General features: G+C 62.4%; 54 protein-coding genes and 1 pseudogene (1 of these 55 only partly in view). 36 read left to right on the top strand and 19 right to left on the bottom strand.

The genetic code is table 11. From position 1 onward, the window contains the following. Window positions 1–1,747, bottom strand: the 5' portion of a protein-coding gene (katG, locus tag BHD07_RS11355) for a catalase/peroxidase HPI (protein ID WP_338280092.1). It extends 437 nt beyond the left edge of the window; 1,747 of the gene's 2,184 nt are visible here — the first part of the coding sequence; it begins with the start codon at window positions 1,745–1,747; its stop codon lies beyond the left edge, outside the window. A gap of 119 nt (window positions 1,748–1,866) precedes the next feature. Continuing rightward, window positions 1,867–2,757, bottom strand: a complete 891-nt coding sequence (locus BHD07_RS11350) for a LysR family transcriptional regulator (protein WP_324764838.1) — start codon at window positions 2,755–2,757, stop codon at window positions 1,867–1,869. Window positions 2,758–2,855: 98 nt separating this feature from the next. Between BHD07_RS11350 and BHD07_RS11345 the strand changes: the two genes are divergently transcribed. Genes BHD07_RS11345 through BHD07_RS11335 form a run of 3 tightly spaced genes read left to right on the top strand, consistent with a single transcriptional unit; the run spans window position 2,856 to window position 5,919 of the window. Then, a complete protein-coding gene (locus BHD07_RS11345) occupies window positions 2,856–4,271 on the top strand; it encodes an aldehyde dehydrogenase family protein (protein ID WP_338280088.1) in 1,416 nt (471 codons plus the stop codon). Window positions 4,272–4,328: 57 nt separating this feature from the next. Then, window positions 4,329–4,895: a TetR/AcrR family transcriptional regulator gene (locus tag BHD07_RS11340; protein ID WP_338280085.1), complete on the top strand. Its 567-nt coding sequence runs from the start codon at window positions 4,329–4,331 to the stop codon at window positions 4,893–4,895. Between the two features lie 55 nt (window positions 4,896–4,950). Continuing rightward, window positions 4,951–5,919, top strand: a complete 969-nt coding sequence (locus BHD07_RS11335) for a quinone oxidoreductase family protein (RefSeq protein WP_338280083.1) — start codon at window positions 4,951–4,953, stop codon at window positions 5,917–5,919. Window positions 5,920–6,013: 94 nt separating this feature from the next. On the opposite strand, the gene BHD07_RS11330 is transcribed toward BHD07_RS11335, so the two are convergent. Then, window positions 6,014–7,603, bottom strand: a complete 1,590-nt coding sequence (locus BHD07_RS11330; protein WP_338280081.1) for an ABC-F family ATP-binding cassette domain-containing protein — start codon at window positions 7,601–7,603, stop codon at window positions 6,014–6,016. Between the two features lie 109 nt (window positions 7,604–7,712). Here BHD07_RS11330 and BHD07_RS11325 point away from each other — a divergent pair, with 109 nt between their 5' ends. Further along, window positions 7,713–8,366, top strand: a complete 654-nt coding sequence (locus BHD07_RS11325; protein WP_275598625.1) for a TetR/AcrR family transcriptional regulator — start codon at window positions 7,713–7,715, stop codon at window positions 8,364–8,366. Window positions 8,367–8,428: 62 nt separating this feature from the next. Here BHD07_RS11325 and BHD07_RS11320 read toward each other — a convergent pair whose 3' ends face one another. From BHD07_RS11320 to BHD07_RS11285, 8 genes and pseudogenes are all read right to left on the bottom strand, one after another. Further along, window positions 8,429–8,554, bottom strand: coding sequence for a hypothetical protein (locus BHD07_RS11320; RefSeq protein ID WP_272939047.1), 126 nt, complete (start codon window positions 8,552–8,554; stop codon window positions 8,429–8,431). Between the two features lie 27 nt (window positions 8,555–8,581). After that, window positions 8,582–8,998 carry an organic hydroperoxide resistance protein gene (locus BHD07_RS11315; RefSeq protein WP_102762002.1) on the bottom strand — a complete coding sequence of 139 codons (417 nt, stop codon included), beginning with the start codon at window positions 8,996–8,998 and terminating at the stop codon, window positions 8,582–8,584. A 314-nt stretch (window positions 8,999–9,312) separates the two neighbouring features. Then, entirely contained in the window at window positions 9,313–10,518 is a 1,206-nt protein-coding gene (repC, locus tag BHD07_RS11310) for a plasmid replication protein RepC (RefSeq protein WP_338280074.1), read from the bottom strand. 156 nt (window positions 10,519–10,674) lie between these two features. After that, window positions 10,675–11,679, bottom strand: a complete 1,005-nt coding sequence (repB, locus tag BHD07_RS11305) for a plasmid partitioning protein RepB (protein ID WP_275598627.1) — start codon at window positions 11,677–11,679, stop codon at window positions 10,675–10,677. Then, window positions 11,676–12,851 carry a plasmid partitioning protein RepA gene (gene repA, locus BHD07_RS11300; RefSeq protein ID WP_100674083.1) on the bottom strand — a complete coding sequence of 392 codons (1,176 nt, stop codon included), beginning with the start codon at window positions 12,849–12,851 and terminating at the stop codon, window positions 11,676–11,678. Before repA ends, repB begins: the two co-directional genes overlap by 4 nt. A gap of 1,816 nt (window positions 12,852–14,667) precedes the next feature. Next, window positions 14,668–14,836: pseudogene (locus tag BHD07_RS11295) on the bottom strand (selenide, water dikinase SelD); the annotation flags it as partial. A gap of 204 nt (window positions 14,837–15,040) precedes the next feature. Next, a complete protein-coding gene (locus BHD07_RS11290) occupies window positions 15,041–15,265 on the bottom strand; it encodes a hypothetical protein (RefSeq protein ID WP_324764829.1) in 225 nt (74 codons plus the stop codon). Between the two features lie 15 nt (window positions 15,266–15,280). After that, window positions 15,281–16,936, bottom strand: coding sequence for a M10 family metallopeptidase C-terminal domain-containing protein (locus tag BHD07_RS11285; RefSeq protein WP_338280067.1), 1,656 nt, complete (start codon window positions 16,934–16,936; stop codon window positions 15,281–15,283). A gap of 322 nt (window positions 16,937–17,258) precedes the next feature. Between BHD07_RS11285 and abc-f the strand changes: the two genes are divergently transcribed. After that, window positions 17,259–18,881 carry a ribosomal protection-like ABC-F family protein gene (gene abc-f, locus BHD07_RS11280; protein WP_338280064.1) on the top strand — a complete coding sequence of 541 codons (1,623 nt, stop codon included), beginning with the start codon at window positions 17,259–17,261 and terminating at the stop codon, window positions 18,879–18,881. A 264-nt stretch (window positions 18,882–19,145) separates the two neighbouring features. Here the strand turns inward: abc-f and BHD07_RS11275 are convergent, their stop codons facing one another. Next, on the bottom strand, window positions 19,146–20,051 hold the full coding sequence (locus BHD07_RS11275) for a LysR family transcriptional regulator (RefSeq protein WP_338280061.1): 906 nt from the start codon (window positions 20,049–20,051) through the stop codon (window positions 19,146–19,148). A gap of 101 nt (window positions 20,052–20,152) precedes the next feature. Here BHD07_RS11275 and BHD07_RS11270 point away from each other — a divergent pair, with 101 nt between their 5' ends. Further along, on the top strand, window positions 20,153–21,142 hold the full coding sequence (locus tag BHD07_RS11270; protein ID WP_338280059.1) for a zinc-dependent alcohol dehydrogenase family protein: 990 nt from the start codon (window positions 20,153–20,155) through the stop codon (window positions 21,140–21,142). Window positions 21,143–21,190: 48 nt separating this feature from the next. Here the strand turns inward: BHD07_RS11270 and BHD07_RS11265 are convergent, their stop codons facing one another. Both BHD07_RS11265 and BHD07_RS11260 read right to left on the bottom strand, forming a co-directional pair. Continuing rightward, window positions 21,191–21,457 carry a DUF2277 domain-containing protein gene (locus tag BHD07_RS11265; RefSeq protein ID WP_014528166.1) on the bottom strand — a complete coding sequence of 89 codons (267 nt, stop codon included), beginning with the start codon at window positions 21,455–21,457 and terminating at the stop codon, window positions 21,191–21,193. A 104-nt stretch (window positions 21,458–21,561) separates the two neighbouring features. After that, a complete protein-coding gene (locus BHD07_RS11260; protein ID WP_275598632.1) occupies window positions 21,562–22,578 on the bottom strand; it encodes a LacI family DNA-binding transcriptional regulator in 1,017 nt (338 codons plus the stop codon). A gap of 343 nt (window positions 22,579–22,921) precedes the next feature. Here BHD07_RS11260 and BHD07_RS11255 point away from each other — a divergent pair, with 343 nt between their 5' ends. From BHD07_RS11255 to BHD07_RS11210, 10 genes are all read left to right on the top strand, one after another. Continuing rightward, complete coding sequence (locus tag BHD07_RS11255) at window positions 22,922–24,013, top strand: Gfo/Idh/MocA family protein (protein ID WP_338280049.1); 1,092 nt, start codon at window positions 22,922–22,924, stop codon at window positions 24,011–24,013. A 21-nt stretch (window positions 24,014–24,034) separates the two neighbouring features. Next, entirely contained in the window at window positions 24,035–24,949 is a 915-nt protein-coding gene (locus BHD07_RS11250) for a sugar phosphate isomerase/epimerase family protein (RefSeq protein ID WP_338280047.1), read from the top strand. A gap of 88 nt (window positions 24,950–25,037) precedes the next feature. Beyond that, window positions 25,038–26,219: an aldose 1-epimerase family protein gene (locus tag BHD07_RS11245; protein WP_338280045.1), complete on the top strand. Its 1,182-nt coding sequence runs from the start codon at window positions 25,038–25,040 to the stop codon at window positions 26,217–26,219. Then, complete coding sequence (locus BHD07_RS11240; RefSeq protein WP_338280043.1) at window positions 26,216–27,010, top strand: SDR family NAD(P)-dependent oxidoreductase; 795 nt, start codon at window positions 26,216–26,218, stop codon at window positions 27,008–27,010. The genes BHD07_RS11245 and BHD07_RS11240 overlap by 4 nt, the downstream gene beginning before the upstream one ends. Window positions 27,011–27,038: 28 nt before the next feature. After that, entirely contained in the window at window positions 27,039–28,232 is a 1,194-nt protein-coding gene (locus BHD07_RS11235; RefSeq protein ID WP_338280040.1) for a CaiB/BaiF CoA transferase family protein, read from the top strand. Between the two features lie 2 nt (window positions 28,233–28,234). Further along, entirely contained in the window at window positions 28,235–29,383 is a 1,149-nt protein-coding gene (locus BHD07_RS11230) for a carbohydrate ABC transporter substrate-binding protein (protein WP_338280038.1), read from the top strand. Window positions 29,384–29,387: 4 nt separating this feature from the next. After that, a complete protein-coding gene (locus tag BHD07_RS11225) occupies window positions 29,388–30,158 on the top strand; it encodes an enoyl-CoA hydratase/isomerase family protein (protein WP_338280036.1) in 771 nt (256 codons plus the stop codon). Further along, window positions 30,158–31,120 (top strand): ABC transporter permease, encoded by a 963-nt coding sequence (locus BHD07_RS11220; RefSeq protein ID WP_338280035.1) that lies wholly within the window; start codon window positions 30,158–30,160, stop codon window positions 31,118–31,120. Before BHD07_RS11225 ends, BHD07_RS11220 begins: the two co-directional genes overlap by 1 nt. Window positions 31,121–31,142: 22 nt before the next feature. Next, window positions 31,143–32,117 carry a sugar ABC transporter substrate-binding protein gene (locus BHD07_RS11215; RefSeq protein WP_338280032.1) on the top strand — a complete coding sequence of 325 codons (975 nt, stop codon included), beginning with the start codon at window positions 31,143–31,145 and terminating at the stop codon, window positions 32,115–32,117. Further along, window positions 32,104–33,657, top strand: coding sequence for a sugar ABC transporter ATP-binding protein (locus tag BHD07_RS11210; protein ID WP_338280030.1), 1,554 nt, complete (start codon window positions 32,104–32,106; stop codon window positions 33,655–33,657). Before BHD07_RS11215 ends, BHD07_RS11210 begins: the two co-directional genes overlap by 14 nt. A 252-nt stretch (window positions 33,658–33,909) precedes the next feature. Here BHD07_RS11210 and BHD07_RS11205 read toward each other — a convergent pair whose 3' ends face one another. The 4 genes from BHD07_RS11205 to BHD07_RS11190 form a co-directional block, all read right to left on the bottom strand. Then, window positions 33,910–35,157 (bottom strand): enolase C-terminal domain-like protein, encoded by a 1,248-nt coding sequence (locus BHD07_RS11205; RefSeq protein ID WP_338280027.1) that lies wholly within the window; start codon window positions 35,155–35,157, stop codon window positions 33,910–33,912. 90 nt (window positions 35,158–35,247) lie between these two features. Next, complete coding sequence (locus tag BHD07_RS11200; RefSeq protein WP_338280025.1) at window positions 35,248–36,444, bottom strand: AGE family epimerase/isomerase; 1,197 nt, start codon at window positions 36,442–36,444, stop codon at window positions 35,248–35,250. Window positions 36,445–36,457: 13 nt separating this feature from the next. After that, entirely contained in the window at window positions 36,458–37,243 is a 786-nt protein-coding gene (locus tag BHD07_RS11195) for an SDR family NAD(P)-dependent oxidoreductase (RefSeq protein ID WP_102762018.1), read from the bottom strand. Beyond that, window positions 37,243–38,178: an SMP-30/gluconolactonase/LRE family protein gene (locus tag BHD07_RS11190; RefSeq protein WP_102762019.1), complete on the bottom strand. Its 936-nt coding sequence runs from the start codon at window positions 38,176–38,178 to the stop codon at window positions 37,243–37,245. The genes BHD07_RS11195 and BHD07_RS11190 overlap by 1 nt, the downstream gene beginning before the upstream one ends. A gap of 208 nt (window positions 38,179–38,386) precedes the next feature. Between BHD07_RS11190 and BHD07_RS11185 the strand changes: the two genes are divergently transcribed. The 20 genes from BHD07_RS11185 to BHD07_RS11090 all read left to right on the top strand — a co-directional run bounded on the left by BHD07_RS11185 (window position 38,387) and on the right by BHD07_RS11090 (window position 55,829). Next, window positions 38,387–39,076, top strand: a complete 690-nt coding sequence (locus tag BHD07_RS11185; RefSeq protein WP_338280020.1) for a GntR family transcriptional regulator — start codon at window positions 38,387–38,389, stop codon at window positions 39,074–39,076. Window positions 39,077–39,201: 125 nt separating this feature from the next. Further along, window positions 39,202–39,936 carry a FadR/GntR family transcriptional regulator gene (locus tag BHD07_RS11180; RefSeq protein WP_018096518.1) on the top strand — a complete coding sequence of 245 codons (735 nt, stop codon included), beginning with the start codon at window positions 39,202–39,204 and terminating at the stop codon, window positions 39,934–39,936. A gap of 2 nt (window positions 39,937–39,938) precedes the next feature. After that, window positions 39,939–41,135, top strand: a complete 1,197-nt coding sequence (locus tag BHD07_RS11175; RefSeq protein ID WP_102762021.1) for a mandelate racemase/muconate lactonizing enzyme family protein — start codon at window positions 39,939–39,941, stop codon at window positions 41,133–41,135. Between the two features lie 58 nt (window positions 41,136–41,193). Then, entirely contained in the window at window positions 41,194–41,886 is a 693-nt protein-coding gene (locus BHD07_RS11170; protein ID WP_338280015.1) for a GntR family transcriptional regulator, read from the top strand. A 45-nt stretch (window positions 41,887–41,931) separates the two neighbouring features. Next, window positions 41,932–42,906, top strand: coding sequence for a sugar ABC transporter substrate-binding protein (locus BHD07_RS11165; RefSeq protein ID WP_102762023.1), 975 nt, complete (start codon window positions 41,932–41,934; stop codon window positions 42,904–42,906). 186 nt (window positions 42,907–43,092) lie between these two features. Beyond that, window positions 43,093–44,076 carry an ABC transporter permease gene (locus BHD07_RS11160; RefSeq protein ID WP_102762024.1) on the top strand — a complete coding sequence of 328 codons (984 nt, stop codon included), beginning with the start codon at window positions 43,093–43,095 and terminating at the stop codon, window positions 44,074–44,076. Further along, the gene (locus BHD07_RS11155) at window positions 44,073–44,804 is read left to right on the top strand and encodes an ATP-binding cassette domain-containing protein (protein WP_102762025.1); all 732 of its coding nucleotides are present in this window, start codon (window positions 44,073–44,075) and stop codon (window positions 44,802–44,804) included. Before BHD07_RS11160 ends, BHD07_RS11155 begins: the two co-directional genes overlap by 4 nt. 7 nt (window positions 44,805–44,811) lie before the next feature. Further along, on the top strand, window positions 44,812–45,567 hold the full coding sequence (locus BHD07_RS11150) for an SDR family oxidoreductase (protein ID WP_338280009.1): 756 nt from the start codon (window positions 44,812–44,814) through the stop codon (window positions 45,565–45,567). After that, the gene (locus BHD07_RS11145; RefSeq protein ID WP_338280007.1) at window positions 45,567–46,454 is read left to right on the top strand and encodes an aldose 1-epimerase; all 888 of its coding nucleotides are present in this window, start codon (window positions 45,567–45,569) and stop codon (window positions 46,452–46,454) included. The genes BHD07_RS11150 and BHD07_RS11145 overlap by 1 nt, the downstream gene beginning before the upstream one ends. A 131-nt stretch (window positions 46,455–46,585) precedes the next feature. Further along, entirely contained in the window at window positions 46,586–47,608 is a 1,023-nt protein-coding gene (locus BHD07_RS11140) for a LacI family DNA-binding transcriptional regulator (RefSeq protein ID WP_338280005.1), read from the top strand. 125 nt (window positions 47,609–47,733) lie between these two features. Further along, window positions 47,734–48,402 (top strand): amino acid ABC transporter permease, encoded by a 669-nt coding sequence (locus BHD07_RS11135; protein WP_338280002.1) that lies wholly within the window; start codon window positions 47,734–47,736, stop codon window positions 48,400–48,402. A gap of 10 nt (window positions 48,403–48,412) precedes the next feature. Beyond that, window positions 48,413–49,069, top strand: coding sequence for an amino acid ABC transporter permease (locus BHD07_RS11130; RefSeq protein ID WP_338279999.1), 657 nt, complete (start codon window positions 48,413–48,415; stop codon window positions 49,067–49,069). Window positions 49,070–49,115: 46 nt separating this feature from the next. Further along, window positions 49,116–49,913, top strand: coding sequence for a transporter substrate-binding domain-containing protein (locus BHD07_RS11125; RefSeq protein ID WP_198516857.1), 798 nt, complete (start codon window positions 49,116–49,118; stop codon window positions 49,911–49,913). 15 nt (window positions 49,914–49,928) lie between these two features. Then, complete coding sequence (locus tag BHD07_RS11120) at window positions 49,929–50,708, top strand: amino acid ABC transporter ATP-binding protein (RefSeq protein WP_275598654.1); 780 nt, start codon at window positions 49,929–49,931, stop codon at window positions 50,706–50,708. A 32-nt stretch (window positions 50,709–50,740) separates the two neighbouring features. After that, window positions 50,741–51,679, top strand: coding sequence for a 2-hydroxyacid dehydrogenase (locus tag BHD07_RS11115; protein WP_338279994.1), 939 nt, complete (start codon window positions 50,741–50,743; stop codon window positions 51,677–51,679). A gap of 16 nt (window positions 51,680–51,695) precedes the next feature. Further along, window positions 51,696–52,028, top strand: a complete 333-nt coding sequence (locus tag BHD07_RS11110; RefSeq protein ID WP_275598655.1) for an antibiotic biosynthesis monooxygenase — start codon at window positions 51,696–51,698, stop codon at window positions 52,026–52,028. Window positions 52,029–52,315: 287 nt separating this feature from the next. Beyond that, entirely contained in the window at window positions 52,316–52,714 is a 399-nt protein-coding gene (locus BHD07_RS11105) for a RidA family protein (RefSeq protein ID WP_275598656.1), read from the top strand. Between the two features lie 123 nt (window positions 52,715–52,837). Beyond that, complete coding sequence (locus tag BHD07_RS11100) at window positions 52,838–53,545, top strand: BA14K family protein (RefSeq protein ID WP_275598657.1); 708 nt, start codon at window positions 52,838–52,840, stop codon at window positions 53,543–53,545. 244 nt (window positions 53,546–53,789) lie between these two features. Further along, on the top strand, window positions 53,790–54,641 hold the full coding sequence (locus tag BHD07_RS11095) for a D-amino-acid transaminase (protein WP_275598658.1): 852 nt from the start codon (window positions 53,790–53,792) through the stop codon (window positions 54,639–54,641). Between the two features lie 150 nt (window positions 54,642–54,791). Beyond that, entirely contained in the window at window positions 54,792–55,829 is a 1,038-nt protein-coding gene (locus tag BHD07_RS11090) for a DmpA family aminopeptidase (RefSeq protein WP_275598659.1), read from the top strand. A gap of 17 nt (window positions 55,830–55,846) precedes the next feature. Here the strand turns inward: BHD07_RS11090 and BHD07_RS11085 are convergent, their stop codons facing one another. Then, window positions 55,847–56,788 carry a LysR family transcriptional regulator gene (locus tag BHD07_RS11085; RefSeq protein WP_338279986.1) on the bottom strand — a complete coding sequence of 314 codons (942 nt, stop codon included), beginning with the start codon at window positions 56,786–56,788 and terminating at the stop codon, window positions 55,847–55,849. Window positions 56,789–56,877: the final 89 nt, after the last annotated feature.

The following is a 56,877-nucleotide window of genomic DNA, read 5'->3' as shown; positions in this document are numbered from 1 at the left end:
AGTTGCGGAAACCATCGGCACGAGGCTCCAGCGCGGCGAAGGATGCGGCGTCGGTCTGTGCCTCCGAGGCATCCATGCGACCCGGCGTGAACGGAACGGCGATATCGTGGCCACCGGCCTTCGCCGCCTTTTCGACGGCGGCGCCACCTGCAAGCACGATCAGATCCGCAAGCGAGATCCTCTTGCCGCCGGTCTGGGCGGCGTTGAAGTCCCTCTGTATGCCCTCAAGCACAGAGAGAACCCTGGCGAGCTGAGTCGGCTGGTTGACCTCCCAGTCTTTCTGGGGCGCCAGTAGGATTCGCGCACCATTGGCGCCGCCGCGCTTGTCGGAGCCGCGGAAGGTCGAGGCGGAAGCCCATGCGGTCGAGACAAGTTCCTGCACCGACAGGCCGGAAGCGAGGACCTTCGCCTTGAGGCCGGCTATATCCATCTCGTCGATCAGCCTGTGGTCGACGGCCGGGATCACGTCCTGCCAGATCAGGTCCTCGGCCGGGACTTCAGGGCCGAGATAGCGAACCTTCGGCCCCATGTCGCGGTGGGTCAGCTTGAACCAGGCGCGGGCGAAAGCGTCGGCGAACTGGTCCGGATTTTCGAGGAAGCGGCGCGAGATTTTCTCGTAAGCGGGATCGAAACGCAGCGACAGATCAGTGGTCAGCATGGTCGGAACATGCTTCCTGGAGGCGTCATAGGCATCGGGGATGGAAGCCTCGGCGTTCTTTGCCTTCCATTGATATGCGCCGGCGGGGCTCTTGGTCAGTTCCCACTCGTGGTTGAACAGGTTTTCGAAGAAGTGGTTGCTCCAGCGGGTGGGCGTCTGCGACCAGGTCACTTCCGGCCCGCCCGTGATCGCGTCCTTGCCGACGCCCGTGCCGAAGGTGCTCTTCCAGCCGAGACCCTGATCCTCGATCGCGCCGCCTTCCGGGTCTGCACCGATGAACGAGGGATCGCCCGCGCCATGCGTCTTGCCGAAGGTGTGGCCGCCGGCGATCAGCGCCACCGTCTCTTCGTCGTTCATAGCCATGCGGGCAAAGGTTTCTCGGATATCGTGCGCGGCAGCAACCGGATCGGGATTGCCGTTCGGGCCTTCCGGGTTGACGTAGATGAGGCCCATCTGCACGGCGGCAAGCGGCTCGCTCAGTTGCCGTTCGCCGCTGTAGCGCTCGTCGCCCAGCCAGGTGCCTTCCGGTCCCCAGAACAGTTCCTCGGGTTCCCATACGTCGACCCGGCCGCCGGCAAAGCCGAAGGTCTTGAAGCCCATGGATTCGAGCGCGACATTGCCGGTCAGGATCAACAGATCCGCCCAGGAAATCCTGTTGCCGTACTTCTGCTTGATCGGCCACAGCAAACGTCGGGCCTTGTCGAGATTGGCGTTGTCCGGCCAGCTGTTGAGCGGCGCGAAACGCTGCTGGCCCTGACCGGCGCCGCCACGGCCGTCGGTGATGCGGTAGGTGCCGGCGCTGTGCCAGGCCATGCGGATGAAGAGCCCGCCATAATGGCCGAAGTCGGCCGGCCACCAGTCCTGCGAATCCGTCATCAGTGCATGCAGGTCCCGCTTCAGCGCATCGAGGTCGAGCTTCTTGAACTCCTCGGCGTAGTTGAACGTGTTGCCCAACGGATCGGAAAGACCGGAATGCCGGTGCAGAACCTGGACGTCCAACTGATCCGGCCACCAGTCGCGGTTCGATCTGCCTCTCGGTGCCGTGTGTGCGACGGGACACTTGCCCGCACTATCGCTCTTCTGATCCATGGTAATCTCCTCTTCCTCGATTGTGCGCGTCCAAAAGCAGCCTGTCCGCAAAGTCGATTGAGCGGCTCAATTGGGCCGGCGCATGCTCCCCATGATTTGGCGCAATTTTACCCCATTGGTCAAACGGCTTGTTCCCTGATCAGGTCAATGAAGGCGCGCAGTTTGGCGGGCATGTGACGGCGCTGTGAAAAATAGAGGCTGAGCCCGGGATAGGCGGGGCACCACTCTTCCAGCACCGGAACAAGGCGCCCGGTAGCGATATGCGCAGCGAGCGAATATTCGCCGATATAAGCGAGTCCAGCGCCCGAAAGGGCGGCCTCCAGGATAAGATCCGTCGCATCGAGCGTCAGATTGCCGGGAACGTCGACCACGTGCGCTTCACCCCGCCGCTCGAACTCCCAGCGATACAGTCTGCCGTTCGCCATGCGCATCTGGATGCAGCGATGCCGCACCAAATCGAGCGGGACGACTGGCTTGGAACGCCCCTTGAAATATTCAGGCGATCCGACAACCAGGAAACGGAGGGTCCGGGTGATCGGAATGGCCACCATATCGGGCGAAATTGCCTCGGCAAGTCGTACCCCGGCGTCGAAACCCTTACCAATTACATCGACAAGCGCATTCTCCGTCACGACCTCAAGCTCGACCTCGGGATAGCGGCGGCCGTATTCGAGCAGCAGCGGCTCCAGCAGCATGCGTGCCGCTCCCGGCGCCATATTGAGCCGAAGCCTGCCCGAGGGTCTACTCGAATGCTCGCCGATATGCTCGATTGCATTCTCGATCGTTTGCAGGGCCGGTGCGATCTCAGAGAGGAATTGTTCTCCTGCAGCAGAGAGCGCGACGCTGCGCGTCGTGCGGTTGAACAGCCTGACTGCCAGGCGCTCTTCCAGCGCTGCTATCGCATGGCTCAATGCCGACGACGACATGCCGAGTTCGCGCGCGGCAGCGCGAAAGCCGCCATGGCGGGCAACCGCGGCAACCGCCTCCAATTCGCTCAAGCTTGCCCTCATTGTGCGATATAGCTCACCAGCGTGTCCGATTTTGTCCGACTAGCCGCAACAGATAATGCATTCCATCTTCCTGGTGAAGCCACAACAGGAGAGAGGCAATGCGTATCATCGACAGAGTCTACATCGACGGCAGCTTCGTCGAACCGCACGGCGAGCAATGGGCCTCGCTCTTTAATCCGGCGACCGAGGAACAGATCGGAAAGGTGCGCCTGGCGGATGAGGAAGACGCGAACCGCGCCGTTGCGGCGGCCAGGCGCGCATTTCCCGCATTCTCCAATACGTCGAAGGAAGAGCGGATCACCATGCTGAAGCGCTTGCATGCGGCAGTCTCCGAGCGCGCGGGCGATCTTGTGGAGGCCATGCGGGTGGAATACGGAGCGCCGTCGAGTTTCATCGACTTTGCGGCGCGGCGAGCAGGAAATGTGTTCCTCGATATGGCGAAAACATTGGAGAGCTACGATTTCCGGCGGCGCATCGGCCGCGCCGACGTGGAGATGCGGCCTTCGGGGGTGGCGGTGGCGATCACACCATGGAATAGCAATTATAGCTTCATCTGCGGAAAGCTGTCGGCAGCGATTGCGTCGGGCAGCACGATGGTCATCAAACCTTCCGAGATGAGCGCCATCCAAACGCAGGTCATCACGGAATGCCTGCATGAAGCGGCTCTCTCGAAGGGGGTGTTCAACATCGTCACCGGCTACGGCGCTGTCGTCGGTGTGGCGCTCACCGCAAACCGGGATGTTTCAAAGATCACGTTCACGGGCTCTACCGTCACCGGCCGCGCCATCGCCCAGACGGCCGCGGCGACGATGAAGCGGGTCACCATGGAGCTTGGCGGCAAGAGCCCCAGCATCATCCTGGACGATGCCGATCTCGAAGTAGCGATTCCTCAGGTTCTGGCTGCCGGCTTCCTCAACAGCGGACAGGCCTGCATTGCCGGTACCCGGATCCTTGTTCCCGAATCTCGTCGCGAGGAGATCGAGGCACGCCTGAAAGAGGCGGCAAAGGTGTTCACGGTCGGTGATCCCGGTGATCGCGAGGTGCGGATCGGGCCGTTGGTGAGCCGGAAGCAATGGGACCGCGTGCAAGGCTACCTGCGTCTCGGCCAGGAAGAAGGTGCAACTCTCCTGATCGGGGGCGAAGGGCGTCCCGAAGGCCTCGAGCGAGGTTGGTTCGTTCGTCCAACCATCTTCTCCGGCGTCCGCAACGACATGCGCATTGCCCGCGAGGAGATCTTTGGCCCGGTGCTCTGCGTCCTTTCCTATCGCGACGAGCAAGAGGCGATCGCGATCGCCAACGATACCGACTACGGCCTGCAGGCCAATGTCTTCTCTTCCGACCTCGAACGAGCAAAGCGCGTTGCTGATCGCATCGAGGCAGGTCGCGTGATCATCAATGGCGCACCGCACGAGCCGTTTGCACCCTTTGGCGGCTTCAAGCAATCCGGCTTCGGCCGCGAATTCGGCGTCTTCGGCCTGGAAGCCTTCCTCGAGCCCCGTGCGGTCATCTCCTGAGGAACAACCGGCAAGCATATTCTTGACAGATCGTTCCAGTATTCCTATATGGGCTTTATGGCACGGATCAAGGAATTCGACAGGGACGAGGCATTGGACGCGGCGATTGCCGTGTTTCGCGAGCATGGCTTTGAAGGCACCTCGACGGAGATGCTGATACGGGCGATGAGAATCGGCCGCCAGAGCCTCTACGACACCTTCGGTGACAAGTGGAAGCTCTACTGCCTCGCGGTGGAACGCTATTCGGCGAGTGAGACGAGTGCTCATATCGCCTTGTTGCGCGGCAAACCGCGTGCACTGGACGGTATCCGGTTGGTGATGGAACGCGTTGTGGACAATGCAAACGAAGCTTGTCTCGGCGTGAACTCGATCTGCGAGTTCGGTCAGAGGCGGCCCGACCTGGCGGCACTGCATCACGCCGCCGATCTTCGGCTCAAGAACGCCGCGGTTGAACGCATCAGAGAAGCCCAGGCTGCAGGTGACTTAGCCGGTTCATTGCCCGCTGAGGCGGTGGCCGATTTCCTCGTTGCCAATATCGCCGGTATCAGGATAGCCGCACGTGGGGGAGCCGGTCGGGAACATCTGCAGTCCCTCAGCCGGTTGGCGCTTCGCGCAGTCGCCTAGCAGGCAGAAAACTTTGCTCTTTTTTGGAATGATCAGTCAATAAAAGGATCTATGCATGAAAGCCGTTGTGATGAAAGAGGTCGGTGGTACCGACGTGATGGAATTCGTCGATTGGCCTGAGCCTGTCGCAAGGCCGGGACATGTCGTGGTGGAGGTCGCCGCGGCCGGCGTGAACTTCATGGACATCGGCGTGCGCCAAGGTATGGCCTGGACCGACATCCCTAACCCGAAAGTTCTGGGTGTCGAGGGCGCTGGCCGCGTGCTCGCCGTCGGCGATGGAGCGGGCGAGTTTGAAGTCGGCGATCGCGTCGCCTGGGTCTATGCTCCCGGAAGTTATGCTCAGCGCCAGTCGGTACCGACAGCCTCCCTCGTGAAAATTCCCGATACCGTGGACGATCGAACGGCTGCTTCCGCGATGATGCAGGGGCTCACGGCCAGTCACTTCGCGACGGATTTTTATCCCGTGCAGCCGGGCGACATCGCCCTTGTTCATGCGGCGGCCGGCGGGGTCGGCCTCCTGCTGACACAGATTATCAGGCTAAGGGGTGGCCGAGTAATCGGACGCGTCTCCTCCGAAGACAAGGTCGCGATCGCCAAAAAGGCCGGAGCCGAGCACGTCATCGTCGATACAGAGGGACAGTTTGCCGACGAAGTCCTGCGCCTGACTAGTGGTGAGGGCGTGAACGTCGTTTACGATGGCTCCGGTCCCAAAACCTTCAAGGGCTCGATCGAAGCGCTCCGCCGGTCCGGCACCTTCTGCTGGTATGGACCGGTGCTCGGCGGGCCCGGACCGCTCGATATCATGAGCCTGCCGAAGAGCATCAAGATCGGCTACGCGACATTCATGGATCACATCCACACTCGCAAACTCCTTCTCGATCGCACCAAACAGCTTTTCGACTGGATCGGGGACGGAACGATCAAGGTGACGATCGGCGAAACCTATCGCCTTGCCGACGCCGCCCGCGCCCATGCCGCGATGGCAAGCCGTGCAACCACCGGCAAACTGCTTTTGATCCCGTAAGGAGCAAATCACGAAGGACATCCCGGCGCGGCAACCCGACACGGGCACGACCGCAATACCTCTGAAGAGCGTCGGTAACCCCAAGGCATCGGCGTCAGCCGCTGCAGATCGAAAGCTCCAGACGCGTGTCTATCCCGACGTTGGCAAGGAATGTCTCGTCATGGCTGACGACGACGAGTGCGCCGTCATAGGCGAGCAGCCCAGCTTCAACCGCCTCGATGGAGTCGATATCCAGATGGTTGGTCGGCTCGTCGAGAATGAGCAGCGATGGGGGATCGGAACCGCCGAGTGCACAGGCAAGGCCGGCGCGCAGCACCTGCCCGCCGCTCAACGTCTCCACCCTTTGCAATGCCGCATCCGCACGGAAGCGAAAGCTGGCCAACGCCGCCCGGCAGGCGTTGTCGCCGGCACCGGGGTTGAGCCGCTTGAAGTTATCGAGGATCGTCTCGCCGCGCTCCAGGATGCTGACGCTTTGGTCCAACAGAGAGAAAGGAACGTTTACGGAAACGGTTCCTTCGAAGGGTGGCAATTCTCCGGTGACCACCTTCAGAAGGCTCGTCTTGCCCGACCCGTTGGGGCCGGTGATCGAAAGGCGCAGCGGGCCGACCAGCGAGAAGGATAGATCCCGAATGACCGGACGGGCGGGATCGTAGCCCGCCGTGACGCCTTCAAACGCGAGGACTTGCCGGCCGGCTGGAAGCTCGGTTCGCGGAAGACGGATGGAAAAGGGCTGCAGCACCTCGATCCGCGCTTTGGCGGCTGTGATGGCCTCGAGCGCGCCTGCGCGCTGTCGCTCGGCGAGTTCCACACCCCTGCCCCGGCTTTCTTCCGCATTGTTCTTGCGCCGGCCCAGGAGAATCCTCGGCATGTCGCCCTTTGCCGCTTTTCGGGTACCAGACGCGTCACGCCTGTCCTGCCGCTCTGCCAGGGCACGTGCCTTGCGATCGATTTCGTCGGCGGTCTTCTGTGCATGCGCAAGGCTTTGTTGCGCCGCCTCCAGCTCAACCGCCCTCGCCGCCTGATAGGCGCTCCACCCCCCGCCGTAGCGCTTTGTCCCGAGCGAGGTCAGTTCGATAATCGCGTCCATTTCTTCGAGCAGTTCGCGATCGTGGCTGACGACAATCGCCCCGCTGCGCCAGGCGGAAAGAAGGTCGATAACCGCCCGTCTGCCGTCACGATCCAGATTGTTGGTCGGCTCGTCGAGAAGGAGAAAGTCCGGCTCGGAGAAAATTGCCGCCGCGAGCACCGCCCGCGTGCGCTGTCCCCCGGAGAGCTCAGTCAGGAGCGTATCCGCCCGCGCCTCCAGTCCAAGCCGGACAAGGGCGGACATTATGCGCTCTTCCACCGTCCAGTCCGCATTCTCCAGTTCTTCAAGGGTCGCCTCGCCTGTTTCGGCGCGCCGTAACACCGCAAGCGCCTGCGTCGCACCGAACACATCGGCGATGGTTTCACCGGCGCCGGGCCGAAGCATCTGCCTCGCCAGCGCGACGCGTCCCTGGATGGCAACCGTGCCGGAGGAAGGTCTCAATGTACCGGCAAGGATGTTGAGCAGGATGGTTTTTCCGACGCCATTTCTTCCGACGAGCCCCGTCCGCTCCGGACCAAACGCCAGGTCGAGATCGGTCAAGACATGCTCCCCGTCGGGTTTCGACCAGGAAAGTGCGGAGAGAGTGATGGAGGGCATCGCGAACCTGTTGCATTGCTAATAACAGCACAGTACCGTGCTTTTATCAGCAACGGGCGGTGCGAACAATGGCGTTGTCCATCCCGCCCATCGACGGGGTCGGACATAGATGAATATCGTTCGCAGACGTGGCGGCGGACGTCCCACCCGGGAAGAGGCCGAGGCTCTGACCCGCCGTCTTCTGGATAGCGCCCGCTCGACCTTTGCCCGCAAGGGGGTTGCGAACACGTCCATGGAAGAGATTGCCGCCAAGCTCGGAATCTCGAAACACACGCTTTATCGGAGATATCCGAACAGGCAGGCGCTTCTGGAAGCCGTGGTCGAACGTGACCTCGTCCGCTTTCGCAAGACGCTTGCCGACGCAGCGGGACAGGGTGATGCACCTCTCGCAGTGTTGCGCGATATGGCTTTCAGCTATTTCCGCTTCGGCACGGACCGGGATTATTCCGCTTTCTATATGTCGGTTACCGCCGAGGCCGTGTTTTCCTTGCCATTGCGGGAAAGGTTGGCGGCGTGGTCGAGTGCTGCACTGGAGCCCGTCGTGCAGGCGATCAAATCGGCTCAGGCCGCGGGCCTCATCGTGCCGGGGTCTGCCATTGAGATTTGCCACGTCCTTGTCGATTTGCTTGAAGGCGCGAATAATCGTGTCCGTCTCTGCGGGTCCGAGTGTCCGGACGCCGAAAATCTTCGCCTGTTCGAAAGCCGCTGGGCCATTTTCCAGACTGCCATGAGACGCGAACCCGATCGACCGCAGAAAGCCTGAACGTGTGAAGGATCGGCTGGTCTCGCAGCCGATCCCTCCGCGAAATGGCGGCATCCGCTCCGTTAGAGCGGCATTACAGACGCCGCGAGGAGTCCGGCCAGCGCCGACGGCTCCGCCGAAAATATATCGTAGGCGCAAGGCGTTGCCACAACGGCGAATGTCAGTATGCCGACTATGAAGCGCTTCATCTAAACCTCCTTGAATCACGAGCTCGGTCAGGCGAGCGTCAGATCGACCTCGATGTTCCCCCGCGTTGCCTTTGAATAGGGGCAGGTCTGATGCGCTTCGGCGATGAGCGATCGCGCAAGGTCCGCGTCGATGCCGGGCAGGCTGACGGCAAGCCGGGCTCGAAGGAAAAAGCCGCCATCCGATTTGGCGAGATCGACTTCGGCATCGACTGCCGTTTCGGCCGGGAGCGACAACGTACGCTTCGCCGCGGCAAGACCCAGTGCACCGATAAAACAGGCCGACCAGCCGGCGGCGAAGAGCTGCTCAGGATTGGTTCCGGCCTTGCCGCTGCCGGGGGGCGAAAGCCTGACGTCCAGTTGGGCATCGTCGCTGCGGGCGAACCCTTCACGGCCGCCGGTCGTATGGGTCTTACCGGTGTAGAGAACCTTTTCCTGCGTTGTCATCAGACACTCCGTTCGGTTGCGTCGCACGATCGCGACATTTGACGACGTGTGTTCTGCCTGCGCGACGTATCGGGCATGTTTGCGAAACCGCCGGAATTGTACCCGGATGTAGGCATCTCACTGGAAGGTAGCCAAGGAGGCCGGCGTACTTTCCTAGTAAGCCACCGACGAAATTGGGGACGCCCGACGCTCACGGTTGAAGGCGGCAACAGTGGATGCCGCTGGTTATTTCGCACGAGTGGGATCGCTCGGCCCATGCGGGTCGGCAATATGCGCGTGCCGATCGTGTTCCCCGCGACGGCCGCCCGTCAGGATCACGACACCCTCGGCTGATCGGAGCCATTCGCCCTCAGCAACGCCATCAGCATCGGGCCGAGCGAGAATTTCCCTTGCCGCGCCTTGGCGGTCAGATCGCGCAGATAGCCGCCGGCGGAGTTGATATGCCCTGCCCTCTCCAGAATGCAGGCCACGGCAATGCCGGCGTTTTCCGGTCCCATGACCTCGCAGGCGTCCTGATAGGCCGAGGGGTAAACGCCAAGCATAGATCGTACCGTAACCGCAGCAATCATAAGGTCGCGCCAACTTTTCACCGTGCCGTCAGGACCGTAGTTCATGATTTCCGGGCAGGCCTTCAGTACCATTCCCAGCGGAAAGGCCCTTTTTGCCTCGTGAGCCCGTTCAATGGCTTGGCCGTCTGACCGCTCATTCGAAGAGCCACGTTCAAGTTCAATAATAGATTCGGGTTTTGATTCCTGTTTGTGCCGCTCAGTTTGATCGGGATTGCCGCTCATCTCTTGTGGTTTTATGCGCTTTTGCAACTGGTTAGCCACATGTTCGCGCAGCGTTTCGAACGCCTCTACCAGAGGGGTGAGGTCAGCGATGTCGGGCGCCCTCGGTATAGCCTGGACAAGGCTTCGAAAATTCTCCTGCATGGACGTCCAGTCGCCGGGCAGTTCTTCGAGCACCACGTCTATCAGCTTGGCGATGTCTCTGCGGCAGAGCGTCAACCGCTCGCGCAGCCGTTGCAGCTCGACCCGGTCGGCCTCAGCCTCCGCAGCGAGCCGCTCTATTTCGCCGGAGCGAGCCAGGAGCGGTGCGAGCGAAAAGCCGTACGCCGTGCCGATCGCTCCATCACGAGACTTGCGGGCATAGCGCTTGCCGTTCGGACTGTCCTTGCGAGCGACAAGACCTGCCTCGACCAATGCGGCCAGGTGCCTCCTTAGCGTCGCCTCCGCCATGCCGTGGGCTCTCAGCGACAGCTGAACGTTCGAGGGAAAGACGACCAGACCGGTCTCTCCGCTCAGCGTGTTCTCGGGATAGAAGCTCAACAGCGCGTTCAGAACGGCCAGCGCCCGGTCGCTGATGCCCAGACGGCGTTTGGCCGCACAAAGCGAGCGAAACAGCTTCCACTTGTCGACCGACTTCCCAGGTTCGATGTCGCGGGAGATGAACTGGCCTGCCAACATGGCAAGAGTCATCGTCCGCCGCCCAAAGGGCGTCGTCACACTTCCACTCTCCATTTTCCTTCACCTTCGATAAGGCAAAAGAAAGCAGCTCACCAAAAACGGTGCCAAGAACTCTTGACTGTGATTCGTGGAAATGCGATTCTCGATCTTGCTACAAATCTGAGGAAGGCTTCCACGGCTTGTTCGTTGGGGGCCTTTTTCTTTTGCGGGTTAGTCTCCTTGTTTCGAATGCTGCTTTTGCATGAACTGGTCGTGCAGGCTTTCGATCTGACCTGCAATGAAATCGACAAAGCCTGACGGCACAGACTTGTTGAACGTGAGCTTCGAAGCCGACTTGCCGCGTTGGATCTGGCCAAGCACGAGGCCATGAGAGATCAGATCGGCCGTGGCGGAAGAGGCTGCAGCCTTGGCATCCGCCTTGGCAAGCGCCTCAAAAACTGCAGCGAAACGAGCGTCACTGGATGAGGCCTGCATCTGGTCTCTCTCCAGAACCGACTGCGCTACCTTCGAGGGCTCTCTGTGGGCCGCCCAGCGCAGCTCAAATTCCACCCATCTGCGCCGTCCGATTTCAGGGGCCGGACCAATCTGCATCAGGATGTCGCGCGGCAATGCTGCCGCTATCCGGATCATTTCTGAGATATGCGACCTGCCGGTGCTCAGCGACTTGCAGATCACGTCGCGGCGATAACCCGCAGCCTCCTGCGACTGCGCAAATAGGCACCGCTCGATGAAGGACAGGTCCTTGCGGTTGCTGTTCTCCTCCCCTTGGAGAACGATCGCCTCTTCGTCGCTCAGCTCCCGGGCAATCGTCTTGAACTTAATGCCGAGGAGTTTGGCAGCGGCAAGCCGCCGGCGGCCGAATACGATCTGGAACGGCCTTGCGGCCCCTCGAACCGGGCGGACCAAGCCAGGAGTACTCTGCCCGTGCTCACGCATCGACTCGAGCAGATCCGCGATGCTGGCTTCGCTGTAGCCGGAATCGAAGCGATCCCGGATGGCGGATTCCATGATCTCGTCCGGATCGATCTCGACGATCTGGCCACCATCCTTGAGAAGTCGTTCGGCAAGCTCGCTGCGTTCCTGCATCTGGCGGACGCCGGCGGCGACTTTGAGAAGGTGGGGTGACGTGGACCGCTGCATTCCGCCCGTCTCCGCAGAATTCTCCAGCTGCCCGAGGACATTGGCAAAAAGGCCTTTGGAATCCTTGCGGCTCATTCTCTCCCCCATGCCTTCCAGAACAGGCCTTCGAGTTCAGCATTGGCCGCGTTGATCGACTCGATGGCGCGGTCGTAGGTTTTCGGAGCCGAGAAGCGGGACCTCTGAACCTCGTACAGGCTCTGCTTCCAAGTCAGTGCATCGGCCACGGCCGTCGACTTGATGACCGAGTTGAGGAGCAGGTCCTCGCCGAACACCTGTCTCATCAGCGCGGACATGTTGGCTTGAGGATGATCGTTCGGCTCGAATTTGGTGATCAGGAACTTGGCGAAATCCCATTGAGCCGCCGTGCCCACCTCATTCAGGATCTGCATGTAGGACCCGGCAAGCTCCAGAAACTTCGCCGTGGAGTCCACATCCAGCATATGCGCAGGAACCGGGATGATGACGCCGGTGGCAGCCGTCAGTGACGAAAGCGTCAGGAAGTTCAGCGACGGAGCCGAGTCCATGAGGATGAAGTCGTAATCCTCGGCGACCTGCTCAAGCGCTTGGGAAACGCGAAGCAGGAAGCCCGTTCCTGCGGATCGCCGCATCTCGAGCGCGACGGCCGTCTCGAATTCGGTCAGTTCGAGGCCGGCGCAGATGACGTCGAAACCGACGATGTGGGTCTTATGGATGATGGACTTCGTCGGGACGGGATCGTCGAAACGAATGGCTGAGAAAAGTGTGTCGCCCGCACGGTAGTCGAATTCCGGTAGGCTGCCATGAAGGGCGGTGAGCGATGCCTGCGGGTCGAGATCCACGGCCAGCACGCGATAGCCCCTGAGTGCCAGATAGTGGCCGAGATGGATTGTCGTGGAGGTCTTGCTGGAGCCGCCTTTGAAGTTGGTGACGGCAACGATCTGGCATTGCTCGTCGCCTGTCCGGCGGGGGTTCATCCACTTCTTCCGGCCGTTTTGCGAAAGAGCCAAGCGCAATTCAAGAACCTGATCGAGCGTGTAGAAACGCCGTCCGTTGGCGATTTCGGGTTCGGGGCCCTGTTCCTTGGCCGCAACCTGGCGGATATAGGCCTCCGTTACGCCCAGCAGGGCGGCAACTTCGGTGGAGGTGAACTTGCGCATCGTTCGGCGCGCATCCGGGGGAAATTGCGCCATGCTCAAGTTGTTCAGCGCCATTTCGAGCTTGCTGGAAAAGTTTTCCATGAAAGCGAGGCTGCTTAGGTGTCGCGTCATCGAAAGAATCCCTGGTGATCGTTTCCGTCACATAAGCAGTGAAGTGGTTAACCGTTTGCTAACCGCCACGTAACTACTCGAAAACACGCAAATTCGAAAAATCTCCGCAACTAAGACGTACTCCGATTCGGCTATGGCCATCAATGCGCGCTGTGGATGACGCTTGGTGCCGGTGGGAAGCGCCCGCGCTGCGGTTCTCGAGCCTCCACGCGGGCATGTTGAGCCGCGACAGTGGTTCACGGCGAGCGCTCGGTTCGGAGCCTCCAGCGTTGCTTCGAACGGTGACCTGGTGAACTCTAGCCAGAGTTCCCCGCGGGGAACGGGCTGGACGGCGAGAGCTGCGAGGCGGTACCGGCTGACCGCAAAGGCGGCACATATGTGCATGCATGGGAAAAGCCCGGCTTTTCGATGTTCGCCCGTACCCCTGCCCCAGCTTCGTAGGATGCATGCGGGCGACGACTGCACCGAACGGTTCCCCGCGGGGAACGCGACGGCGGCCTGGCGCGAACGGACTATTGGAGAGACACGCAATGCATCGCCCGCCACACGAGACAAGGATCGCGTCGAGACTAGGATTGTGGAGACGGTTGCGCGCTGCATGCTGCCGGTGGCGTATATATGGTGCGCCGCATAGGGCAGGAGCCTTGTGGCTGTCGTCAGGAACTGTTCCGGCAATATGCTTTCCGTCTGGACCCTTGCCTCAGACAATTGGCGGTCGAAACGCCAGGCGTTCCCCGCGGGGAACTTGACGGAGGGCTAACCGGTGCTCCCTTGACGCGGCCATCTGCGGCGGGTGTGAGATGCCGCCAGCCACGCTTTGCTCGACAACCACCGAGGAACTCGACTTCCACGGCATGTTCCCGCAGGCCTGGGTGAGGATTCATTCGCGGCCGCACAAACCTTGTGCGGCCTGCGGCGAGGCGGAGATCCAATGGATGTTCGGCTGGCCTTGCCGCGGGTCTGCCGTGCAGCGCTTCAGATGCGGCCGGATGCCGCTATTCATTCGGTTCCCCGCGGGGAACTTTCGGAGCCATTTCGGCTACGCCTGTGGGTGACGGCTGCACTTGGCGCCGGTCGGCCCGCAACCGGGCTTTTGCTTTTGACCTTCCGTGAAGGATCTCCGCTGATCGACCCCGTGAAGCTTCAAGCATTTGCGAAGGGACGTTGGTCGGCTCGTGCCCTGCCTGGGGGAAGGGAGGGCGTCACGGATGGCGGGGGTGCACGGCTGGATGCGCATCCCTAGCGCAGAACCGCATGGCGATCGGATTTAGCTGCATCGAAGCTTATCTCCCAGCAGATGGTCGAGTGAGCGAGAGACAAATATGCCATCAGCATTCCGGGTGTCCTCGGGCGGGTGGAGAGCGGGATCGGGGCAAGGCTGAGTTCGACAAAGCAGGCTTGTGCTGTAGAGACCTCTCGTAACGGATCTCCTCTGAAGGACTCCCGCTCTGCTTCATGGCAAAGGTCGCTAAACGGTATGAAAGGCCTTGCATTGGCAGCCGGGAAATTACAGTTTGCGTGAGCCGGCGGACTTAGGGTACGCTCTATAGTGCTGGCTGACGGGTCCTTCTGGGTTTTTTGACTGTCTGGGTAAGCCATTGAAATATAATGGCTAAAAGGCCTTACGGAAGCTATATAGCGCATGACTTCCGCCACTGCTGACGCTGTGAGGCCTCGCTTAACCGGACCAGATTAGGCCGCAGGGCTTTTCAAATGTTCCCCGCGGGGAACAATCGCCGCCGACCGGGAAAGCTGACACGCACGGGCCATCTCAAGTCCGTGTCCGAGGACTCCGAAACCGGTGAAAACGGTAATCGGTGGCAATCACGCAGGTGCTGTCGTCTACCTGCCATACGGCGGCATCATCTGGAGCTGGGCAAAGGCCGGGCAGCCGGTTGCGTGGCAAGAAGCTGCTGTAGAACGGAGGGCGCGAGTTTGCAGCCGCAACCGCCACCGTGAGCGAGGTGCCGGGGGAGAGTGTTCATCAATCCTCCCAGCAGCGTGGTTGGACTCACCTGATCGGCGCGAGAGTGGGCCGTCAGCCGCGACCATCGCTACCGCGTATAATCCGACGAGTCGAATAGCGGTGGCGCAGCACTTCCATGGCGCTTCGATGCCGCGAGGGGTGAGGCATCGATGATGCGCCTGATCGATCAGACCGCCGATCGGCCGCCTGATCGGTGATGTGTTTACTGCGGACCTGCCGGCTTCGGTAACGGCGAAGAGTGCCGAGGCCGAGGCTGCGGCACGGCGCGAAAGCGCTGAGGATGAACCACCCAGTCAGCCGGCAACGGCAGCGGGACGACGCAGTCGGTCAGCAGTGTCTGATCTCCGTTGGTGACCTCGAAGACGATCCCGGGTCGCTCCATGCTCTTGCAGTCTGGCCAGCGCTCAAAATCGATCCATTCGCTCATGGCTTTTCCAACCCCTCACAGCAGGAAATCGCTTCCGGAAAGAGCCGAAAGATTCATCACCTTGATATGGAAATCTGCAAGGCCGTCGCCATTGACGTCACCCGAGACTATCCCGCTCCTGAAGTTAAGTTCACCTGCTTTGCCGTGGAAAGCACTGCTGCCGATAAATAGAAATGCCTGGTCTCCGACCGCATTGCTGTTCGCGTCGATTGAACGCAAATCCATCCGATCAATGCCGGACGCGAAGTCATCGATCACGTCCCTGGCAGCCGGCGCCGATTGTGCGGTCGTCTGAAAGACGAAGGTGTCCGCACCGCCGCCGCCAATCAACCGATCGGCCCCGTTACCGCCGATCAGGGTGTCGTTGCCGTCACGACCATTCAGCACGTCGTTACCTGCAAGGCCGTTCAGGAGGTTTGCGCCATTGTCTCCGCGCAAGGAGTCGTTGAAGGCTGAACCGTAGAGCCGCTCGATCGATACATATGTATCCCCCGCCGCTTCCCCCGTGTTGGAACCGGGCGAGGAAAGATCTGCGACGATGCCGGCTGTGGCATTCGAGTAATTCGCCAGATCGGTGCCATTGCCGCCGTCGAGCCGGTCGGCGCCCGCACCGCCGAAAAGATTGTCGTTGCCATCGCCGCCGATCAGCCTGTCGTTGCCGCCGTTACCCCAAAGAGCATTTGCAGCGGCATTGCCGGTGATCGTGTCGCTGCCTGTGCCACCCTTCGCGTTCTCGATGAGGGAGCGAGCGTCGCCCTGAAACTGTAGAGCGTTGGCAATATTGCCGATCGCCACCTTTGAACCGTTATAATGCAGCTTCGCCAATTGCGCGGCCGAGGTGGTCGTCCATTCGCCCGGGCGCAGATCGACCTTCAGTGCAGTCGTATAATTGGAGAAATCGTAGGTGTCCGTTCCGCCGCCGTCCCATACGGTAAGCAGGATCTTGTTGCCGCCAGGGGCACCCTCACCGATACCATTGATGAACATCTCGCCCGACGTGGGGCTCCAGCGATAGGTGGTGTTTCCGCTTTCGGTGGTGAAATCCGCGCCGTACATATGCTGCAAGGCGGCGATATCGTACATCATCAGCGATTGCGCGTATCCCCAGGTCTCGTTGGTATAGCCGGTCGTGGTCGAGGCACCGACATAGGAACGGTAACTCATGACCGTGTATTCCATCGAGTCGCGATTCACGGGCATGACGTTGCCCTCATGGGCGTGTTCCAGTCCAAGCGCGTGGCCGATCTCGTGAAGGAATGTCACATAGGCATAGTTTCCCTTGACCGGTCGGCTGTAGTGGCCGGACGACTTGTTGAACCACGCGTCGCCGCCTTCCGCCGCGGTCGAGGGGAAATAGGCCCAGGCGGTGCTCGGAGCGTCGGACGAGGCGAGGCGGAGATCGGCATGCTTGGTCGCACTCTCCGTGACCTCGGTGAATGTCACGTTGGCGACGGAGGAAAACTGATCGAGGGCTGCTCGCGTGGCGGCCTGCTGTGCGGCGTTCAAGACGGCAAAGCCCTTCAGCGGCTCGCCATTGCCGTAACCGGAGCCGTAGAATGAAGCGCTGGTCGGGAAACTGAACGTGAAGTCCTTGATCCCCCATTTCCAGTCGCCGAGGAGACCGTTGACATAGGCGTTACCAGTCGTTGCATAAGTCGTGGTTGCAGGCATCGTTTTCCCAGGCCATCGGAGTTGAAGTCAGGTCAGTACCCGCGTGCGATGCGCCGAGATCTGATCCGCAGGTGCGCTTATAGCTCGTCTGGGTTAACACCTTAATTCGGCCTGATGGTCGGGGTGGGTCAGGCCAGGTGGTCTAGACCTGTAGGTTGCTCACGCCAGCGAGGCGAGGGGAGCGGCGTCTACCATGTGTTCGCTGGTTGGGAGCCGCCGTGCGGGGCATAGCCTCGCCGAGAAGAAGATGCGGCCGGCCGGCGTGACAGCTACACCAACCCGTGGCATAGGGGTGCCCGCAACCAGATAGGCCGTTCTCCGCATGATCCGCATCGAAAATATCAGCAAGTCCAACAGTCACCGCATACTCTACATCGAAGCTTCGGCAGCGTTGAACCGCGGCGAAAAGATCGGGCTCGTCGGGCCGAACGGAGCGGGAAAAACAACCCTCTTCCGGATGATCACCGGTCAGGAACTGCCCGACGAGGGGCAGGTCTCGGTGGAGAAGGGCATGACCATCGGCTATTTCGATCAGGATGTCGGCGAGATGGCCGGCAGGTCGGCCGTCGCCGAGGTGATGGAAGGGGCAGGACCGGTCAGCGCCGTGGCGGCGGAGCTGCGTGAGCTCGAGACGGCCATGTCGGATCCGGATCGCATGGATGAAATGGATGCGATCGTCGAGCGCTACGGCGAGGTGCAGGCGCGATACGAAGAGCTCGATGGCTATGCGCTCGAGGGACGTGCTCGCGAGGTTCTCGCCGGCCTCAGTTTCAGCCAGGAGATGATGGACGGCGACGTCGCCAAACTGTCGGGCGGCTGGAAGATGCGCGTGGCGCTCGCCCGCATCCTTCTGATGCGGCCGGACGTCATGCTGCTCGACGAACCGAGCAACCATCTCGATCTCGAAAGTCTGATCTGGCTGGAGGACTTCCTGAAAGGCTATGACGGCGCTCTCTTGATGACGTCGCACGACCGCGAGTTCATGAACCGAATCGTCACCAAGATCATCGAGATCGACGGCGGCGCGCTGACGACTTATGCCGGCGATTATGGCTTCTATGAAGAGCAGCGTGCGTTGAACGCGAGACAACAGCAAGCTCAGTTCGAGCGCCAGCAGGCGATGCTCGCCAAGGAGATCAAGTTCATCGAACGTTTCAAGGCCCGTGCCTCGCACGCCTCGCAGGTTCAGAGCCGGGTGAAGAAGCTTGAAAAGATCGACCGCGTCGAGCCGCCGCGTCGTCGCCAGACCGTCGCCTTCGAGTTCTTGCCGGCTCCGCGCTCCGGCGAAGACGTCGTCAACCTCAAGAGCGTCCACAAGACCTATGGCAGCCGGACGATATATGACGGCCTCGATTTCATGGTGCGCCGGCGTGAACGATGGTGCATCATGGGCATCAACGGCGCCGGCAAATCGACATTGCTCAAGCTGGTCACCGGTACGACCAACCCGGACAAGGGCAGCGTCTCACTCGGCGCCAGCGTGAAGGTCGGCTATTTCGCCCAGCATTCCATGGATCTGCTCGACGGCGAGAGTACCATTCTGCAATGGCTGGAGGACCGCTTCCCCAAGGCCGGACAGGCGCCGCTTAGAGCGCTGGCCGGCTGTTTCGGCTTTTCCGGCGATGACGTCGAGAAGCGATGCCGGGTGCTCTCCGGCGGTGAGAAGGCGCGGCTTGTAATGGCCGCAATGCTGTTCGACCCGCCGAACTTCCTCGTCCTCGACGAGCCGACCAACCATCTCGACCTCGATACGAAGGAAATGCTGATCAAGGCGCTCTCGGCCTATCAGGGCACGATGCTGTTCGTTTCGCACGATCGCCGTTTCCTGTCGGCACTGTCCAATCGCGTTTTGGAGCTTACGCCTGAGGGGATCAATCAATACGGCGGTGGTTACCGCGAATACGTGGAGCGGACCGGGCAAGAGGCGCCGGGCCTGCGCGGGTGACGGGCCGCGCCTCCGCGGCCTGCGTCTCCGGTTGACAGGTGACGGTATTCCGCGCGACGCAACAGCGGGCCGATCAAGCTCGATTGCGGGCTCTCGATCCGGAGGAAACGAGCCGGCCCGCATAGCAGTCATTCCGGCATGAGCCTTGTTCGGCGTGAGACTGCCTTCCGTGCGCTCCAAGAGCGGCGATATCGGGGTTTTCAACGCTCTCTCCCACCAGTTCCTGTCGGGAGGCGCCCTGCAACGAAGCGTGGTGAGCAACTCTCATTTCAGGTTCATGAAACTCGGCAGTTGCGCCGCCAAGGCATCGACGGCAACGCGAACTTTGAGCGGGAGGTGCGGCGTCTGCAGCCATACTGCATGGCAATCATATTGAAACGGCTGCTGCTCCGGCAGAAGGCGGACGAGCGTTCCCGACTCGATCCGCCTCCGCACCAGCCAGAAGGGAAGCCATGCAAGCCCCAGCCCTCGTGCGGCGGCGTCAGCGATCGCATCGAGATCGTCGAGACGGAACCGGTGGAGCGGGGTCACCTCCGATGAAGATTGCCCCGGCCCCGGGAAAAGCCAGGGCGGGACCGGCCCGGACCGGCGATATACGACTGCCGAGTGCTGCGCCAGATCCTCCGGCGTCTGCGGATAGCCATGCAACTCCAGATAAGAGGGCGAGGCGCACACGATCATCGGCTGGCGTGCCACACGACGAGCAATCAATCCCGCCCTGTCCTGCAAGACGCCCGTGCGGATAGAGAGATCATAACCGTCTTCGGCAAGGTCGATGATGCGGTCGTTGAACGAGAGGTCAAGTTCCAGCGCCGGGTATTTTCGGGCGAGTTCCAGCAACACCGGGGTGACGCAGTGCCGGCCGAAATGGACCGGCATCGTCACACGCAGTTTGCCCCGGGGTTCGGAAAGCTGATCGGCCGCAAGCGCATCCGCAGCTTGCGCTTCGGCGAGCACCACCCGGCAGCGTTCGTAATAGACATGACCGAACTCCGTCAGGCTCTGTCGGCGCGTGGTGCGGCTGATAAGCTGCACGCCAAGCCGATCCTCCAACGATCGAACATGCTTTCCGACCATCGGCCCGGATAGACCAAGAGCATCCGCTGCGGCGGCGAACGAGCCGAGATCGACCGCTTTGACGAATACAGCCATGCTGGTCAGGCGATCCATATTGAAAACTCTCCGTTTCTACTGTTCTGCCTTTCTCTCCATTTATCGGGTGAACCACTGCTGTCATAGCTCATTCAATACATTTGTTTTGGAGTCTTGCCATGGCGCGCGTCGTTCGCTTTCACGAGTTGGGTGGTCCGGAGGTGCTGAGGATCGAAGAGGTGCATGTGCCGGAGCCCGGGCCCCATGAGGTTCGCATTCGCGTCAAGGCGTTGGGCCTCAACCGGGCCGAGGCTTTGCTTCGCTCGGGCGCCTATATCGAAACGGCCGTATTTCCGTCCGGCCTCGGCCTTGAGGCAGCAGGCTTTGTGGAGACGATCGGCCCGGGCGTTCAAGGGTTCGCTCCCGGCGATCCGGTCAGCCTTTTGCCGCCGAAATCGATGATCCGGTGGCCCGCCTATGGGGAACTTGCGGTATTTCCTGCGGCACTCCTCGTCAGGCATCCGCCATCGCTGAGCTTTGAAGAGGCCGCCGCTGTGTGGATGCAGTATCTCACCGCTTACGGCGGCCTGGTCGATATCGGAGGGCTTCGCAGGGGAGATTTCGTCGCCATTACCGCGGCATCGAGCAGTGTCGGGCTTGCCGCAATCCAGATCGCCAACATGGTCGGCGCCATACCGGTAGCCGTCACCCGGACCTCTGCGAAGCGGCAACGCCTGCTGGAGGCCGGCGCGGCGCATGTCGTCGCCTCCATTGAGGAGGACTTGGAAGCGCAGCTGAAAAGCGTTTCCGGACAGCAGGGAATCCGCATCGTGTTCGATCCCGTCGGCGGCCCGATCTTCGAACCGTTGGCGGCCGCGATGGCATCGGGCGGCATACTTGTCGAGTATGGCGGGCTAAGCCCGGAAAAGACCCCGTTCCCGCTGTTTGACGTGCTGAGCAAATCACTGACGCTGCGTGGTTACCTGGTCCATGAACTGCTCGCCGATCCGGAACGCCTGGAGCTCGCCAAGGAATTCATCCTGGAAGGTCTGGAGGCGGGTGCCCTGAGACCCGTCATTGCCAGGACGTTCCCGTTCGATCAGGTCGTCGAGGCGCATCGTTTTCTGGAGTCCAACGAACAGTTCGGCAAAATCGTCGTGACCGTCTGACGAGAAACGCGACATCCGTGCGGGGCAAGCGAGCGGTCGATCATAGGCTCAAGCGAACCGCATCGCCGATCTCTCGCGCGCCTTTGCCGCGACTTCCTCACGATTGCGCGGAGGCTGCGACGTTTCCAGCGCGTCCAGAAGTTCGCGGGCGCATGCCGCGATCGAATCGACCGCGCGCTCGAAGGCGGCTTCATTGCGTTTCGACGGCTTGGTCGTTCCGCTCAGCTTGCGCACGAACTGCAGCGCCGCGTCACGGATTTCCTCATCCGTCGCCGGCGGGTCGAAATTGAACAGGGGTTTTATGTTTCGGCACATGATTTGCTCCCGGTCATCTCTCTCCCTGTCACCAAGGGAGGCTGCCCGGTTGAAGGTAGTCACGTGAGCGCGATTTGCAACCGGTCGCGTCGGCCGCGCCGCCGTCAGGTCTCGGGTATATTTTCCCGGAAGATCACTTGCAGACGCGGCGGATGATAGTCGATTGGCTTGCCCCGCACGGCGCAGTCCAGCATCGAAAGCGCCTCGCGGGCTTCCACCCGCGGATTCTGGTCTATCACTGCGTCCATGACGCCGTTTAGCAACAGCCTCTTACTGTGCTCGGTCAGCTCGTGACCGACGAATATGATGCTTTCGGCCTTTCCGGCCTCGGCCAAGGCCTGGCCGATACCGGAGTTACCGGCACCTATATTGTAGATGCCCGCCAGGTCCGGGTGACGCTTCAACAATGCAGCGGCTTCTTCGAAGGCGCGCTCGCGGTCATCCCGGATCTCGCGCAACTCGACGATTTCGAGGGCGGGGAACTCGTCAGCGATGATGTGACGAAAGCCCATCTCCCGTTCCTCGTGGCCTCGGTAGGAGAGAGAGCCGGCGAACAGCGCGATCTTACCCTTCGTCTCTCGGCCGAGAAAACGTCCGAGCAGGTATCCTGCGAGCCTTCCGGCCGCGCGATTGTCGATGCCGATATAGCCGGTGCGCGGTACGTGCAGGATGTCGGATACGAGCGTTACGATCGGCACTCCCGAAGAGGCGAGTGAACGCATTGCCTCTCTGACCGTCGGATGGTCCAAGGCGATTACGCCCACGCCCATGGTCTCGCCCCTCAATTCCTGAAGGGTGCCGGCGAGCGTGTCCGGATTGAACCCTTCGATGGAGTGGACGCGCACGTCGAGATCAGGTCTGGCCGTGCCTTGGCTTTGCAATTGCCGGAGAAGGTTGGCGATGAAGGTATTGGTGCCTGCCGGCAGCACGAAGTCGAGGCGCACGCGCCCTTCCGCGGAGGCGTTGTGCGCGGCGGGGCTGAGGTAGCCCAGACGCCGGGCGGCATCCATGACGATTTCGCGCGTCCTGTGCTTGACGCCGCTGCGATTGTTAAGGACGCGATCGACGGTCGCGCTCGAAACGCCAGCCTCCCGGGCGATATCAGTCAGTGTGGATCGCAAAGCCGCCTCTTCGCTTAAAATGATGTGTTTTGATGTAATCCTTCCTGGCCAAGAAACAAGAGGGAGCCGGGCCGTCGCGACAAGGGGGTAGGAGAAATGCCCGGTTTTCCACTGAAATATCGATCATGCCGCAGGCCGGCACAATGGAGGGTTGGGGAGGTACATCATAAAGACTAAAAAAATGATGTAAAAAGATTGATAATGATGTTGACTTTGATGCGTATCGGAATGAGTATCCCGCTCGACTTGGTGCCGGGGAAGAATGGAACCGGACAAGTCGCCGGCCGCAATTTTGCCGCTACGGGAGTGCGGCGCCGCCGGCGAGGTGAATGGGAGGAGTTTCGTGAGCGCTGCCAATGGCTTCGTGCCTGACCCGCCGGTGCGGGTGAAAGAATACAAGATCGGCTGCATCGGAGCCGGCATGATCATGGCCGAATGTCATCTGGCCGCTTATCGGCAGGCGGGCTTTCCCGTCGCTGCGATCGCCTCACGCACGCAGCAACGGGCAGAGGCCGTCGCCGCCCGTTGGGAAATTCCCGCCGTTCATGCGACGCCTTCCGCTTTGATCGCCGATGCGAACGTCGAGATCCTCGACATTGCCTTTCCGCCGGACCAGCAGCCGGCGCTGATCCGCGAAGCACTTGCGCAGCCGCATATCAAGGCAATCCTCGCGCAGAAGCCATTGGCGCTCACGCTGGACGAAGCGAAGGCCTTGCGGGACGAGGCGGCAAGCGCCGGCAAGATACTCTCGGTCAACCAGAATATGCGCTATGACCAGTCTATGCGGGTTCTGAAGCAGATCCTCGACAGAGGCGAGCTCGGCACGGTCGTCATAGCGACCATCGAGATGCGGGCGATTCCGCACTGGCAAGGTTTCCTTGAGGAATACGACCGGCTGACCCTCGCCAATATGAGCGTGCATCACCTCGACGTGCTGCGTTTCCTGTTCGGCGAACCGGACGCGATCACGACGGTCACCCGGCCGGATCCACGCACCGAATTTGCCCATACCGACGGGATCACGGTCTCGACGCTCACCTTCCCCAACGGCGTTCTCGCCGTCTCCATGGAAGACGTCTGGTCCGGCCCGCGCGAGGAGGGGTTCGACAGCGACATCTACATCAAGTGGCGGGTCGAGGGCACGGAAGGCGTCGCGCAGGGCACGATCGGCTGGCCGGACGGCTCGCCCTCGACGCTCTCATACGCGTCGAAAAAGACGACGGATGGGAAGTGGGTCAGCCCGGAATGGGAGACCATGTGGTTCCCCCATGCCTTCATCGGGGTGATGGAACAGCTGCAATATGCGCTGAAATCCGGCGAAGCCCCGGCACTCTCCGTGGCCGACAACGTCAAAACCGTCGCTTTGGTGGAGGCGGGCTACCGCTCCATCGCCGAGGCACGCACGGTCAAGCTTTCCGAGATCTCGGTCGACTGATTGCAAGGGAGGAATTCAATCATGATGCAAACCGGCATTTTTACGGGCTATTTCCCCTACAGCCTGGAAGAGACGGCGAGAAAAATAAGAGCGCTCGACTTCAACACCGTTCAGCTCGACATGCATTTCAAGGATGTCGACCTGTCGGCAGGCCAGATCACGCGGGAGAAGTGCGTCCGGATCCGCGAGACCTTCCGCGATCACCATCTGCCGATCTCCTGCATCTCCGGCTACACCAACATCATCCATCCGGACAGGGCAGAGCGCGAGCGTCGCGTCGGTTACCTCAAGGAGATCATCCGCCACGCCCAGTATCTCGGCACGCCCTATGTCATCTCGGAAACCGGCACCTACAACACGGAGTCGGACTGGGTGCATCACCCGAGGAACAAGACCGAAGAAGGCTTCGAGGAGTGCCGCAAGGTCATCGCCGATCTTGCCCAGCACGCCTATGATCATGGTGCCGTCTTCCTCCTCGAAACCTACGTGAACAACGTCGTCGGCTCGGTCGAGGAGACCGTGAAGATGTTCGCCCAGGTGGATCACCCCGGTCTCGGTCTGCTGATGGATCCGACGAACTACTTCGAAGCGCACAACATCGGCCGCATGGACGAGATCCTGAACCAGGTCTTCGACACCCTGCAGGACCGGATCAAGATCGCCCATGCCAAGGACGTCAAGCGCTCGGGCGACGACAAGACGGAGAAGCATGCAGATATCGGTGATGAGGATGCGCTCGAAAGCCATACCTTCCGCGGCGTGGGCGAGATCGAGCTTCCGGCACCGGGCCTCGGCTCGCTGAACTACGATCTCTATCTCCAGCGGCTTTCGAAGAAGCATCCGAACATACCCGTCATTATCGAGCATCTCGACGAAAGCGATGTGCCGCGCGCCAAGAGGTTCCTCGACGGGAAGCTTCGGGCGCTCGGCCTCTAATCACCGGACCGGCCGGGCACCGGCTCGGCCGCGTCTACCAAAGGCATGAAAGGACTGCCCGAGCCGGGCATACGACAGGAACATCCACATGGTCGAACTCTACGGGAAGGCGATGTCGCGCCGCGACATCGCCGCCAGGGCCGGGTCTTTTTCGCAATTTGCCGGCGTGCGCCTGATGACGCTCGAAGACGGCGTCGAGCGCGGCATCCGCATGCTGGAATTCCGCAGCGGAACGGGATTGCGCTTCACCGTGCTCGTCGACCGCGCCCTCGATATCGCCGACTGCGAATTTCGCGGCATGGCGATCGGATGGAACTCCCCGGCCGGCTTCAAGCATCCCGGCCTGCATGAATATGAAGGCGAGGGCGGTCTTTCCTGGCTGCGCTCCTTCTCGGGACTCATGGTGACCTGCGGTCTCGATCATATCCTGTTCATGGCGGACGAGCCGGGCGACACCTATGTCTACGGCCCGCGCAGGACCATCAGCCATTCGCTGCATGGCCGGATCGGAACGATTCCTGCAAGGCTCACGGGCTATGGCGAGGAATGGAGGGGCGACGACTGCATCCTCTGGTGCGAGGGCGTCGTCACCCAGGGTACGGTGTTCGGAGAGCATCTCGACCTCGTGCGCCGCATCGAAATCAAGGCGGGCACCAACGAGATCAGGCTCACCGACCGGGTGGTCAATCGCGGCTTCTACCGCACCCCCCACATGTATTGTTACCACATCAATGTCGGTCATCCGGTCCTGGCGGAAAGTTCCCGCTACCTCGCGCCCATCAAGGAGGTCGTCTGGGCCGCTCATGCCGGCGCCGACTACGAGAAGCAGGGTGTCGGCTACCATACGCTGCCGGCTCCGCAGCTCAATTTCCACGAGCAGGTCTGGCAACACGAAATGGCCGCGGACGGCGAAGGCCGGGTTCCGGTTGCCCTCGTCAACGATGCGCTCGGCATCGGCTTCGAAGTCGTCACCCGCAAGGACCAGTTTCCCTGCATGTACGAATGGCAGAACCTGCAAGCCGGGCAGTATGCGCTCGGCATAGAGCCGTCAACCAATCACGTCCTCGGCCATGGTGCTGCGCGCGAGCGCGGCGAACTGATCTGGCTCGAGCATGGTGACGAACGGAGATATGACACCACCTTCCGGATCCTTCCCGATGCGGATGCGATAGCAGCCAGCGAAAGGCGGATCCGCAGCCTCGCCGAACAACCGGTCGACGCGTTTCCCCGGCCGACCGGCAATCACTTGCCCATCGGAGGACGGCGATGATTGCCCGACCTTTGCCCGCAGGGGAGGTCGTCCCCGGAATGTCGATCGCCGGCAAGGTCATCCTCTATACGGGTGCCGCCGGCGGCCTGGGAGCGGAGACGACACTGAGTTTTCTCCGTGCCGGCGCACGCGTCGTGGCCATCGACAACGACGAGGCAAAGACGCGCGCGCTCGTGGATGCTTCGGAAAGGGAAGGGCTCGGCGGTCTCACGGTGCGGGCGATCGACCTCGCCGACCTGAGCGGCCTGCGCGCCGCGCTCGACCAGGCTGCTGCCAAGGCGGGCGGCTTCGATGTGGTGATCAACAATGCCGCGATCTATCCGTCGAGGCCGTTCGAAGAGTATTCGATCGAGGATTTCCAGCGCGTGCAGCGGATCAATGTCGATGCCGGCATCGTCTGCGTCCAGGCGGCCTTGCCGCACATGCGCGAGCGGGGCTGGGGCCGGATCGTCAATATCGCCAGCGTCACCCTGTCCGGCGGGTGGGCCAATCTTGCCCCTTATGTGCAGTCCAAGGGCGCCCTCGTGGGGCTGACGCGCGCCTGGGCGCGCGAATTCGGTGGCTACGGCATCACCGTCAATGCCATCTCGCCGGGCGCGTTCCCGACGGATGCCGAAAAGATCCATCCGGATCCGGAAGGCTATACGCGTTTCGTGCTCGACCACCAGGCGGTCAAACGCCGTGGTCGCCCAGCCGACATCGCTGCCGCTCTCACCTTCCTGATCTCCGACTCTGCGGGCTTCATCACCGGCCAGACCCTGAACGTCGACGGCGGCTGGGTGATGCATTGACCGCTTGAATACATAAGGAACTGAACGAATGGGAATTCTCAGCGGATTTCGCGTCCTCGATTGCTCGATCGCCATGGCGGGTCCGTTTGCGGCACAGCGTCTCGGCGACCTCGGCGCCGACGTGATCAAGGTCGAGCCCGTGACGGGCGAGTGGCAGCGCCACGTCGCCGCGGGGGGAGCCGGAGGCAACAGGGTCAACGTCTCCTTCCTGTCGCTCAATCGCAACAAGCGCTCGCTCGCCGTCGACCTGAAGTCGCCGGAGGGCAAGAAGGTTCTTCTCGACCTTGTGAAGACGGCCGACATCTTCCTGCAGAACTACCGTCCGGGCGTCGCGAAACGTCTCGGCGTCGATTACGACACGCTCTCCCGCATCAATCCGCGCCTCGTCTATGTGTCGATGTCGGGATATGGCGAAGATGGACCCTATATCGATCGGCCCGGACAGGATCTCGTTCTCCAGGGCATGTCCGGCGCAATGCTTTCGGCGGGACGCGAAGGCGAGGCGCCGACGGCGGCGGGGCAATATCTGGTCGACGCCATCACCGCCTACAACGCATTCGAAGGCGCCCTTGCAGCTCTCTTTCACCGGGAGCGGACCGGCGAGGGACAACTCGTGCAGGTCAATATGCTGGATGCGATCACCACGATCCAGATGCAGGAGCTCTCTGTCTTCACGATCGGCCAGAAACCGCAGAAGCGCTCGGCCGAGCCGCACGCCCATGTCTACATCCGCGCACCCTACGGCGCATTCGCCACCAGCGATGGTTTCATCATCGTCGCGTTTCCCAAGCTCAAGACCTTGGGAGAGGTGATCGGCGAGGAAAGCTTCCTGACCATGGACGACGAAGTCGACACCTGGACCAGGCGGGACGAGATCTTCGCCAAGACACGCGAGAAGCTGAAGACGAAAAGCTCCGAGGAGTGGCTGGCACGGCTTCGTGCGGCAGACATCTGGTGCGGCCCGGTCTATGGCTATGCGGATCTCGTCGAGGACGCGCAGATCAGGCACAACGGTACCTTCGTCGAATATGACCATCCGACCGAAGGCCGCGTTAAGACGCCCGGGTTTCCGATCAGGTTCTCCAAGACCCCCTCGACGGTCGACCGCGGGGCGCCGGTCGTCGGTCAGCATACACGCGAGATATTGCGGGACGCGGGCTATGACGAGGCTCGCATCGCCGCACTCGAAGCCGCCGGTGCCATTGCCGCCGAGGACGTCTGACGATGCAACGGCTGAAGGCTCTGACATGGGATCATCCACGCGGCTATAACGCGCTTGCGGCTGCCGCCGCGCGCCCTGAACTTGCAGAATGGGGGCTCGCCATAGATTGGGAGAAGCAGCCGCTCGAAGGCTTCGAATCCCATCCGATCGCCGATCTTTGCGCGCGCTACGATCTTGTGGTTCTCGATCATCCGCATGTCGGGGAAGCTCTGGCCGGAAATTGCCTGCGGTCTCTCGAGGACGTATTCGGCGATTCGACCGTCCAGGCGCTCGAGGCGGAGAGCATCGGTCCCTCCTTGCGGAGCTATCGCTTCGGCGGCGCTCATTGGGCGCTGCCGCTCGATGCGGCCACGCAGGTGATGGCGGCGCGGGCCGATCTTCTCGAGGCACCGGTGCCCGAGCTTTGGGACGAGGTCGTGGCGCTCTCCCGGACCACCGGCAAGGTGGCGCTGTCGCTCGCGGGTCCGCACGCGGCGCTCTCGTTCCTGTCGATAGCCGCGGCCTTCGGCGACCCTCCGGCAGAGACGGATCCGGAGGTCCTCGTCTCCCGGCACGTCGGGCGCCCGGTTTACGAACTGATGCGCGATCTCGCAAACCGCAGTCCGCGGTCTGTGCGCGACCGGAACCCGATCGGGATACTCGATCACATGGCGTCGAACGACGACGTCGTGCTCTGCCCGCTGGTCTACGGTTACGTGAACTACGCCGCGCCGCAGACGGGGCATCAGGTCGCCTTCCACGACGCGCCGCGCCGCATCCCCGGCGGGCGGCCGGGTTCGACGCTCGGCGGTACGGGAATCGGCATCTCGCGGCGCTGCGAAATCACGCCGGCTTTCAAGCGACACCTGCTGTGGCTGATGAGCCGCGAGGCCCAGGTCGATTTCATCCCCGTCCATGACGGCCAGCCGTCTCGGCGCGAGGCCTGGCATGATCCACGCGTCAACGCCCGCTGGGGCGGATTCTATGAAAACACGGCTGATACGCTCGAGCAGGCCTATGTGCGCCCGCGTCACGACGGCTACATCGCCTTCCAGGGCAAGGCCTCGGCGCTTCTGCGGCAGGCCTTCGAGGACAAGGCGCCGGCCGACGGCGTGCTCGAAAGCTTGCAGGCCCTCTATGCAAGCCATCGCAAAGCCGGTGGCGAAAGGTAGGTAAATGACCGACGACGTTCTTTATGCCGTGGACGGTGCAATCGCCACGATCACCCTCAACCGGCCCCAGAAGCTCAATGCCGTGACGCCGGAAATGGCCGATGCGATCGTCGAGGCCGTGAAGGAAAGCAACGACAGCGACCGCATTCGCTGCGTCATCCTTACCGGCGCCGGTGATCGCGCCTTCTGCGCCGGCTCCGATATCCGCGAGCTCGACACCTACCGGACGCCCTGGCAGTTCCGCAATCGGCCGGACTATTGCGATGCGTTCCGCGCCCTGCTCAAGCCGACGATTTGCGCGGTGAACGGCTATGCCTTCGGTGGCGGCCTGGAAACGGCCATGTCCTGCGACATCCGGATCGCTTCGGAAAACGCGCAGTTCGCGGCACCGGAGATCAAGCTCGGATGGATCGGCGGCGGCGGCATGGCGGCACATCTGATGCATTCCATCGGCGCCTCGAATGCCGCGCTCATGCTGATGACGGGCGACCCGATACCGGCGGGCAAGGCGCTGGCCTGGGGGCTGGTCAGCGAGGTCGTTCCCCAGACCGACCTGTTGGAACGTGCCCGCGCGATCGCCGAAATCATCGCCTCGCGGGCACCGATCGCGGCGGAAACGGCGAAGGCCAACCTCAAGGCGGCGGTTTCGATGCCGCTCGACAAGGCTATCGAATACGAACGCGATCTGCAGACGATCTGTTTTGCGACCGCGGACGCGGCCGAGGGCCGGGCGGCCTTCAAGGAGAAGCGCGCCCCCAATTTCGAAAGGCGGTGATGACCATGCAGTCAGCATTGACCTTCGCACGAGGACTGGGCCGGCATCGCGAAGCATCGGTGCTTGCCATGCTCGCCGTCGTGGCGCTCTATCTGACATTCGCCAGCGATTATTTCCTGGAGCCGCGCAACCTGCTGAACGTCGGCCGCCAGGCCTCGGTCGTGGCGATCGTCGCCTTGGGGCAGGCCCTGGTCATCATCGCCCGCGGCATCGATCTTTCCGTGGGTTCGGTCATCGGTCTGTCCGCTGTCGTCGCAGCCGTGCTGATGCGCGACACCGGCAGCGAGACCGTCGGCCTCGTCGGCGGCCTTCTGACCGGACTCGCCTGCGGTCTTGCCAACGGACTTCTCTACACGCGGCTGAAAATCAATCCTTTCATCGCCACGCTCGGCACGCTCTCGATCGCGCGCGGGATCGCGCTCCTCATGACCGGCGGCATCCCTGTATCGTTTGGCGGCTTTGCCGAGTTCGTCGGTGCGGGGCGCATCTTCGACATACCCGTGTCCTTCCTGCTGATGATCGTGCTCGCCGCGATCGTCCATGTATTCGCGAGCCGGACCGTCACAGGCCGGGAGATCTATGCGATCGGCGACAATCCCAAGGCCTCCCGTCTTGCCGGCGTGAACCTGCGCTCGACCCGGCTGTTCGTCTTCGCGCTGTGCGGCCTGCTGGCAGGGCTCGGCGGGCTCATCCTCGCGGGCAACCTGGCAAGCGCCGACCCGAATCTCGGCATGGGATACGAGCTGGACGTCATCGCCGCCGTGATCCTCGGCGGCACCGCATTGAGCGGCGGCCGCGGTTCGATCCTCGGCGTCGTGATCGGCGCCTTGCTCATGGCGCTGCTCAACAACGCTTTTGTGCTCCTCGGCATCTCTGCCTACTGGCAGGTCGTCACCAAGGGGCTCGTCATCATCTTCGCCGTCGGGCTGGACGGGCTGCAGCGCGGCGGCGACGACGACTGATCATTTATCGGAGGAGACAAGCATGTTGCTCAAGAGACTTAAAACCATGGCCTTTGCCGCTGCGGCCGTTGCGGCGGTCACATTGCCTTCGCTGGCGGGCGAAGCACCGCAGGGCGGCACCGTCGCCGCGGTGGAAAACACCAAGGGGCCGGTGAGGATCGCGTTCCTGTCGTTTCAGAACAATCCGTTCTGGACCCCGGTCACGGAAGGGGCGAGGGCGGCGAACGACTATCTGTCGAAATACGACGCCAAGGTCGATTTCGTCGATCTCGGGGACGACCTCTCCGCCGAGGCGGTCGTCGCCGGCATCGAGGGCGCACTCGCCAAGAAATATGACGGCATCGTCGTGGTGCCGATCTTCGACGGCACGGCGCGCATTATCAACGAAGCCACGGAAGAGGGCGTGCCGGTCTTCAACATCATTGCGGAAGGTGCGACGGAATCGCAGCGCCTTGCCTTCATCGGCCAGGATGCGACCTCGGCCGGCAAGCAGATCGGCGAATTCATCGCCAAGAAGATGAACGGAAAGGGCAAGCTCGGCGTCATCACCGGCTATTTCGGCGCCACCCAGCACACGCAGCGCATGAACGGCGCGCTGGAATATCTGAAGGCGAACTCCCCGGACATTCAGATCGTCGGTCCTTTCGAGAACAAGGACAAGGCGGAGTCGGCCTATTCGCTCGTCCAGGACATGATGACCGCCAATCCGGATCTCTCGATGGTCTACGTGACCGCCGGCGGGCCGTTCGGTGCGGCAAAGGCCGTCAAGGATCTCAACCTGACCGGCAAGGTCGGCGTCGTCGGCTTCGACCATACGCCCGACAATATCCAGTACCTGAAAACCGGTGAGATGGTCGGCCTGCTCGACCAGGCGCCCTACCAGCAGGCGCTCGATTCGAGCGTTATGCTCTACAACTATATCGTCGCCGGCCAGGAGCCGCCCGCAAAGGTCATCCCGGTGACCGGAAAGCTGCTGACGCCCGATGACGCCAAGTAACAGCCCACGCGCGGCGGCTGCGCCCGGCGCAGAAGCCGCGCGCGCCGTCTCCGTGCCGCTCCTTCGCGCGCGCCGGATTGCCAAGAGTTTCTCGGGCAATTCCGTACTTCACTCGGTCGACCTCGACCTGAAGGCGGGTGAGATCGTGGGCCTGCTCGGTGAAAACGGCGCCGGCAAATCGACGCTGATGCATATTCTGTCCGGCGGCCTTCAGGCCGACGGTGGCACGATCGAAATGGACGGCCTGTCGGTCCGTTTCGGCTCAGTGTCGGAAGGCATCGAAGCGGGCGTCAGCTTCGTTCATCAGGAACTGTCTGTCGTCGGCGCGCTGAGCGTCGCCGAGAACCTGCATCTCGGTCGGATGCCGCGGACCGGTATGGGCCTCGTCGATATCGACTTGATGCAGCACGCGTCCCGTGCCCTGCTTCAAAGGGTCGGCGCCGGTCACATCCAGCCGGACCGGGAAGCAGGGACCCTGCGGGCGGGTGAACAGCAGCTGGTCGAGATCGCCAAGGCGGCGGCAAGAAAGCCACGGTTGCTGATCCTCGACGAGCCGACGTCATCCCTGACGCCGCACGAGGTCACCGGGTTCTTCTCCTATGTCCGCGAGGCGCGAGAGGCAGGAGCGGCCATCATCTTCATCACGCATCGCCTCGAGGAGGCGATGGCCCTTTGCGACCGGGTCGTCGTGCTGCGGAACGGGGCGATCGTCAGCGAGCGACGCCCCGGCGAAACGAGCCGCGAACAGCTGATCAAGGACATGACGGGGAAGCCCGCCATCTACCAGTACAGGCAGCGTTCCCTTGCAAGCGGGACGCCTGCGCTGTCGGTCGCGGGATTGTCGGACGATCGTCTGCTGGACGACATCAGCCTCGACATTCGCAAAGGCGAAATCTTCGGCCTGTTCGGTCTCGTCGGTGCCGGCCGCACCGAGCTGCTGGAGCTTATACACGGGGTGCACCGGCCAAAGGCCGGCGACATCTCGCTGTTCGGAGAAAAGGTGGCCTTCGCCGACCCGAGCGAGGCGGTGAAGGCGGGGATTGCGCTCGTGCCGGAAGGCCGCAAGACGGCAGGCATCCTGCCGCAGCATTCGGTGCGCGACAATGCCGCGATCAGCAGCCTGCGCCGTTTTTCGAAGGGCCTGTTCTCCGATCGGGCAGGAGAGGCCGGGCGTATGGCGTTCTATCGCGAAACGCTCGGCATTCGCATGGTTCGCGACACGCAACCGATCTCGACGCTTTCGGGCGGCAATCAGCAGAAGGCGATCTTCGCCCGCGCCCTCATGGCCGAACCGCGATTGTTGCTCCTGGACGAGCCCACGCACGGAGTGGATGTCGGCGCGAAGTCCGAGCTCTACGACATCGTCGCCCGGGAAACGGAAAAGGGGCTGACCGTCCTCATCGCTTCGTCGGAGGTCCCGGAGATCCTGGCGCTGTGTGATCGCGTCGCCGTTCTCTCCAAGGGACGGCTCGCCGGCGTCGTCGACCGAGCCGACATGACGGAAGACCGAATTTTGACCATGGCATTCATGGAGCACTGAACAGTGGGTATCGGCTTTTGCGCTGCCCCAGGTCCGAGTTTTAAAGCCTGAGCCTTCGGCCAATATCCGGCTGCTCTCGCAGATATGCCACCTTTCAGAGTTGGAACAGTTTCCAGCTCCAAGCGGTCGGCCGTCAGGTGAGACACATCGCAATTCTCTTCCGTTTGCCCCGGTTACTAGAATGACGACGATCAGGTCTCGGCAGGATGGGTTCCATTTCGGTGAGGTTGCGAATAGGTCCCGGGTGCAGCCTCAGTAATCGACGGCGCGATCGTCGTTGGGATCCGCCCATCGGGTGTTCGGGACGACGGAAAACCAGCCGGGGCGGGAGGGATCCCGGTCGTAGGGATAGCCGCCGAGCGTCTTATGGAGGTCGGCGTACTGCCCGAGCTTGTCGCGATCGAGCTCGACTCCGAGACCGGGCGCCGTCGGTACCTTGATGGCACCGTTCTCGTAGCGCATCGGACCGCCGACGATGATATCGTCGGTCAGCTGGTGATAATGCGCATCCGCGTGGAAGACGAGGTTCGGGAGAACCGCGCCGAGATGCAGCATCGTGGCGAGCTGAATGCCGAGTTCGCCCGATGAATGAACCGCGATGCCAAGCTGGAAGGTCTCGCAGACACCCGCCGCCTTGACGCAGGGGCGAATGCCGCCCCAGAACGTGGTGTCGAGCAGGATCACGTCCACGGCGGGATTGAGGATGTTGGCGGCGAGCTGCTCGAAATTCACCACGACGGTATTGGTGGCGAGCGGCATGGTCGTGTTCTCACGGACGCGCCGCATGCCGTTCAATCCCCAGGTGGGGTCCTCGTAGTAATCGTTGTTGAGATCCTCGATGCCCTTGGCGAAGCGGATCGCCTCCTCGACGCTGAACGCCGCGTTCGGGTCGTAGCGGACGCTGTCGGGACCGAGGGCCTTCGCCCATGCGCGAAAGACCTCCAGCTCGTAATCCGGCGCGAAGACGCCGCTCTTCAGCTTGTGCGAGGTGAATCCGCATTTCTTTTTCAGCGCCAGCGTCTGCTCGATGAGCTGATCGGCCGTGCGCGTCTCGCCCTCGCCGGTGTCCTTGTTGGGAAGGCGGAAAAACATGTAGCTGGCAAAAGGAACCGCATCGCGCATCTTGCCGCCGAGGAGATCGCAGACCGGCACGCCGAGAAATTTGCCCATGATGTCGAGACATGCGAACTCGATGGCGGCATGCATCTGGGTGCGGTTGTTGTAGAGGCTGGCGGTCGGATTGCAGATCATGAAGCGGAGATTTTCCAGCTCGAAGGGATCGTGGCCGACGAGATAGGGCTTCAACGCCCGGAACGCTGCCTCGGCGCTCTCCCCGCCTCCGCCCATTTCGCCGAGACCGACGATGCCAACATCGGTTTCCACCTCGACGATCGTACGGACGAACCGCCCCCAATGTGCACCATTGGAATGACGCAGCGGCGCCTCCAGCGGAACGGTGACGGTGGTCGCGCGGATATCGGTGATCCTGGGTCGCTTCATGGGAGGCTCCAATGCAGGCTGTCGGGTGCGAAGGTTAGGGTGCGGGGCGCCGGCCGTGTCCGTCGGCGCTGGCCGAAAAAGGTCGCCCTGCTATTGCGCCTCCCCCAGCACGCGCAGGATTTCATAGCAGGCACCGAATGGATGGTAGTCGGTCTTGCCTGGAGGGCTCTTGATGTCGCTCTGCTTCACGCCGTCGGGCGAGAGAATGCGGAACCAGCAGCCATTTTCGTGATCGATCAGGTGCCGCCAGCTGTAGCGCCAGAGCCTGTCGTAATCCTGCCAGTAGCGCTCCCGTCCGGTGCGTGCGGCGAGCGCGGCCGCGGCGGCAATCGTTTCGCAATGGACCCAATGATATTTGTCGAGGTCGTAGAGCTTGCCGTCGGGGCCGTAGCTGTAATGCATGCCGCCGAATTCGAGATCGGCGCTCTTTGCCAAGGCCGTCTCGTAGAGAAGGATGGCTTTCGGCAGGATCCAGTCCTGCGGGCGATAGCGCTCGAGGATCAGGAGCAGCTTGGTCCATTCCGTCATGTGGCCCGGCTGGTAGCCGTAGGGCCGGAAGAGGTGCTTCGGATCGTCCTCGTTGTAATTCCAGTCGATCGACCAGTCCTCGCGATAGTGCTCCCAGACCACGTCCTGAGCGTTGGCGGCAAGCTCGACGCAGATGCGCCGGGCGAGGGTTTCGGCGCGGTCCAGGTAACGGATCTCGCCGGTCGCTTCGTAGGCGGCCAGCATCGCCTCGGTCATGTGCATGTTGGCGTTCTGTCCCCGATAGGGCGAAGTCGCCCCCCAGTCGCGGCTGATTTCGTCCTTGTAGAGTTCGCGGTCCGGCTCCCAGAAGCGGCTTTCAAGAAGTTCCCAGGTCTGCGAAACCCGGGCGTCCATACCGGGAATTCCGGCCTTCATGGCTGTCGCATAAGCGAGCAAGACGAAGGCGTGGCCGTAGCAATGCTTCGTCGCATCCACCGCATCGCGGCCGCGCATCAGCCAGAAATAGCCGCCATGCTTCGGATCGCGGTGAACCTCGTCGAGATATCTTACGCCATGGGCGGCCGCTTCCGCGAAGTCCGGGCGCTCGAAGAGCACCGCGGCGGTGGCATAGTTGAAGATGAAGCGCGTGGTGGAGACGAGATGCTGGGTCTTCCGGTCGGTGATGAAACCGTCGTCGCGGTATTCGTTGTAGTAGCCTCCGTCTTCCTCGTTGAGGCAGATCGGATGGTAGAATTCCATGATCTCGCGCATATGGGCGCGCAGGAAGTCTTTCGAGCGGAAATCGGGAAGCGGTTTCATGACGGGCCTCCGGTCAATCTGGAATGACGATGCCGAGCTTGGAAAGAACGCCGCCGTCGATCTTGATGTCGGCGCCCGTGATGAAGCGGGCCTTATCGCCGGCAAGAAAGGCAACCAGTTCGGCAATTTCGGAAGGCTTGCCGACGCGGCCCAGCGGATGTCCTCTTCCCCAAGCTTCCAGGGTCGCCTCGGCGGTGCCTTCGCCTTTCCACAGATCGGCGGCCCAGCGCAGCATCGGGGTATCGACAGAGGCGGGGCAGACGGCGTTGACAGTAATATTGTCCCCGGCATGGTCCAACGCCATGGCGCGCACAAGTGCGTTGATCGCGCCTTTGCTCGCCGTATAGGCGGCGACGCCCGCCTGCGAAGCATAGGCCTGCACGGAAGAGATGGCGACGATCGCGCCGCCGCCGCGCTTGCGCATTTCGGGAATGGCGAATTTGGAGGCGAGGAAGATGCCCTTCAGATTGATGTCGAGAACGTCGTCCCAGACTTCATCCGGTGTGTCGACCACGGTGCCGTAGCGCTGGATGCCGGCGCAGCAGGCAAGAATATCGACGCCCCCATGGCGCGATACCGCGGTCTGAACCGCCGCTTCCATGTCGTCCTTGGAGCGGACGTCGCCGACGAACCCGGCGGCATTGTCCCCGATGGAAGCAACGGCCTCGTCGACCGAAGCCTTGTCGTTTGCCACGATCGTCACCTTGCCGCCGCCGGCAGCAAAGCGATGGGCACAGGCGAGACCCATGCCGAGGCTGCCGCCGGTGACGACGATGCTCTTGCCGTTGAAATCGCTCATCACGCTGTCTCCGTAACAGAGGGGAACTTGTCGGACGCCGGCCCGAATTTTGGCTCTTCGACGCCGTGCCCCACGCCCTCGACCGCAAAGAGCCCGCCCTCCAGCGGATGCGTATCGAGATGATCGTTCGTCATGGTGAAACGCGCCGAGGTCACATAGAGGGTGGAAAGATCCGTGCCGCCGAATGTGCAGCTCGTCGGCCAGCTTGCCGGCAGCTCGATCAGTTGGACGAGACGGCCGGTTCCGTCGAAGCCCGCGACGGCTGCGCCTCCCGCCACCCGGCAGTTCCAGAGCCGGTCGTCCGCATCGAGGCAGGAACCGTCCGGCAGGCCGCGGGCGAAGCCGGCCACGACGGTGCGCCGGTTGTCGATCCTCCCGGCGGCAAGATCGCAATCGAACACGTAGATCTCGTTGGCGAGCGTGTCGGCGAAGAAGAAGCGGTTGTCCCGCGTCCAGCCCATGGTGTTGGTGATGCCGTATTCGTTGGGCGTGAGCTGCGACACGTGACCGGCGGGATCGATGCGGTAGACCGCGCCCGATTGCCGGTCCAGGGCCTTCGGTGAGCCGCTTGCGTCAAGATTGCTCTGCATCGTCGCGACCCAGAAGGAGCCGTCCGGTGCGACCCGACCCTCGTTGAGGCGATTTTCCGGCAGATCCGGCTCCGGCACGGCAAACGCCTCGAAAGGCCCGCCAGGCGTCCATAGGCAGACGTTGCGGCTGAGGCCGACGATGAACCCGCCATCCGCCCGCATGCCGATCGACGTCACGAAGTCCGGCGTCGGCCATGTGTCATGACGGCCGTTTTCGGGTTCGAGCCGATGGATGCGTTTGCCGACGATATCGACCCAGTAAAGCGCCTTCTCGTCCCCGGACCAGAGAATGCTCTCGCCGACGATGTCCTTCGCATCGAGGAGCAGGGAAACCGTGGCACTCATGGCCGCGCCATGAAACCGGTATGCAACGCCGCGGGACGTCGCCGCTTGCGGTTGGTCATTGGTGTCCTCCCGAACCCGTTTGTATTCTTGTATGCAAGATTTCAGGGAGGGTCAAGGAGCTTCAATGGCGAGTAGCAAACGAAACGTTGTCCGGGTAATCTGCTTGCGATGAACGATTGCATGCAAAAATACATAGGGCTCTCAATTTATGACGCGTGACATAAAAATCTCGGCCGCGGAGCATTGCTACCGCACGCTTTCGCGCAAGATCATCGGGCTCGAATTGAAGCCGAACGAACCGATCGGCGAGCATGCGCTGGCCGGGCTCCTGGGAGTCAGCCGCACGCCCGTGCGCGAGGCCCTTTCGCGGCTGAGTGCGGAAGGACTTGTCGACCTCCGGTCACGGGCAGGCGTCGTCGTGGCGCCGATCCGCATGGACGCGGTCAGGACCGCCCAGTTCGTTCGCGAACAGCTGGAGCTGGCGATCGTTGCCGAAGCGGCGCAGCAATCGAACCGCCGCGTCCTGCTCGGCATACGGCAGGCCATCGAGGAGCAGGAGCTTGCTATCCTCGAGGACAACCCCGACCTGTTTTTCGAGTGCGACGAACGCATGCACGCGCTTTACTGCAGCCTCGCGGGCCGCGACGGAGTCTGGGCCTTCATCTCGGATGCCAAGAAGCATATGGACCGGGTCCGCCGTCTGTCGATACAGGCGGGGCAACTCGACCAGCTGGTCGAGGATCACCGGCGCGTTCTCGAGGCTGTGAGCGAAGGGGACGCGACCAAGGCCCAGGAGATCATGCGGCTGCATCTGCGGCGCGCGATGGTCGATCTGGGGGAGCTTGCTCAGCGGTTTTCGGCGTATTTCGCGTCGGATACGGCGGGCGATGCCCGTTAGGCCGCTTCTGTCGAGCGGTTGCTTCCGTGCCTTCCAAACAGATTTTGCAATTCGGCGTTGACAACAGCCGAAGGCGAAGCTATTGACAGGTTGTCACAAACCTATCTGATAGGTAGGAGGTTAACTTGATAGAGCTCAAGGCGGAGGAAGAGTCCTCATCCGGACGGTCCGGCGCGGATGGACTGCTGGGCGGCGTCATGACTGCCGTGAAGGTTCATATTCGCGAGAACGGTCTTCAGGTCGGCGATTCGTTGCCGAGCGAGGGGGCCTTTGCCGAGAAGCTGGGCGTATCCCGCAGTGTGGTGCGCGAGGCTTATCGTTCGCTCGCCGCGCTGACGCTGATCGACATCGGTAATGGCCGGCGTCCGCGGGTGGCTGCGCCCAAGGCGGACGTGCTGGCCCTGGTGACCGACCATGCCGTGCATACCGATCAAGTGACGATCCAGCAGATTTTCGATGTCCGCCGAACTGTCGAGCGCCGCACCGTCGTGCTGGCAGCCATGCGCCGCACCGACAAGGAGGCCGCCGAAATCGTCGCGCTTGCCGAAGCGATGCAGCGGGATTTCGACCAGCCGGTCAGGGTCATGGAACATGATATCGCCTTTCACGAAGCGATCGGCACGGCGTCCCGCAACCCGATGTTCGCGCTGATCGTCGGCTCCTTCCATGTCGTGACGCGCCATACCTGGCCGATCGGCTGGGCGAGCCGCGCCAGCAATGAGACGCGGCAGGAAAGTATCGACGGCCACATGACCATCGCGCAGGCCATCGCCAACGGCGACCCGGCGAAAGGCGAGGAGGCGATGGTCGAGCATTTCGATCTGACGGTAAAGGCGCTTTTGGCGGCAGGAGTTTATTGAGCATGAAGATCACGGAATTAGAAACGGTCCGCGTCCGCGACTTTCCCAATATTCTGTGGGTCCGCATCCACACGGACGAGGGGCTTGTCGGACTTGGCGAGACCTTCTTCATGGCGCAGACCGTGGAAACCTACATTCACGAGGTGGTGGCCCCGAAACTCGTCGGGCGCGACCCGCTGGAGATCGACCGCATCTCGAAGGATCTGACAGGCTATCTCGGCTTCCGCTCGACCGGGGCGGAGATGCGCGGCAATTCGGCGGTGGATATCGGGCTCTGGGACCTTTTCGGCAAGGCGACGAACCTGCCGATCGCCCAGCTTCTCGGCGGCTTCTCGCGGCGCGAGATCCGCACCTACAACACCTGCGCCGGCAACACCTATATGCGCGACGCGAAGGGCCAGCAGACGGCAAACTACGGCATCGGCGGCCCGCGGCGCGACTATGACGACCTGAACGGATTTCTGGAACGGGCGGACGAACTCGCCGAGGATCTCCTGTCGGAGGGCATTACTGCCATGAAGATCTGGCCGTTCGATATCGCGGCGGAGAAAAGCGGCGGCCAGTATATTTCCGGGCCGGACCTGCGCAAGGCGCTGGAGCCCTTCGAGAAGATCCGCAAGCGCGTCGGCGACCGCATCGACATCATGGTCGAGTTCCACTCCATGTGGCAGTTGACGCCCGCCATCCAGATCGCCCGGGCACTCGAGCCCTATGCCACCTTCTGGCATGAAGACCCGATCAAGATGGACTCGCTCTCCAGTCTGAAGCGCTACGCGGCGGCAAGCCGCGCGCCGCTCTGCGCGTCGGAAACGCTCGCGACCCGATGGGCCTTCCGCGATCTCATGGAAACGGATGCGGCCGGGGTCGTCATGCTCGACCTCTCCTGGTGCGGCGGGATTTCCGAGGCAAAGAAGATCGCCACCATGGCGGAAGCCTGGCACCTTCCGGTCGCGCCGCATGATTGCACCGGCCCTGTGGTGCTCGCAGCCTCGACGCATCTGTCGCTGAATGCTCCGAATGCGCTCGTCCAGGAAAGCGTGCGTGCCTATTACAAGACCTGGTATGCCGATCTTACGACGCAGCTGCCCACTGTGACGAACGGCATGATTACCATTCCGCCGGGGGCAGGGCACGGGGTCGACCTCGCTCCCGATCTCGACCGGAAATTCGAAGTGTCGCGGCGCAGTTCGAAGGATTGAAGTTCGACCAACTTGTATGGTAGTAGGCCAACACTGCCGGAAGCTTGGAGGGGGCCGGATGCAGAGCATCAAACCGCAGCGCGTTCTGTCCGCGATCGAAGCTGTCGGTCCGCAGGTCTATCGCATCCTGCGCGAGCAGATCATCCAGGCGGAGCTGGTGCCCGGCGCGCGCATTTCCGAAGCCGAGATAGCAAGAAGCCTCTCGATCAGCCGCCAACCGGTTCGCGAAGCCTTCATCAAGCTGGCAGAGGAGGGGCTGGTCCAGGTGCTGCCCCAACGCGGCACCTATGTGACGCGGATTTCGACGGCATCGGTCATGGACGTGCGCTTCGTGCGCGAGGCCATCGAGGCCGACATCGTGCGCCAGGTCGCCGGCGAGCATGAGGTGGCGATCGTCGACGAACTGCGCGAACAGATCGCTCGCCAGAAGCAGGTGCCGCATGACGATCGCGCCGCGTTCCTGCGGCTGGACGAACTTTTCCACCACACGCTCGCGACGGCCGCCGGCCGCGCCTATGCCTGGAGCGTCATCGAAAGCGTCAAGGCGCAGATGGACCGCGTCCGGTTCCTGAGCGTCGACGACCCGCAGATCGGCCGGCTAATCGAACAACACGAGCAGATCGTCGATGCGATCGCGGCAGGCGATGTCGGCGGGGCAGAGCAGGCGCTGCGCATGCATCTGCGCGAAATTCTGAAATCTTTGCCCGAGATCGCGCGATCGCGGGCGGAGTTCTTCGACGGCACGGGGTGACCGGCCGCCGCAATATGATCGATGTTCAACGGGAGGTAACGCATCATGATCAGGAAATTGATAGCAGGAACGGCCCTGGGGCTGACGCTGATGGCTCCAGCCGCCAGCGCGGAAGGTCTCAGCATCGCCTTCGTCAGCCATTCGTCGGCCTCGAACACGTTCTGGCAGGCGGTCAAGAAGGGCTATGACGACGCCTGCGAAAAGGTCGGCGCCTCATGCCAGTTGATCCTCACGCAGACGGAAGGCGCGGTCGAGCAGGCCGTCGCCAATCTGCAGGCGGCGATCGCCTCCAGGCCGGACGCGATCTTCGTCGCAATCGTCGACAACAATGCCTATGACAACGTGATCAAGGAAGCCGTCGACGCCGGCATCCTGGTGCTCGCCGTGAATGTCGACGACAGCGAAGGCGCCAAGGGGAACGCCCGCAAGGCCTTCATCGGCCAGGGCTTCACCGCGGCCGGTTACTCGCTCGCCAAGGCCCAGTCGGAAAACTTCCCGAAGGAGGGCCCGCTCAACCTGCTGGTCGGCGTCAACGCGCCGGGCCAGACCTGGTCCGAGCAGCGCGCCGGCGGCGTCACGAAATTTCTGGAGGAATATAAGGCCGAGCATTCCGACCGCGAGGTGAACATCACCCGCATCGATTCGGCCACCGACCTCGCGCTTACCGCCGACCGCATCGGCGCCTATCTCAATGCCAATCCGGACACGACCGCCTATTTCGATACCGGCTACTGGCATGCCGGCGTCGCCAAGGTCCTGAAGGATCGCGGCATCGAGCCCGGCAAGGTCCTGCTCGGCGGCTTCGACCTCGTGCCCGAGGTGCTGCAGCAGATGGAGGCCGGCTATGTTCAGGTGCAGGTCGACCAGCAACCCTACATGCAGGGCTTCATCCCGGTCATGCAGGCCTATCTCTGGAAAACCGCCGGCCTGACACCCTCCGATGTCGATACGGGGCAGGGCATCGTCACGCCGAAGGACGTGCCGACGATCCTCGAACTGGCGAAGCAGGGTCTGCGCTGATCCGGCGCTCCCGATAAGCAACAGGCGTCTTGCCCGAGCTCGAAACCGGAGCCGGGGGGAATTCATGCGGCTTTCCGCCGGTATCCCATCCCAGCTCTCGGAATCGATCGCGTCGACGATCTCAGGCACCCGACCTGAGATCGTCGTGATCGGTCAGGCACGACGCCGAACCATGAGTGGCAGCCCATGAAGCGATTTCTGAAAATCTATCTCGACAAGCCCGAGCTTGCCGGCCTTGCACTGCTGATCGTCCTCGTTCTCGTCTTCCAGGCGAAGTCGAACGGCATTCTTCTTTCCTTCGAAAACATGCGCGGCGTATTGGGCCTTCTGCCGGAAATGGCGCTCGTCGCCATCGGCGTGACGCTCCTGATGATCTGCGGCGAATTCGACCTGTCGGTCGGGTCCGTCTTTGCGCTGATGCCCATGTCGATGGCGGTGATACTGAATTCCGGCGTGCCCTTCACCGTCGCGGTGCTGCTCGGTCTCATGATCTGCGGGGCGATCGGTTTCATCAATGGTTATGTCACGCTGCAATTCTCGATACCGAGCTTCATCACCACGCTAGGGATGCTCTTCATCGCGCGCTCGCTGACCATCGTCATATCAGGCGGTTTTCCCCCGCTTCTGCCGCCCGACCTGCCGACCTGGCTTTTCACGGACTATATCTGGCAGGGCTCGCCCTTCCGCATGTCCTTCCTCTGGTTCGTGGTCATTGCCGCACTCGTGGCGGCGTTGCTGTCGCTCACCAATTTCGGCAACTGGATCCGGGCGACCGGCGGCTTCAACGAGGCCGCCGCCTCCATGGGCATTCCGGTCAAGCGCGTGAAGATCGTCTGCTTTATGCTCTGCTCGGTACTGGCGGGCTTTGCGGGACTGCTTCAGGTGCTGCGTCTCGGCTCGCCGTTGCCGTCGATCGGCGAAGGGCTGGAATTGCAGGCGGTCGCCGCGGCCGTCATCGGCGGTACGGCGCTCGCAGGAGGGATCGGGACGGTCTTCGGCGCCATCATCGGCACCCTTCTGATCCGCACGATCGACAACGGCCTGGTCCTTTCCCGTGTCGATGCCAACTGGTTCAAGTTCGCGATCGGGGTTCTCACCATGTTTGCCGTCATCGCCAATGCCTGGATGGGCAAAATGTCCCGCAAGATCAAGGTGGAGGCGCACAAATGACCACGCCGATCATCGAGTGCCGCAACCTCCAGAAATGGTACAGCGGCGTGCATGCGCTGAAGAATGTCGACCTCACGATCCACCCCGGCGAGACCGTCGGCCTCGTCGGCGACAATGGCGCCGGCAAGTCGACGCTCATCAAGATTCTCTCGGGCGTTCACCATCAGGATTCCGGCGACGTGCTGATCGAAGGCCGCAAGGTGGCTCTTCGCAGCCCCAAGGATGCGATGCGCCACGGGCTGGAAACGATCTATCAGTACAATTCCATGGTCCCATCCATGTCGATCGCCCGCAATCTCTTCATCGGCCGCGAGCCGATGAAATGGTCGGTCTTAGGCATCGGCATCATGGACCAGAAGCGCATGCGCGCCGAAAGCATCCGTGCCATCGCCGATGTCGATCTGCATCTGCGCTCGCCGGATGCGCTCGTCGGCGAGCTTTCGGGCGGCCAGCGGCAGGGCGTAGCCATCGCGCGCGCCATGCACTTCAAGTCGAAGGTGCTGATCCTGGACGAGCCGACGAACCATCTTTCGGTCAAGGAGACCGACAAGGTGATCGGCTTCGTGCGCGGATTGAAGGCGCAGGGCCTGACCGGGATCTTCATCTCGCACAACATGCAGCACGTCTTCCAATCCTGCGACCGCATCGTCGCCATGGCACGCGGCGAGATCGTGTTCGACAAGCCGACCGCCGAGACGTCGATAGACGAGGTTCACGCGCTTCTGTGAGGTAACGATGACAGAGCTTTCCGGAAAGACCACCCTCATTACCGGTGCGCTCGGCACCCTCGGCCGCGCCCAGGCCGAGCGGCTGGCGCGCGCCGGCGCCGCCTTGATATTGCTCGACAGGCCCGGCGCCGAAGCCGGGGAGGGCTTCGCGACGCGTGTCGCCGCGGCTCACGGTGTGAGCGCGATCTATGTCGGCGAGGACCTTAACGACCTGGCTTCGGCGGAAAAGCGCGCAGCTACGCTTTCCCGCGAGCATGGCGGCATCGATATTCTCATCAACAATGCGGCGCTCATCATCAATAAGCCTTTCGAGGAATTTTCGCTGGAGGAATACGAGGACCAGGTCCGCGTCAACTCGTCGGCGGCTTTCGCGCTTGCCCGGGCCGTGGCGCCCGGGATGAAGCAAAAGCGCTACGGCAAGATCGTGAACTTTTGCTCCCTGACGCTGAACGGCCGCTGGGACGGCTATGTGCCCTATGTGGCGTCCAAGGGCGCGATGCTGGGGCTGACGAAGGCGCTTGCGCGCGAACTCGGTCCGCACGGCGTACGCGTCAACGCGGTGTCGCCGGGCGCGGTGGTTTCGGAGGCCGAAGAGCGGGTCTTTGCCGACCGCCTGCAACAATACAATGACTGGATCGTCGAAAACCAGTCGCTGAAGGCGCGCATCCAGCCCTCCGACGTCGCCGACCTGGTCCACTTCCTCGTCACGCCGGCCTCCGACATGATTTCCGGCCAGAACGTCGCGATCGACGGCGGCTGGTGATGCCGGCGATCGAGCTCTCCAACGGCGATGCACGCATCGTCCTGCGGCCTGATCTCGGCGCCGGGCTGACGGCATTCGACGTGCTGCACGATGGCTCCTGGGAACCGATCTTCCGCAGGGTCGATCCCTCTACCGCGCATCCCTTCGCGCTTTCGAACATTCTGCTTGTTCCTTTTTCCGGGCGGGTTTCCGGCGGCGGGTTCACGTTTGACGAAACCTTTCATGCCCTGCCCCGGAACGTGGAGACGGAGCCATACCCGATCCACGGGAACGGCTTTTCGGCCGCGTGGGACGTTGCCTCCGTGAGCGCGGATTCGATCACGCTCACCCTTTCGGCAGAAGGACCGGGGCCGTTCCGGTACGATGCGAGGATGTCCTACCGCCTGGAGAGCGCCGGCCTGGCGATGGAGCTGAGCCTCGTCAACCGCGCCCGGATCCGTCTGCCCTATGGCGCCGGTTTTCATCCCTGGTTCGTGCGCGAGCCGGATACGACGCTGCACGCGCCGGCCCGCGGCGTCTGGCTGGAGCAATCCGATCACCTGCCAAAGGCCTATGATGCCATAGCCGCACATCCGGAAATGGATTTCAGCAGGCCGCAGCCATTGCCGGAGCGATGGATCAACAACTGGTTCGACGGCTGGGACGGCAAGGCCCGCATTCACTGGCCGAGGCGTGGGCTCGTGGCGGACGTGGATGCGAGCGAGGCGCTGCGCCAATACGTCGTCTTTTCACCGGCTGCCGACGCCGGCTTCTTCTGCTTCGAACCGGTGACGCACCCCGTCGATGCGTTCAACCTTCCCGGCAAGGCCGAAGCCCGCGGCCTCAAGATTCTCGGGCCGGGTGAATCGCTGAGCGTCTCCACGCGTGTCGCGGTGATATCTGACTGAGCATGTCGTCAGCCGCGGGCTCCCGGGCGCCGCGCCGGGCGGAAAACCGTTGCGCAGTTTCGCTCGATTTGCCCTAGTGTTCGCCCGTCGACTATAGTCCTCTCCACGCTTTTTTTCCCGATCGGTATGCAATGTCTTTCCAAGAACGAAAGAAGCCTCGCGTCACGCTTCTGGATGTCGCGCGGCATGCCAATGTTTCCCGCGCGACCGCCTCTCTCGTTCTTCGCAAGAGCCCGCTGGTCGGCAGTGAGACGCGCGCGCGAGTCGAGCAGGCGATGCGGGATCTGGGCTATGTCTACAACATCGGCGCAGCCCGCCTGCGCGTCGAACGCAGCCAGATCATCGGCGCAATCGTCCCAAATCTCGCCAATCCATTCTTCGCGGAACTCCTTTCAGGTATCGAGGAGGCTATCGGGGCCACCGGCAAGGTGGTCATTCTCGCCAATAGCGGGGAGAGGGTGGAGCGGCAGTCCATGCTGCTCCAGCGCATGCGCGAACATGGGGTGGACGGGGTCGTTCTTTGCCCCGCCGCAGGCACCGAACCCGACCTGTCCGAGCAGTTTGCCGCGTGGGGTATGCCCGTCGTCCAGGTATTGCGCCACATTTCCGTCGATATGGACTATGTCGGCGTGGACTATGCCGGCGGCATGCGTCAGGCGGTGGATTATCTCGCAACGCTCGGTCATGAGAAGATTGCGTTCGCCGCCCACGGCCCGGTTCATTCTGCTTATCGGGAGCGCGTGGACGGCTTTCGTGACGCCATGCTGGCAAAGGGTTTCGATCCCGAGATCCTGATCCATTTGCCGGCACAGCTCGGAGAAATCGCCGGCTCGACCCACCTTCTGTTTGCAAAGGCTGCACAGCCGACTGCCGTGATCTGCTTCAATCATCTTGTCGCTCTTGGCCTTGCCGCAGGACTTCACGATTGCGGACTGACGATCGGACGCGATCTCTCGCTGATCGGCTTCGACGACGTGGCTGACGCAGAGGCCATCCGGCCGAGACTGACCTCGGTCTCGACCGGCCCGACTGCGATCGGCGAAAAGGCGGCGCTGCTCCTCGTCGAGCGCATCGCCAATCCGGATTTGCCGCCGCGGCGCATGGTGAACGATACGACGCTGAACATTCGGCAGTCCTGCGGCCGGCCCGTCTGATCGCGCCCGATCCCGGACGTCATTTGCGGTTGACGCACGTCAGGAAACATTTTAGATCGATCTAACTGACGCAAATCGCGGGAAGCGCGGTGTGCGGCGGCGGTAGTGTGGGAGGAGGTCCCGGCATGTACGAGTTCAACTTCGCGCCTGTGCTCGCGTCCTTCGACCAGTTGCTGATCGGCGCCTGGCTCACGGTTCGCCTGTCATGTGCAGCCATGTTGATCGGCCTCGTCGTGTCAGTCTTCTGCGCCTGGGGAAAGACAGCAGGACCGGCGATCCTGCGTACCGTGATCGATGGCTATATCGAGATTATCCGCAACACGCCTTTCCTCGTGCAGATCTTCTTCATTTTCTTCGGCATGCCTTCGCTTGGTCTGAGGCTTTCGCCGAACAGTGCGGCGCTGCTGGCGCTGGTGGTCAACTTCGGCGCCTACGGCACGGAGATCATCCGCGCCGGGATCGAATCCATTCACAGGGGACAGGTGGAGGCCGGGTGGGCGCTTGGCCTGTCGAGGGCCCAGATTTTCCGCTATATCGCCATGAAGCCGGCTTTGCGAACCGTCTATCCCGCGCTCACCAGCCAGTTCATCTATCTGATGCTGAATACCAGCGTCGTGTCGGTGATTTCGGCGGATGACCTGGCTGCGGCCGGCAACGACCTCCAGTCCGCGACCTTTGCGAGCTTCGAGGTCTATATCGCGGTCACTCTGATCTATCTTGCCCTGTCGGTCGGTTTCTCCGCGCTGTTTTACGCGGTCGAAAAAATGGCCTTCAAATATCCCCTCGGCCGTTAGGAGCACTGTCATGATCAGAGCCTTCGGCTGGAACGAGTTTCTCGTCATCGTCGCCGCGGCACAGTGGACGATCGCCCTTTCCGCGATCGCCTTTGCCGGCGGCAGCGTCGGCGGATTACTGGTGGCATTGATGCGCGTCGCCGATACGCGAGTGCTGCGTCTCTCCGCGACGGGCTTCATCCGGGTCTTTCAGGGAACCCCGCTGCTGATGCAGCTCTTTCTGGTCTTCTTCGGCATGAACATCTTCGGCTTTTCGATCAATCCTTGGATTGCCGCGACGATTGCGCTCGCGCTCCACGCCAGCGCCTTCCTGGGCGAGATCTGGCGGGGCTGCATCGAGGCCGTGCCGAAGGGACAGCGCGAGGCGGCGACAGCGCTCGGCCTGCGCTATTTTCGGTCGATGCGTCATGTGATCCTGCCTCAGGCGGCCCGTATCGCCGTCGCCCCCACCGTCGGTTTCCTCGTGCAACTCATAAAGGGCACCTCGCTCGCATCGATCATCGGCTTTACCGAGCTGACCCGACAAGGGCAGATCATCAACAATGCGACGTTCAGTCCGTTTCTGGTCTTCGGCACCGTTGCCGCCGTCTATTTTCTGCTTTGCTGGCCGCTGTCGCTGATCGCACGCCGGATGGAAACCCATTTTTCCCGGGCAACGGCACGTTGACGGGCCCCGCCGGCGGGAGGGCCGGCATATGAGAAGGGAAGGGCTAATGAATATCTCGAGACGCATGGCAATATCTGTCCTCGGAGCTGCGATTGTCGCGGGTTTGGTGGCGCCCGCCGCAGCGCAGACGGTGGAGGCGATCAAATCGGCCGGAACGGTGAAGATCGGCATGCTGGTCGATTTCCCGCCGTTCGGGATCATGGACGCGAACAACCAGCCGGATGGTTACGATGCCGACGTTGCGAAGCTGCTTGCCAAGGAGCTCGGAGTCGAAGTGACGATCGTGCCGGTGACGGGACCCAACCGCATCCCCTACCTGCAGAGCAACCAGGTGGATCTGCTGGTCGCCTCGCTGGGCATCACCGAGGAGCGCGCCAAGAACGTCGACTTCTCGCAACCTTACGCAGGCATTTCGATCGGCGTGTTCGGCGCCGCCGACCTGGACGTCACGAAGCCTGAAGATCTGGCCGGCAAGACGATCGGCGTCGCCCGTGCCAGCACGCAGGACACGGCGACCACAAAGATTGCCCCTGAGGACGCCAACATTCAACGCTTCGACGACGACGCCAGTGCGGTGCAAGCGCTCCTTTCCGGACAGGTCGAGCTGATCGGCGTATCCAATGTCGTCGCCGCCCAGATCGAAGCCGCCGCCCCCGGGCGGTTCAATCAGAAGCTTCAGCTGAGCCAGCAGGTTCAGGGTATCGCCGTTCGCAAGGGATCGAGCGAGATGTTGAACTTCGTCAACGGCTTCCTCGACAAGGTCAAGGCGGACGGACAGCTCAATGCCATCCACGAGAAGTGGCTCGGTTCTCCGCTGCCGGAATTCGTCACTGAAGCGAAATAGAATGGAGCCCTCGCGATGAACACGGAACGCGAAAACGCCTCGCCCCCGGATTCGCGCGAGGCTTCGGACCCGGCCGTCCGCATGGAGGGCGTCAACAAGTGGTATGACGCCTTTCACGCGCTCAAGAACATCGATTTGGCGGTCGGCCGCGGCGAACGGATCGTCATCTGTGGACCATCCGGTTCCGGCAAGTCGACGTTGATCAGGTGCATCAACCAGCTCGAGACCATTCATTCGGGCAGGATCGTCGTGGACGGTCACGACCTGACCGCCGGCGGGCGGAACGTCGATCTGGTCCGGCAGGAGACCGGCATGGTTTTCCAGCAGTTCAACCTTTTTCCGCACATGACGGTGCTGGAGAACTGCACGCTGGCTCCCATGAAGGTTCGGGGTCTCGTCAAGGCAGAGGCCGAAGAGACGGCGATGAAATATCTGAAACGGGTGCGTATCCCCGAGCAGGCCGCGAAATATCCGGCGCAGCTTTCGGGCGGACAGCAGCAGCGCGTCGCGATCGCGCGGGCCCTGTGCATGAACCCGAAGATCATGCTCTTCGACGAGCCGACCTCGGCTCTCGATCCGGAGATGGTCAAGGAAGTCCTGGACACGATGGTGGATCTAGCCAACGAAGGCATGACCATGCTTTGCGTCACGCACGAGATGGGCTTCGCGCGAAGCGTCGCCGATCGTGTCGTCTTCATGGACCGCGGCGAGATCCTGGAGGTTGCGCCGCCCGATGCCTTCTTCGGCGCCCCGCAACACGAGCGCACGCGCTTCTTCCTCGGCCAGATCTCCTGATGGCCACGTCCCGGTAATTGGAGTTTCGAAACGTGAAACCAGATCTATTGCTCGTGGAGCCGATGATGCCGTTCGTCATGGACGAACTGCAGCGGAATTATACGGTTCACAGGCTTTACCAGGCCGCCGATCGGCCAGCGCTCGAAGCGGCGCTCCCATCGATCCGCGCGGTTGCCACGGGCGGCGGCGCGGGCCTTTCCAACGAATGGATGGAGAAGCTTCCATCACTGGGGATCATCGCAATCAACGGGGTCGGGACGGACAAGGTGGATCTCGCCCGCGCGCGCAGTCACAACATCGATGTGACGACGACGCCGGGTGTCCTTGCGGACGACGTCGCTGACCTCGGTATCGCGCTCATGCTCGCCGTCCTGCGAAGGGTCGGCGATGGCGACAGGCTGGTGCGCGAAGGCCGCTGGGCCGCGGGCGAACAATTACCGCTCGGCCATAGCCCGAAGGGAAAGCGGATCGGCGTACTCGGTCTTGGTCAGATCGGGCGGGCATTCGCGTCGCGCGCGGAGGCCTTCGGCATGTCGGTGCGATACTGGAATCGGTCCGCGCTTTCCGGCGTCGACTGGATCGCCCATCAGAGTCCGGTCGATCTCGCCCGCGATAGCGACGTTCTGGCAGTCTGCGTGGCGGCGAGTGCGGCGACGCAGAACATCGTCGACGCATCCCTTCTTCAGGCGCTCGGTCCCGAGGGTATCGTGGTAAATGTCGCGCGTGGCAACGTCGTCGACGAGGAGGCCCTGATCGAGGCGTTGAGGTCCGGAACGATCGCGGGTGCCGGGCTCGATGTCTTCGTCAACGAACCCGCAATCCGAAGCGAATTCCACACCACGCCGAATACGGTGCTCATGCCGCATCAGGGCAGCGCGACGGTCGAGACGCGCATGGCCATGGGAAAGCTCGTGCTTGCAAATCTCGCCGCCCACTTTGCCGGCGAAAAAGCGCCGAACACCGTCAATTGAAGCGGGAGAAGATATCATGATCGTTCGCCAGGCCCTGTTCGAGGGGATCATCCATCCTGGCCGGGAGCAGGCATTCCGCGACTATGTCGAGGAGAAGCTGGTGCCTCTGTGGCAGGCCTTTCCGGGCGTCAGGGAAGTCCGGGTGCTCCATGCCGTCGACCGGGACGAAGGGGCACCGGTTTTCGCGATGATCCTCTCCACCATCTATGATGATCGCGCTGCTTTGGCGCGAGCATTGGAGTCGCCGGTGCGCTACGAGAGCCGCGAACTGACCAAGGGTCTGCTGGAGATGTTCGAAGGCCACATCCACCACCATGTGTTCGAGCTCGCCGCTCGATCAACGGATTGAGTTGTCCGCTGCTCCCCGAGTGCCGCCAATCCGTAGCACGTGCCCTTTCAAGGTACGAATAAGGCAAACGCTTGTGTCATTGCAGCGAGTGTCTGGGCAGGGATGCAAGCGGTCGATCGACTATTCCAAGTTCGTCCGAACAATTTAGATGGCACTGCGTTTGACATACGTCGCGTATATTTGAATTGACAGACGCTACGGACGCTGGTTCACATACGCCACGTATGTAGAGCCGGCAACGATGTCACAATCACCCAGTGCCGGAAACGTTGAAAAGGAATGAACAGATGACGCGACGCGACGCAATCTTTCCCGCCGATCGGCATGCCCTGTACGAAGCTCACGGATATTCAGCCGCGATCCGCTCCGGCGACCTCCTGTTCGTCTCCGGGCAGGTCGGCAGCCGTTCCGATGGTAGTCCGGAACCGGATTTCGGGCGCCAGGTCCAACTGGCTTTCGAAAATCTGCGGGCGACGCTGAATGCGGCCGGCTGCACCTTCGACGATATAGTCGATGTGACCACGTTCCACACCGACCCCGAGAACCAGTTCGAAACCATCATGGCCGTCAAGAATCAGATCTTCAGCGCTCCACCCTATCCCAACTGGACCGCGCTGGGCGTGAACTGGCTTGCCGGGTTCGATTTCGAGATCAAAGTCATCGCGCGCATTCCCGAGGCGGCATAGGATTTCGTCGACCGGAGCACCGGCACCGCCGCTCACTATCCGAAAGCTCAAGCATTCTGAGGCATCGTCGGAACTTGAGACCGAGCCCTTGCATTTCTTCGTGTAAGGACGAAGGAGGCTTAAGTGAAAACGGCGTTGGCGGTATTTGGCGGGTTCGTCCTGTCTCTCGCGTTGTTCCTGAGCGGAGCGGTCGTCGCAGTCTTGTTCCTTACCGGCAAGCCTGCGCGCCAGCCGCAGCTCGACGTGAACCAGGCGGAAATATGGACCAAGCAGCCGCGAGCAGTCGACAGGGCGGCCCAGCAATTCGAGCGACTGCCCGCCCGCTCCGCCCCGTCCGACCTTAACGCTTCGAGAGAGTCCGAGACGCCCGCAATGGGCAACGAGGCCGAAAAGGAACGCGCCCCGGAGCCTTTGGACAAGACGGCCACCGCTTCAATTCAACCGCCGCCGGCGCAGGAGCAGCCGACGGCGTCGACAGTACCCGCCGCTCATGCCGAATGGTGTGCGAAACGCTATCGCAGTTATCGTCCGTTCGACAACAGCTACAGATCTTTCAGTGGCGGACGGCGGACCTGCAACTCACCCTACATGGATGCGGCGTGGGGGCCGTCGGAGGATATTTCGCCTGTAACGCGCGGTATCGAGGCGGAAGAGGCCGACGACCCCTCGACGCAGTTGGAATACTCGGCCGACAATGGGGCCGACAATGGCGAGGCAATCAGACTGACGCAGGAACACGTTGCCTATTGCTTCAGCCGCTACCGCTCCTACCGCCCGGAAGACAACAGTTACCAGCCTTACAGCGGCGGCCCGCGCAAACAGTGCCGGTAAAGAGGCGCTTGGGCGATCTGCACCAGGAGACGACTGAAAATCATCTCAGGCAAATTTTGCATAGGATGCTGCGCGAATTGAATTGGTCAGCCGCGGCAAGTCGCTCCTATGTTCCGTGATGACCGCATGTCTCCTTTCATCGGACCGGTGAAACGAGACATGCGGCAAGTTGACGATTTTGCAGCGACCTTTGCGTCCAGAGAGGCGCGGCGCTGCAGGGCAGCAGGCACAGCAAGGGGAACACATGGGCAGGATCGTCTATGTCCACGGTCAATTCCTGCCGGAGGAGGAGGCCCGCATCGGGCTTTTCGATCGCGGCTTCCTGTTCGGTGACGCCGTCTACGAAGTGACGGCGGTTATCGGCGGACGGATGATCGACAACGACCTGCATCTTGGCCGTCTGGAACGTTCGCTGAGGGAACTCGCCATTCCGCTTGCCCTCTCGCGCAGGGAGATTGCCGGCGTCCAGGCGGAATTGATCGCCCGCAACGGCTTGCGGGATGGCACGGTCTATCTGCAGGTCTCGCGCGGCGAGGCGGATCGCGACTTTCTCTATTCCGACGCGCTGGTGCCGCGGTTCGTCGGCTTCACGCAGGCGAAGACGCTGACCGGCACGAAGGCTCAGCAGGACGGCATATCGGTCGATCTGGCCGACGACCCCCGCTGGAGCCGACGCGACATCAAGACCGCCATGCTGCTCGGTCAGGTCATGGCGAAGCAGGCGGCGCGCGCCCGCGGTTTCGACGATGTCTGGCTGGTGGAGAACGGGCTGGTGACGGAGGGCGCATCTTCCACGGCCCATGTCATCACCGGTGACGGGCGCATTCTCACCCGCGCCGCGTCGCGTGCGACGCTGCCGGGCTGCACGCAGCGTGCCCTCGCACTGCTCTGTGCCGCCGAGGGTCTCGCGATCGAGGAGCGCTCCTTCGCGCCCCACGAGGCGCAGGGCGCCGCCGAGGCGTTCCAGACCTCCGCCTCCAGCCTCGTCATGCCCGTCGTGCGCATCGGTGACCGGGTCGTCGGCAACGGCAAGCCCGGTCCGATGACCCGAAAACTCCAGGGCCTCTATCTGGAAGCGGCCGGCGTTCCGGTCTAGAGCACTACCGGGAAAAGTGTGTAACGGTTTTCCGTCCGGAAGTGCGTTGGATCAAATGGTTAGAGCATTTCAGTGTTTCTATGAAACGTTGAAATGCTCTAGATCCGTTGACTGGTTCACTGAAACGGTAACGTGACAGGGAGGGGCGATATGAAGACCGCACGGGAACTGGGGCTGATCCCGAAGGGCAGGCTGGAACCGGGGCCGGGCAATGCCATTACCGACGTTGCGGGCGTTTCGGTCGGCCACCGGTCGCTGCGCGGCGAGGGCCTCTTCACCGGGGTCACGGCGATCCTCCCGCATGCAGGCGACGTCTTCCGCGTGAAGCCGCGGGCGGCGGTGGAGGTCATCAACGGCTTCGGCAAATCGGCGGGGCTGATGCAGGTGGCCGAACTCGGCACGATCGAGACGCCGATCCTGCTCACCAACACCTTCGGCGTTGCCGCCTGCACCGAAGCGCTGGTCCGCCGCGCCATCGCCGCCAATCCGGAGATCGGGCGAAAGATCTCGACGGTCAATGCGCTGGTCTGCGAGTGCAATGACGGCAGCATCAGCGACATTCAGGCGCTGGCCGTAAGGCCCGCCGATGCCGAGGCGGCGCTGGACGCCGCGCGCACGGGGCCGGTGGAGCAGGGTGCGGTCGGCGCCGGCTCCGGGATGACCGCCTTCGGATTCAAGGCCGGCATCGGCACGGCCTCGCGGCGCATGCGGATCGGCAAGCGCGACTTCACGCTCGGCACGCTGGTCCTTGCCAATTTCGGCGCGGCGGGAGACCTCGTCCTGCCGGACGGGCGCCGGCCCGATCCGCGAGCGCCGGCCGATCCCGAGCGCGGCTCCGTCATCGTCGTCATGGCGACCGATCTTCCCTTGGCAGATCGCCAATTGCAGCGGGTCGCGCGGCGTGCCGGCGCGGGCATCGCCCGGCTCGGTGCCTTCTGGGGCCATGGCAGCGGCGATGTCGCCCTCTGTTTCACCACCGCCGACCCGGTGGACCATGAACCCGCCGCGCCGTTCGCCACGCAGGTGCGGCTCGCCGACGGCCACATCGACATCGCCTTCCGCGCCGCCGCCGAGACGACGCAGGAGGCGGTCCTGAACGCGCTCTGCATGGCCTCCGCCATGCCGGCGCGCAACGGCCGCATCTATCCCTGCCTTGCCGACTGGCTGAAGGAGAACCCGTCCCCATGATCTTCGTGAAGGTCTGATCAGGCGGGTGCGGGTTCCAGGAGCCGCTGCGCCGTCGCCCATAGTTCCTCGACCTTGCGGTTGCGGCTCGCTGCGTGGCGGTAAAGGCGGATCTCGAGGGCGAGGTTCCAACCCTCGTCGGCAGAGGCAGGCACGAGGCGGCGCGCATCGATTTCCTCGCGGGCCAGGCTCTCCGGCAGCCAGCATACGCCCGCGCCGGTCACCGCCATGTTCATCAGGCCGGCGCTGATCGTGTTTTCGTGCGTCGTACGGCGGCGGAAAGGCGGGCGGCGCAGCAGCAGGCGCGACAGGGCGACCCCGAAGAAGGAATTGAAGCCGTAGCTGAGATAGGGGATGGCGAGCCGCGGCTGCGCGATGGCGCGGTCGAGGAGGTTCAGTCCCGGCTGCGCATCGCCGGACAGCACGATCTCTGCCGCGACCAGCGGGATCAGCCGGTCATGGGCGACGGTCAGCGCGGAAAACTGCCCGCTATCGAGATGAAACGGCACTTCCGGATGCGCATAGGTCAGGAAGAAATCCGCCTCGTCGCCGACGAGCGCGTCGAGGTTCGCTTCGATTCCGCCGCGGTCCGGAATGAGCGAGGTGCTGAATGATCCACCCGCCGCTTCCAGCATCTTCAGCCAGCGCGGAAAGAAGGTGACCGTCAGCGTATGCAGCGCGGCAAAGCGGATGAGGCCCGGCTCGTGCGGGAGACGCAGCACTTCGCGCGCCGCGTAGAAGGTGCGGATCGCTTCCTGTGCCACGGGCAGGAAATTGCGCCCCGCGGGCGTGAGTTCGGCCGGCATGGTGGCGCGGCTGATGAGCGTCGCGCCCAGCCAGCTCTCCAACTGCTTGATCCGGCGGCTGAAGGCGGGTTGCGTCACGTTGCGCAGCTCGGCCGCGCGCGAGAAGCTGGACGTGTCGGCAAGCGTCACGAAATCCTCCAGCCACTTGATCTCCATATCCGCTTCCTTTGCTGCACGCGTGCTGCGCGCGATCATAAGTCATTCAATCGAAATAGGTATGTCGATTCTGCATGGGTTGTTGCCAA

Origin of the sequence: Sinorhizobium sp. KGO-5 (assembly GCF_036245905.1) — a bacterium.
In the GTDB taxonomy this organism is placed as follows: Bacteria; Pseudomonadota; Alphaproteobacteria; order Rhizobiales; family Rhizobiaceae; genus Sinorhizobium; species Sinorhizobium meliloti_A.
Note: the sequence above shows the minus strand (reverse complement) of the source record. Positions and strands in the feature narration are given on the sequence as shown.

Coding starts and splice junctions, on each gene's coding strand:
- BHD07_RS11350 (WP_324764838.1), bottom strand. CDS start 2,757: ATGAGGGCAAGCTTGAGCGAATTGGAGGCGGTTGCCGCGGTTGCCCGC.
- BHD07_RS11345 (WP_338280088.1), top strand. CDS start 2,856: ATGCGTATCATCGACAGAGTCTACATCGACGGCAGCTTCGTCGAACCG.
- BHD07_RS11340 (WP_338280085.1), top strand. CDS start 4,329: ATGGCACGGATCAAGGAATTCGACAGGGACGAGGCATTGGACGCGGCG.
- BHD07_RS11335 (WP_338280083.1), top strand. CDS start 4,951: ATGAAAGCCGTTGTGATGAAAGAGGTCGGTGGTACCGACGTGATGGAA.
- BHD07_RS11330 (WP_338280081.1), bottom strand. CDS start 7,603: ATGCCCTCCATCACTCTCTCCGCACTTTCCTGGTCGAAACCCGACGGG.
- BHD07_RS11325 (WP_275598625.1), top strand. CDS start 7,713: ATGAATATCGTTCGCAGACGTGGCGGCGGACGTCCCACCCGGGAAGAG.
- BHD07_RS11320 (WP_272939047.1), bottom strand. CDS start 8,554: ATGAAGCGCTTCATAGTCGGCATACTGACATTCGCCGTTGTGGCAACG.
- BHD07_RS11315 (WP_102762002.1), bottom strand. CDS start 8,998: ATGACAACGCAGGAAAAGGTTCTCTACACCGGTAAGACCCATACGACC.
- repC (WP_338280074.1), bottom strand. CDS start 10,518: ATGGAGAGTGGAAGTGTGACGACGCCCTTTGGGCGGCGGACGATGACT.
- repB (WP_275598627.1), bottom strand. CDS start 11,679: ATGAGCCGCAAGGATTCCAAAGGCCTTTTTGCCAATGTCCTCGGGCAG.
- repA (WP_100674083.1), bottom strand. CDS start 12,851: ATGACGCGACACCTAAGCAGCCTCGCTTTCATGGAAAACTTTTCCAGC.
- BHD07_RS11290 (WP_324764829.1), bottom strand. CDS start 15,265: ATGAGCGAATGGATCGATTTTGAGCGCTGGCCAGACTGCAAGAGCATG.
- BHD07_RS11285 (WP_338280067.1), bottom strand. CDS start 16,936: ATGCCTGCAACCACGACTTATGCAACGACTGGTAACGCCTATGTCAAC.
- abc-f (WP_338280064.1), top strand. CDS start 17,259: ATGATCCGCATCGAAAATATCAGCAAGTCCAACAGTCACCGCATACTC.
- BHD07_RS11275 (WP_338280061.1), bottom strand. CDS start 20,051: ATGGATCGCCTGACCAGCATGGCTGTATTCGTCAAAGCGGTCGATCTC.
- BHD07_RS11270 (WP_338280059.1), top strand. CDS start 20,153: ATGGCGCGCGTCGTTCGCTTTCACGAGTTGGGTGGTCCGGAGGTGCTG.
- BHD07_RS11265 (WP_014528166.1), bottom strand. CDS start 21,457: ATGTGCCGAAACATAAAACCCCTGTTCAATTTCGACCCGCCGGCGACG.
- BHD07_RS11250 (WP_338280047.1), top strand. CDS start 24,035: ATGATGCAAACCGGCATTTTTACGGGCTATTTCCCCTACAGCCTGGAA.
- BHD07_RS11245 (WP_338280045.1), top strand. CDS start 25,038: ATGGTCGAACTCTACGGGAAGGCGATGTCGCGCCGCGACATCGCCGCC.
- BHD07_RS11240 (WP_338280043.1), top strand. CDS start 26,216: ATGATTGCCCGACCTTTGCCCGCAGGGGAGGTCGTCCCCGGAATGTCG.
- BHD07_RS11235 (WP_338280040.1), top strand. CDS start 27,039: ATGGGAATTCTCAGCGGATTTCGCGTCCTCGATTGCTCGATCGCCATG.
- BHD07_RS11230 (WP_338280038.1), top strand. CDS start 28,235: ATGCAACGGCTGAAGGCTCTGACATGGGATCATCCACGCGGCTATAAC.
- BHD07_RS11225 (WP_338280036.1), top strand. CDS start 29,388: ATGACCGACGACGTTCTTTATGCCGTGGACGGTGCAATCGCCACGATC.
- BHD07_RS11220 (WP_338280035.1), top strand. CDS start 30,158: ATGACCATGCAGTCAGCATTGACCTTCGCACGAGGACTGGGCCGGCAT.
- BHD07_RS11215 (WP_338280032.1), top strand. CDS start 31,143: ATGTTGCTCAAGAGACTTAAAACCATGGCCTTTGCCGCTGCGGCCGTT.
- BHD07_RS11210 (WP_338280030.1), top strand. CDS start 32,104: ATGACGCCAAGTAACAGCCCACGCGCGGCGGCTGCGCCCGGCGCAGAA.
- BHD07_RS11205 (WP_338280027.1), bottom strand. CDS start 35,157: ATGAAGCGACCCAGGATCACCGATATCCGCGCGACCACCGTCACCGTT.
- BHD07_RS11200 (WP_338280025.1), bottom strand. CDS start 36,444: ATGAAACCGCTTCCCGATTTCCGCTCGAAAGACTTCCTGCGCGCCCAT.
- BHD07_RS11195 (WP_102762018.1), bottom strand. CDS start 37,243: ATGAGCGATTTCAACGGCAAGAGCATCGTCGTCACCGGCGGCAGCCTC.
- BHD07_RS11190 (WP_102762019.1), bottom strand. CDS start 38,178: ATGAGTGCCACGGTTTCCCTGCTCCTCGATGCGAAGGACATCGTCGGC.
- BHD07_RS11185 (WP_338280020.1), top strand. CDS start 38,387: ATGACGCGTGACATAAAAATCTCGGCCGCGGAGCATTGCTACCGCACG.
- BHD07_RS11175 (WP_102762021.1), top strand. CDS start 39,939: ATGAAGATCACGGAATTAGAAACGGTCCGCGTCCGCGACTTTCCCAAT.
- BHD07_RS11170 (WP_338280015.1), top strand. CDS start 41,194: ATGCAGAGCATCAAACCGCAGCGCGTTCTGTCCGCGATCGAAGCTGTC.
- BHD07_RS11165 (WP_102762023.1), top strand. CDS start 41,932: ATGATCAGGAAATTGATAGCAGGAACGGCCCTGGGGCTGACGCTGATG.
- BHD07_RS11160 (WP_102762024.1), top strand. CDS start 43,093: ATGAAGCGATTTCTGAAAATCTATCTCGACAAGCCCGAGCTTGCCGGC.
- BHD07_RS11155 (WP_102762025.1), top strand. CDS start 44,073: ATGACCACGCCGATCATCGAGTGCCGCAACCTCCAGAAATGGTACAGC.
- BHD07_RS11150 (WP_338280009.1), top strand. CDS start 44,812: ATGACAGAGCTTTCCGGAAAGACCACCCTCATTACCGGTGCGCTCGGC.
- BHD07_RS11145 (WP_338280007.1), top strand. CDS start 45,567: ATGCCGGCGATCGAGCTCTCCAACGGCGATGCACGCATCGTCCTGCGG.
- BHD07_RS11140 (WP_338280005.1), top strand. CDS start 46,586: ATGTCTTTCCAAGAACGAAAGAAGCCTCGCGTCACGCTTCTGGATGTC.
- BHD07_RS11135 (WP_338280002.1), top strand. CDS start 47,734: ATGTACGAGTTCAACTTCGCGCCTGTGCTCGCGTCCTTCGACCAGTTG.
- BHD07_RS11130 (WP_338279999.1), top strand. CDS start 48,413: ATGATCAGAGCCTTCGGCTGGAACGAGTTTCTCGTCATCGTCGCCGCG.
- BHD07_RS11125 (WP_198516857.1), top strand. CDS start 49,116: ATGAATATCTCGAGACGCATGGCAATATCTGTCCTCGGAGCTGCGATT.
- BHD07_RS11120 (WP_275598654.1), top strand. CDS start 49,929: ATGAACACGGAACGCGAAAACGCCTCGCCCCCGGATTCGCGCGAGGCT.
- BHD07_RS11110 (WP_275598655.1), top strand. CDS start 51,696: ATGATCGTTCGCCAGGCCCTGTTCGAGGGGATCATCCATCCTGGCCGG.
- BHD07_RS11105 (WP_275598656.1), top strand. CDS start 52,316: ATGACGCGACGCGACGCAATCTTTCCCGCCGATCGGCATGCCCTGTAC.
- BHD07_RS11095 (WP_275598658.1), top strand. CDS start 53,790: ATGGGCAGGATCGTCTATGTCCACGGTCAATTCCTGCCGGAGGAGGAG.
- BHD07_RS11090 (WP_275598659.1), top strand. CDS start 54,792: ATGAAGACCGCACGGGAACTGGGGCTGATCCCGAAGGGCAGGCTGGAA.
- BHD07_RS11085 (WP_338279986.1), bottom strand. CDS start 56,788: ATGGAGATCAAGTGGCTGGAGGATTTCGTGACGCTTGCCGACACGTCC.